52 protein-coding genes (1 of these 52 only partly in view) are annotated in these 57,671 nt (G+C 52.3%); 21 read left to right on the top strand and 31 right to left on the bottom strand.

The window, feature by feature from the left end; genetic code table 11:
* The 4 genes from ACFVYJ_RS04990 to ACFVYJ_RS04975 all read left to right on the top strand — a co-directional run.
* Positions 1 to 55 carry the end of an aspartate kinase gene (locus ACFVYJ_RS04990; RefSeq protein ID WP_419413941.1) on the top strand. The gene continues 1,373 nt to the left of window position 1, outside the view, so only the last 55 of its 1,428 coding nucleotides appear in the window; its start codon lies beyond the left edge, outside the window; it ends in the stop codon at positions 53 to 55.
* Positions 56 to 181: 126 nt separating this feature from the next.
* Entirely contained in the window at positions 182 to 475 is a 294-nt protein-coding gene (locus ACFVYJ_RS04985) for a hypothetical protein (RefSeq protein ID WP_419413940.1), read from the top strand.
* Between the two features lie 66 nt (positions 476 to 541).
* Positions 542 to 745, top strand: a complete 204-nt coding sequence (locus ACFVYJ_RS04980) for a hypothetical protein (RefSeq protein ID WP_419413939.1) — start codon at positions 542 to 544, stop codon at positions 743 to 745.
* A gap of 191 nt (positions 746 to 936) precedes the next feature.
* Positions 937 to 1,242 carry a c-type cytochrome gene (locus tag ACFVYJ_RS04975; RefSeq protein ID WP_419413938.1) on the top strand — a complete coding sequence of 102 codons (306 nt, stop codon included), beginning with the start codon at positions 937 to 939 and terminating at the stop codon, positions 1,240 to 1,242.
* Between the two features lie 56 nt (positions 1,243 to 1,298).
* Here ACFVYJ_RS04975 and ACFVYJ_RS04970 read toward each other — a convergent pair whose 3' ends face one another.
* Together ACFVYJ_RS04970 and pomA are read right to left on the bottom strand one after the other, a co-directional pair.
* On the bottom strand, positions 1,299 to 2,237 hold the full coding sequence (locus ACFVYJ_RS04970; protein WP_419413937.1) for a MotB family protein: 939 nt from the start codon (positions 2,235 to 2,237) through the stop codon (positions 1,299 to 1,301).
* Positions 2,238 to 2,255: 18 nt separating this feature from the next.
* Complete coding sequence (gene pomA, locus ACFVYJ_RS04965; protein ID WP_419413936.1) at positions 2,256 to 3,014, bottom strand: flagellar motor protein PomA; 759 nt, start codon at positions 3,012 to 3,014, stop codon at positions 2,256 to 2,258.
* Between the two features lie 233 nt (positions 3,015 to 3,247).
* Here pomA and ACFVYJ_RS04960 point away from each other — a divergent pair, with 233 nt between their 5' ends.
* The 3 genes from ACFVYJ_RS04960 to ACFVYJ_RS04950 are packed head-to-tail and all read left to right on the top strand — an operon-like array spanning position 3,248 to position 6,168.
* Entirely contained in the window at positions 3,248 to 3,490 is a 243-nt protein-coding gene (locus ACFVYJ_RS04960) for an exodeoxyribonuclease VII small subunit (protein ID WP_419413935.1), read from the top strand.
* A 2-nt stretch (positions 3,491 to 3,492) separates the two neighbouring features.
* On the top strand, positions 3,493 to 4,371 hold the full coding sequence (locus ACFVYJ_RS04955; protein ID WP_419413934.1) for a polyprenyl synthetase family protein: 879 nt from the start codon (positions 3,493 to 3,495) through the stop codon (positions 4,369 to 4,371).
* Between the two features lie 3 nt (positions 4,372 to 4,374).
* Positions 4,375 to 6,168, top strand: coding sequence for a 1-deoxy-D-xylulose-5-phosphate synthase (locus tag ACFVYJ_RS04950; protein WP_419413933.1), 1,794 nt, complete (start codon positions 4,375 to 4,377; stop codon positions 6,166 to 6,168).
* Here the strand turns inward: ACFVYJ_RS04950 and ACFVYJ_RS04945 are convergent.
* The 9 genes from ACFVYJ_RS04945 to glyA all read right to left on the bottom strand — a co-directional run bounded on the left by ACFVYJ_RS04945 (position 6,145) and on the right by glyA (position 13,364).
* Entirely contained in the window at positions 6,145 to 6,624 is a 480-nt protein-coding gene (locus ACFVYJ_RS04945) for a phosphatidylglycerophosphatase A family protein (RefSeq protein WP_419413932.1), read from the bottom strand. The two genes, ACFVYJ_RS04950 and ACFVYJ_RS04945, sit on opposite strands and share 24 nt — an antisense overlap.
* Before the next feature lies 1 nt (position 6,625).
* Entirely contained in the window at positions 6,626 to 7,588 is a 963-nt protein-coding gene (gene thiL / locus ACFVYJ_RS04940; RefSeq protein ID WP_419413931.1) for a thiamine-phosphate kinase, read from the bottom strand.
* Positions 7,575 to 8,048 (bottom strand): transcription antitermination factor NusB, encoded by a 474-nt coding sequence (gene nusB, locus ACFVYJ_RS04935; RefSeq protein WP_419413930.1) that lies wholly within the window; start codon positions 8,046 to 8,048, stop codon positions 7,575 to 7,577. The genes thiL and nusB overlap by 14 nt, the downstream gene beginning before the upstream one ends.
* A 6-nt stretch (positions 8,049 to 8,054) precedes the next feature.
* Complete coding sequence (gene ribH / locus ACFVYJ_RS04930) at positions 8,055 to 8,528, bottom strand: 6,7-dimethyl-8-ribityllumazine synthase (protein ID WP_419413929.1); 474 nt, start codon at positions 8,526 to 8,528, stop codon at positions 8,055 to 8,057.
* A gap of 15 nt (positions 8,529 to 8,543) precedes the next feature.
* Positions 8,544 to 9,662, bottom strand: a complete 1,119-nt coding sequence (gene ribBA / locus ACFVYJ_RS04925) for a bifunctional 3,4-dihydroxy-2-butanone-4-phosphate synthase/GTP cyclohydrolase II (protein WP_419413928.1) — start codon at positions 9,660 to 9,662, stop codon at positions 8,544 to 8,546.
* 19 nt (positions 9,663 to 9,681) lie between these two features.
* Positions 9,682 to 10,347: a riboflavin synthase gene (locus tag ACFVYJ_RS04920; protein WP_419413927.1), complete on the bottom strand. Its 666-nt coding sequence runs from the start codon at positions 10,345 to 10,347 to the stop codon at positions 9,682 to 9,684.
* On the bottom strand, positions 10,347 to 11,477 hold the full coding sequence (gene ribD, locus ACFVYJ_RS04915; RefSeq protein WP_419413926.1) for a bifunctional diaminohydroxyphosphoribosylaminopyrimidine deaminase/5-amino-6-(5-phosphoribosylamino)uracil reductase RibD: 1,131 nt from the start codon (positions 11,475 to 11,477) through the stop codon (positions 10,347 to 10,349). Before ribD ends, ACFVYJ_RS04920 begins: the two co-directional genes overlap by 1 nt.
* Positions 11,470 to 11,952 carry a transcriptional regulator NrdR gene (gene nrdR / locus ACFVYJ_RS04910; protein ID WP_419413925.1) on the bottom strand — a complete coding sequence of 161 codons (483 nt, stop codon included), beginning with the start codon at positions 11,950 to 11,952 and terminating at the stop codon, positions 11,470 to 11,472. Before nrdR ends, ribD begins: the two co-directional genes overlap by 8 nt.
* Before the next feature lie 155 nt (positions 11,953 to 12,107).
* The gene (gene glyA, locus ACFVYJ_RS04905) at positions 12,108 to 13,364 is read right to left on the bottom strand and encodes a serine hydroxymethyltransferase (RefSeq protein WP_419413924.1); all 1,257 of its coding nucleotides are present in this window, start codon (positions 13,362 to 13,364) and stop codon (positions 12,108 to 12,110) included.
* 835 nt (positions 13,365 to 14,199) lie between these two features.
* Here glyA and ettA point away from each other — a divergent pair.
* Together ettA and ACFVYJ_RS04895 are read left to right on the top strand one after the other, a co-directional pair.
* Complete coding sequence (gene ettA, locus ACFVYJ_RS04900) at positions 14,200 to 15,867, top strand: energy-dependent translational throttle protein EttA (RefSeq protein WP_419413923.1); 1,668 nt, start codon at positions 14,200 to 14,202, stop codon at positions 15,865 to 15,867.
* 165 nt (positions 15,868 to 16,032) lie between these two features.
* On the top strand, positions 16,033 to 16,404 hold the full coding sequence (locus ACFVYJ_RS04895; protein ID WP_419413922.1) for a PilZ domain-containing protein: 372 nt from the start codon (positions 16,033 to 16,035) through the stop codon (positions 16,402 to 16,404).
* Between the two features lie 5 nt (positions 16,405 to 16,409).
* Here ACFVYJ_RS04895 and radA read toward each other — a convergent pair whose 3' ends face one another.
* Positions 16,410 to 17,777 (bottom strand): DNA repair protein RadA, encoded by a 1,368-nt coding sequence (radA, locus tag ACFVYJ_RS04890; RefSeq protein WP_419413921.1) that lies wholly within the window; start codon positions 17,775 to 17,777, stop codon positions 16,410 to 16,412.
* A gap of 192 nt (positions 17,778 to 17,969) precedes the next feature.
* Here radA and ACFVYJ_RS04885 point away from each other — a divergent pair, with 192 nt between their 5' ends.
* Both ACFVYJ_RS04885 and ACFVYJ_RS04880 read left to right on the top strand, forming a co-directional pair.
* The gene (locus tag ACFVYJ_RS04885) at positions 17,970 to 19,070 is read left to right on the top strand and encodes a malate dehydrogenase (protein WP_463254987.1); all 1,101 of its coding nucleotides are present in this window, start codon (positions 17,970 to 17,972) and stop codon (positions 19,068 to 19,070) included.
* Positions 19,071 to 19,231: 161 nt separating this feature from the next.
* Entirely contained in the window at positions 19,232 to 20,509 is a 1,278-nt protein-coding gene (locus ACFVYJ_RS04880) for an O-acetylhomoserine aminocarboxypropyltransferase/cysteine synthase family protein (protein ID WP_419413920.1), read from the top strand.
* A 623-nt stretch (positions 20,510 to 21,132) separates the two neighbouring features.
* On the opposite strand, the gene hemE is transcribed toward ACFVYJ_RS04880, so the two are convergent.
* From hemE to pilM, 11 genes are all read right to left on the bottom strand, one after another.
* Positions 21,133 to 22,200, bottom strand: a complete 1,068-nt coding sequence (hemE, locus tag ACFVYJ_RS04875) for a uroporphyrinogen decarboxylase (protein WP_419413919.1) — start codon at positions 22,198 to 22,200, stop codon at positions 21,133 to 21,135.
* A gap of 123 nt (positions 22,201 to 22,323) precedes the next feature.
* Complete coding sequence (locus tag ACFVYJ_RS04870; protein ID WP_419413918.1) at positions 22,324 to 23,745, bottom strand: FAD-dependent oxidoreductase; 1,422 nt, start codon at positions 23,743 to 23,745, stop codon at positions 22,324 to 22,326.
* A gap of 74 nt (positions 23,746 to 23,819) precedes the next feature.
* On the bottom strand, positions 23,820 to 28,280 hold the full coding sequence (gltB, locus tag ACFVYJ_RS04865; protein WP_419413917.1) for a glutamate synthase large subunit: 4,461 nt from the start codon (positions 28,278 to 28,280) through the stop codon (positions 23,820 to 23,822).
* 189 nt (positions 28,281 to 28,469) lie between these two features.
* The gene (locus tag ACFVYJ_RS04860; protein WP_419413916.1) at positions 28,470 to 30,005 is read right to left on the bottom strand and encodes an AAA family ATPase; all 1,536 of its coding nucleotides are present in this window, start codon (positions 30,003 to 30,005) and stop codon (positions 28,470 to 28,472) included.
* A gap of 23 nt (positions 30,006 to 30,028) precedes the next feature.
* On the bottom strand, positions 30,029 to 31,123 hold the full coding sequence (gene aroB, locus ACFVYJ_RS04855) for a 3-dehydroquinate synthase (protein ID WP_419413915.1): 1,095 nt from the start codon (positions 31,121 to 31,123) through the stop codon (positions 30,029 to 30,031).
* Positions 31,124 to 31,151: 28 nt separating this feature from the next.
* Positions 31,152 to 31,667, bottom strand: a complete 516-nt coding sequence (gene aroK, locus ACFVYJ_RS04850; protein ID WP_463254984.1) for a shikimate kinase AroK — start codon at positions 31,665 to 31,667, stop codon at positions 31,152 to 31,154.
* A gap of 12 nt (positions 31,668 to 31,679) precedes the next feature.
* Positions 31,680 to 33,776 carry a type IV pilus secretin PilQ gene (pilQ, locus tag ACFVYJ_RS04845; RefSeq protein ID WP_419413914.1) on the bottom strand — a complete coding sequence of 699 codons (2,097 nt, stop codon included), beginning with the start codon at positions 33,774 to 33,776 and terminating at the stop codon, positions 31,680 to 31,682.
* A gap of 11 nt (positions 33,777 to 33,787) precedes the next feature.
* On the bottom strand, positions 33,788 to 34,339 hold the full coding sequence (locus ACFVYJ_RS04840) for a pilus assembly protein PilP (RefSeq protein WP_419413913.1): 552 nt from the start codon (positions 34,337 to 34,339) through the stop codon (positions 33,788 to 33,790).
* A gap of 11 nt (positions 34,340 to 34,350) precedes the next feature.
* Entirely contained in the window at positions 34,351 to 34,947 is a 597-nt protein-coding gene (locus ACFVYJ_RS04835; RefSeq protein ID WP_419413912.1) for a type IV pilus inner membrane component PilO, read from the bottom strand.
* 1 nt (position 34,948) lies between these two features.
* Positions 34,949 to 35,497: a PilN domain-containing protein gene (locus ACFVYJ_RS04830; protein WP_419413911.1), complete on the bottom strand. Its 549-nt coding sequence runs from the start codon at positions 35,495 to 35,497 to the stop codon at positions 34,949 to 34,951.
* A gap of 12 nt (positions 35,498 to 35,509) precedes the next feature.
* Positions 35,510 to 36,568 carry a type IV pilus assembly protein PilM gene (gene pilM / locus ACFVYJ_RS04825; protein WP_419413910.1) on the bottom strand — a complete coding sequence of 353 codons (1,059 nt, stop codon included), beginning with the start codon at positions 36,566 to 36,568 and terminating at the stop codon, positions 35,510 to 35,512.
* A gap of 156 nt (positions 36,569 to 36,724) precedes the next feature.
* On the opposite strand from pilM, the gene ACFVYJ_RS04820 reads away from it, so the two are divergent.
* Positions 36,725 to 39,118, top strand: coding sequence for a penicillin-binding protein 1A (locus ACFVYJ_RS04820; RefSeq protein WP_419413909.1), 2,394 nt, complete (start codon positions 36,725 to 36,727; stop codon positions 39,116 to 39,118).
* 68 nt (positions 39,119 to 39,186) lie between these two features.
* On the opposite strand, the gene ACFVYJ_RS04815 is transcribed toward ACFVYJ_RS04820, so the two are convergent.
* Complete coding sequence (locus tag ACFVYJ_RS04815) at positions 39,187 to 40,434, bottom strand: malic enzyme-like NAD(P)-binding protein (RefSeq protein WP_419413908.1); 1,248 nt, start codon at positions 40,432 to 40,434, stop codon at positions 39,187 to 39,189.
* 654 nt (positions 40,435 to 41,088) lie between these two features.
* Here ACFVYJ_RS04815 and ACFVYJ_RS04810 point away from each other — a divergent pair.
* Entirely contained in the window at positions 41,089 to 41,433 is a 345-nt protein-coding gene (locus tag ACFVYJ_RS04810) for a hypothetical protein (RefSeq protein ID WP_419413907.1), read from the top strand.
* A gap of 137 nt (positions 41,434 to 41,570) precedes the next feature.
* Here the strand turns inward: ACFVYJ_RS04810 and rpmE are convergent, their stop codons facing one another.
* Positions 41,571 to 41,786 (bottom strand): 50S ribosomal protein L31, encoded by a 216-nt coding sequence (gene rpmE / locus ACFVYJ_RS04805; protein WP_419413906.1) that lies wholly within the window; start codon positions 41,784 to 41,786, stop codon positions 41,571 to 41,573.
* Positions 41,787 to 41,965: 179 nt separating this feature from the next.
* On the opposite strand from rpmE, the gene ACFVYJ_RS04800 reads away from it, so the two are divergent.
* From ACFVYJ_RS04800 to ACFVYJ_RS04765, 8 genes are all read left to right on the top strand, one after another.
* Complete coding sequence (locus tag ACFVYJ_RS04800; RefSeq protein ID WP_419413905.1) at positions 41,966 to 44,176, top strand: primosomal protein N'; 2,211 nt, start codon at positions 41,966 to 41,968, stop codon at positions 44,174 to 44,176.
* Between the two features lie 87 nt (positions 44,177 to 44,263).
* Complete coding sequence (argS, locus tag ACFVYJ_RS04795; RefSeq protein WP_419413904.1) at positions 44,264 to 46,024, top strand: arginine--tRNA ligase; 1,761 nt, start codon at positions 44,264 to 44,266, stop codon at positions 46,022 to 46,024.
* A gap of 4 nt (positions 46,025 to 46,028) precedes the next feature.
* Positions 46,029 to 46,646: an SPOR domain-containing protein gene (locus ACFVYJ_RS04790; protein ID WP_419413903.1), complete on the top strand. Its 618-nt coding sequence runs from the start codon at positions 46,029 to 46,031 to the stop codon at positions 46,644 to 46,646.
* 120 nt (positions 46,647 to 46,766) lie between these two features.
* The gene (gene hslV / locus ACFVYJ_RS04785; protein ID WP_419413902.1) at positions 46,767 to 47,306 is read left to right on the top strand and encodes an ATP-dependent protease subunit HslV; all 540 of its coding nucleotides are present in this window, start codon (positions 46,767 to 46,769) and stop codon (positions 47,304 to 47,306) included.
* A 12-nt stretch (positions 47,307 to 47,318) separates the two neighbouring features.
* On the top strand, positions 47,319 to 48,656 hold the full coding sequence (gene hslU, locus ACFVYJ_RS04780) for an ATP-dependent protease ATPase subunit HslU (RefSeq protein WP_463254982.1): 1,338 nt from the start codon (positions 47,319 to 47,321) through the stop codon (positions 48,654 to 48,656).
* Positions 48,657 to 48,674: 18 nt separating this feature from the next.
* On the top strand, positions 48,675 to 49,052 hold the full coding sequence (locus ACFVYJ_RS04775) for a gamma-butyrobetaine hydroxylase family protein (protein ID WP_419413901.1): 378 nt from the start codon (positions 48,675 to 48,677) through the stop codon (positions 49,050 to 49,052).
* 86 nt (positions 49,053 to 49,138) lie between these two features.
* Complete coding sequence (ubiE, locus tag ACFVYJ_RS04770; protein ID WP_419413900.1) at positions 49,139 to 49,903, top strand: bifunctional demethylmenaquinone methyltransferase/2-methoxy-6-polyprenyl-1,4-benzoquinol methylase UbiE; 765 nt, start codon at positions 49,139 to 49,141, stop codon at positions 49,901 to 49,903.
* Between the two features lie 7 nt (positions 49,904 to 49,910).
* Positions 49,911 to 50,522, top strand: a complete 612-nt coding sequence (locus ACFVYJ_RS04765; RefSeq protein ID WP_419413899.1) for a ubiquinone biosynthesis accessory factor UbiJ — start codon at positions 49,911 to 49,913, stop codon at positions 50,520 to 50,522.
* 106 nt (positions 50,523 to 50,628) lie between these two features.
* Here ACFVYJ_RS04765 and ACFVYJ_RS04760 read toward each other — a convergent pair whose 3' ends face one another.
* From ACFVYJ_RS04760 to ACFVYJ_RS04735, 6 genes are all read right to left on the bottom strand, one after another.
* On the bottom strand, positions 50,629 to 53,433 hold the full coding sequence (locus ACFVYJ_RS04760; protein WP_419414113.1) for an EAL domain-containing protein: 2,805 nt from the start codon (positions 53,431 to 53,433) through the stop codon (positions 50,629 to 50,631).
* Positions 53,433 to 54,263 (bottom strand): phosphate/phosphite/phosphonate ABC transporter substrate-binding protein, encoded by an 831-nt coding sequence (locus ACFVYJ_RS04755; RefSeq protein WP_419413898.1) that lies wholly within the window; start codon positions 54,261 to 54,263, stop codon positions 53,433 to 53,435. The genes ACFVYJ_RS04760 and ACFVYJ_RS04755 overlap by 1 nt, the downstream gene beginning before the upstream one ends.
* A 258-nt stretch (positions 54,264 to 54,521) precedes the next feature.
* Positions 54,522 to 54,935, bottom strand: coding sequence for a CopD family protein (locus ACFVYJ_RS04750; protein WP_419413897.1), 414 nt, complete (start codon positions 54,933 to 54,935; stop codon positions 54,522 to 54,524).
* Between the two features lie 29 nt (positions 54,936 to 54,964).
* On the bottom strand, positions 54,965 to 55,735 hold the full coding sequence (locus tag ACFVYJ_RS04745; protein ID WP_419413896.1) for a DUF2927 domain-containing protein: 771 nt from the start codon (positions 55,733 to 55,735) through the stop codon (positions 54,965 to 54,967).
* Entirely contained in the window at positions 55,735 to 56,397 is a 663-nt protein-coding gene (locus tag ACFVYJ_RS04740) for a fumarylacetoacetate hydrolase family protein (protein WP_419413895.1), read from the bottom strand. The genes ACFVYJ_RS04745 and ACFVYJ_RS04740 overlap by 1 nt, the downstream gene beginning before the upstream one ends.
* A gap of 30 nt (positions 56,398 to 56,427) precedes the next feature.
* Positions 56,428 to 57,651 (bottom strand): MFS transporter, encoded by a 1,224-nt coding sequence (locus ACFVYJ_RS04735; protein WP_419413894.1) that lies wholly within the window; start codon positions 57,649 to 57,651, stop codon positions 56,428 to 56,430.
* Positions 57,652 to 57,671 lie beyond the last annotated feature (20 nt).

The following is a 57,671-nucleotide window of genomic DNA, read 5'->3' as shown; positions in this document are numbered from 1 at the left end:
TGCGGCGCTGGTTGAAGCCGAAGATCATGGTAACGTGATACGCGGCGCAGCCTGATCATCTAAGGGTGCTCACTGAGCACCCTTTTTCCCTTGCCATCTGTGCAAGTTTGCTATGCTGTAACCAGCAATCACCTGCGGCCTCACGTGGCCAGCATCACTCAAAGTCCAGGGAGGTTTCTCCATGGATCAACGAACAAATCAACTGACTGGCAGTGCTGCCGTTTTGATTATCCATTTTGAGGAAAAGCTTCTGCCCAAAGCATTTGCCTTAAAAGAACGGCTCGAACAGGACGCTGATCTAGAAGACCAGGACATTGCGTTTCTGGAGCAGCTCTTTGGCCAGGTGCAAAACCTGCAAAGTCTGGCGCATAATCAGCCCGAAATTCAACCCTTTGCCGCCGGCGTGGTCAGTCTTTACCAATCACTGACCCAGCTCGCAGTAAATGCCAGCCCCACCCCACCAGCCGACAATTAGCACAACGGACATATTACTGTCACACGGCCATGAGATGATCCGAGAAAATTATCATTGGAGCAGACCATGTCACACACTACTTTGCACCGTCACCTGATTCAGTTACTCAATAATGGCTATTCAGAAAATGAGATCCGCACACTGGTCATCGCACCCCATGCGGTTATCGATCAGGCCATTGCCACCTACCACCAACAGCAACAAAAAGTGACCCGTCAACTGCAGAGCCAACAAGCACAAGCCAGCTACGCTATGCGACTGAAGCACTAAAATCACCCGCGTTTCACCAGCCTACCCCTCTCCTAAAGCATAATTCTGCTTTTTCTCTGTTGACAATAAATCCATTTCCGATTCAGATACTGTTCAAGCAGCTTGGTGTATTAATCCTCTATAGATAGGTGTGGCGGCACCCTGCTGCATCGCACTGATCTGAAACCCATCAGCAACAAAGGAAAATTACAATGAAAAAAGCACTGATCGGCGCAGCCTTTGCTGCCATGTTGTTGCCAGCTGCAGCTATGGCAGAACGTGATGGCGCAACTGTATACAACACCAAATGTGCAGCATGCCACGCAAGCGGTGTCGCGGGAGCGCCTATGGTCGGCAAGGCTGACGAGTGGGCACCTCGTGTAGCTCAGGGCGAAGAAATGCTTTACAAACATGCCGATGAAGGCCTGAATGCAATGCCTCCACGTGGCATGTGCATGGACTGTACTGACAGTGAATTAAAATCCGCTATCAGCTTTATGGTCGAAAACTCCAAGTAAATTCTGAACAGCGTAAAAAAACCGCCAACTGGCGGTTTTTTTTGTTACTGCCAAACTCAGAATATCTCCTGCGGCAGCAAATCAATCAGCTCAGCATTCGGATCATCAGGCTGAGTCGCTTGAATCTTTTCCAGTGACTCCTCGTCACTACCTTTCTGCACAATAATCTCGACCCGGCGGTTACGTGAGCGGTTTTCCCGACTATTGTTGGGCACCAGTGGTTTAGTATCGGCATAACCCAGCACCCGGAAGCGAGACTGGTCCATACGTGGGTCAGCAAACAATTCATGGCCTACAGCCAAGGCCCGGGCAACCGACAGATCCCAATTAGACTCAAACGCCTGTCCTGAATAGGGGATATTATCGCTGTGACCCTCAATCGCTACCTTACCTTTAACATTGAGTAACACATCACGAATTTTCGCCAACACTGGAATAGACTCATAGCGCAGGTCGGCAGATCCGGAGTCAAAAGACCCCTTCTCCTTAATCCGAATAATGATTTTCTTGCCATCGGTTTCAACTTCGACACTGCCGTCGCCAATCTCCCGGGCCAGCACCTTGGCAAATTCAACCGCTTCTTCCTTGGCTTCCTGCTCCAGCATCTCTCGTAACTGCTCAAGCTGCTCTTCCAACTTATCCTTAATATCACTGTCATCCTGCTTGGAGCGGATATCCAGGGTGTTCATATCATTATTGATCGTCATCTGGCGGATTTCATTCAATGGCGTCGGTTCCGGCCGCCCCGGACTGAATTCCTGCGCAATGATAGAAGTACCCTTAGGAATATCCTCAACCTTGATTTGATTTTGCACACCAAAAGCTTCGCGCATGGAGCCGGCAAGCTGCTTAAACTTAAGCACGTCCATCTCAGAAAACGACAGCAATAAAACAAAGAAACACATCAATAGCGACATCAAGTCGCCAAAGGTCGCCAACCAGGCGGGAAGCCCAGGCTGACAGGGAGGACATTCGTGTTCGGTATCGTCACTCATTTCGACTTCGCTCCGAACTTATTCTTCAACCGTCTCACGCTTTTTACCCGGCAGGTAATTACGCAGCATCTGTTCGATTACCCGCGGATTCTGGCCCGCCTGAATCGCCAGTAAACCGTCGATGATCAGCGCGTTATTCAGAGCTTCCTCATTACGACGCACCTTAAGCTTGTCAGCCATCGGAATACAAATCATGTTGGCCATCATGGCACCGTACAGGGTCGTTAACAGCGCCACCGCCATTGCTGGGCCAATGGATTTAGGATCACTCATATTGGAGAGCATCTGTACCAGACCCACCAGCGTACCAATCATCCCCATGGCGGGGCCGACATCACCCATAGCACTAAAGATAGAGGCACCAAACTCATGCCGATCACTGGTCAGTTTGGCTTCCTTGTGGAGCAGCGTTTTCACCACCTCCGGGTCATGGCCATCCACCAGCAACTGGATACCTCGCTGCATAAAATCACTGCTGACCTCTTTGTCTTCCAGCGACAGCAGGCCACCTTTCCGAGCAGCATCAGCCATTTCCACTGTTTCAGCGATAATATCTTCCGAGTTTACCGATTTGAACATGAAGGCTTTGGCGGCAACTTTACCGGCGGCCAAAAACTGACCCAGGGTATATTTCATTAGCACGACAAAGATGCTGCCGCCGATCACGATCAGCAGCGAGGGGGGGTTGACAAAAATACCAACATCTCCGCCCATGACCATGGCGGCAACAACGATACCAAAACCACCCAACAAGCCGACGAGTGTTGCGATATCCACTCAATGCTCCTTCATCATAACCGGAGAGGAAAATAGGGTTTGCCCCAAAAACAAGATGGTCATCATAGCAAAAATGCATGACCATTCATCTGCTAAGAATGTATAACGGCAGAATTTCCGTATAATTGACGTTAGTTAGTGTAAAACCGTCCGATTACAACACCTTCGGGCGGCATCCGGCCAGGCCGGACGCCTTGCAAACCGCGTCTATCAACCAAGAATAAGCAGACAATATGCCACGCAAAAAGAACGCGCCTGATTTTGAGCACTCCCTTACCGCTCTGGAGACACTGGTTACCCAAATGGAACAGGGCGATCTGTCACTGGAAGAGGCGCTGAAGGCCTTTGAAGATGGTGTTCAGCTGACCCGCCAATGCCAAGAGGTCCTCAATGAGGCCGAACAAAAAGTGCAGTTTTTGGTCGAAAAAAACGGTGAACTCACCACGCAACCGTTCACTGAGCACAAGGACACCTGATCTTGGCCATTGCGGAACTGCTGCAACACTACCAGCAGCGTATTGATCACTATTTGGATGCACTGATCATTTCCGAGGGCATCGAACCGCGCCTGCAAGAGGCGATGCGCTACAGCCTATTCAATGGAGGCAAGCGCATACGCCCGGCGTTGATTTATCTGGTTAACCAGATGCTGGGGGGCGGCGACCAACAGGCTGACCAGGCCGCCGCTGCGATTGAATGCATCCACAGCTATTCTCTGGTTCATGACGACCTGCCGGCGATGGACGATGACGACCTGCGCCGGGGCAAACCCAGCTGCCATGTCGCCTTTGACGAAGCCACCGCAATTCTTGCAGGGGATGCCTTACAGTGCCTCGCATTTGAATTACTCTGCAATGCCAGCCAACTGCCAGCCAACTGCCGATTAGCATTGATCGACACGCTGAGCCAAGCTGCTGGCCACCACGGCATGGTTGCCGGCCAAGCTTTTGACCTACGCCATGTCGGTCAACCACTTACCCTGCCTCAGATAGAAGCGATGCATCAGCACAAAACCGGCGCACTTCTGAAGGCTGCAGTGCGCATGGGCGCGCAATGCAGCGGACAGGCAAGCCAGCCGCAGCTGGATGCATTGAGTCGCTATGCCGATGCCATCGGGCTGGCATTTCAAGTCCAGGATGACATTCTGGATGTTGAGGGTAGCGTGGAACAGATTGGTAAACCCGCCGGATCAGACCAGGCACAGCACAAACCTACCTACCCTGCACTGCTTGGCATGGCTGCGGCCAAAGCCAAACTGACCGAGCTCCATGCCCAGGCTCTCGCAGCATTAACTGATCTACCTAACAGCCAACACCTGGCCGCCTTGGCTGACTTTATCGTAGCGAGGGATCATTAAGCGATGTTTCATGCCATTCCCAGCCAACGCCCAGACACGCCACTGCTCGATCAGATCGAACAGCCTTCTCAACTGCGTCAATTAAGCAGCGGCCAGCTGCCACAACTAGCAGAAGAGCTGCGTGCCTATCTGTTGTACAGCGTTGGCCAGAGTGGCGGTCATTTTGGAGCCGGCTTGGGAGTGATTGAGCTTACAGTTGCCCTGCATTACCTATTACAAACACCGGAAGATCACCTGGTATGGGATGTCGGGCACCAGTGCTACCCCCACAAAATTCTGACTGGGCGCAGAGAGCAACTCACCCGCATTCGTAAAGCCGGCGGCCCCTCACCCTTCCCGAAACGGGATGAGAGTGAATATGACAGCTTTGGTGTCGGGCATTCCAGCACATCCATCAGTGCCGCCCTTGGCATGGCACTGGCTGACCGAATCCTTGGCCAGTGCCGCAAAACCGTTGCCGTGATTGGCGATGGTGCAATGACTGCGGGAATGGCGTTTGAAGCCCTCAACCATGCGGCACACACCCATGCCAATATACTGGTTATTCTCAACGACAATGATATGTCGATCTCCCGCAATGAAGGCGGACTGGCAACTTATCTGGCGAAAAACCTGAAAAACCAAACTGCGGGCGATACCACTTCAGCACTGTTCGAGGCCCTGGATTTTCATTACAGCGGCCCCATCGATGGTCATGACTTTAACCAATTGCTACCGGCACTGCAGGCAGCACTTGAGCGTGATGGCCCACAGTTTCTGCATATTCTCACCCGCAAAGGCAAAGGCTTCGCTCCTGCAGAAGCCGACCCGGTGGGCTACCACTCCCTAACTAAAATTGAGCCAATTAAAGGCCGCAAACAGCCAAAAAGACCCAGCTTCTCAAACCTGTTTAGTGAATGGATCTGTGCCACCGCAGCCAATGACCCGCGCTTAAGCGCCATCACTCCCGCCATGCGCGAAGGTTCGGACCTGATCGCCTTTTCGGAGCAGTTCTCTGAACGCTATTTTGATGTTGCCATTGCAGAACAGCATGCGCTGACGTTAGCCGCCGGGATGGCTTGCACAGGCGCCAAACCGGTAGTAGCCATCTACTCTACCTTTTTGCAACGCGCCTATGACCAGCTGATTCACGATGCCTCATTGCAAAAACTTGATCTGTTATTGGCACTCGACCGCGCCGGGTTGGTAGGTGAAGACGGTGCCACCCATGCCGGTTGCTTTGATATTGCCATGCTGCGCTGCCTACCAGAGACAGTGATAATGACACCGTCCGATGGCACTGAGCTTCAGGCTATGCTGAGTTTGGGCTATAAGCTGCCCGGATTAGCGGCAGTGCGTTACCCTCGAGGCGCAGCACCGGATCCAGTATCGGCTCAAGACACCCCGCTCACACTGGGGCAAGCACAGGTCCTGCATCAGGGTCATGGTGTCGCATTGCTGAACTTCGGGCCGTTATTACACCAGGCCATGCACGTAGCCAAGCAACATAACTATACCCTGGTAGATATGCGCTTCGTAAAACCCCTCGATCAGTCATGCATCAAACAGTTAACCGAAGCACATCCGTTGCTGGTAACCATTGAAGACCATGCTATAGCCGGGGGTGCGGGTTCAGCGGTAAGTGAGTATTTGCATCAAGCTCAGTTAGACAGCGAACTGCTATGCCTGGGTATTCCCGACCGCTGGATCGCTCATGCATCCAGGCCAGAACAGTTGGCTATGTGCGGCCTGGACAGCTCTGGTATTGCTGCAGCCATTGAGTTGCGACTAGCTTCAGTTAAAACTGAACACCAGTAACTGCAGTACCAGCGCGGCATACACCCCTGCCAGCAGATCATCCAGCATAATACCCAAGCCCCCGGATACCTTGCGATCAACCCAGCCAATCGGCCAGGGTTTGAGAATATCGAAGATTCGAAACAGGACAAAACCCAGCACTATCCAGGTCCAGCCCGCCGGTGCCAAGGTCATCGTCAACCAGAAGCCAACAAACTCATCCCAGACAATCCCGCCGTGATCATGTACGCCCAGGTCCTTTGCCGTCCGGTCACACAACCAGATCCCCACCAGCGTGGTCAGCAACAGCATCAGCAAGTACCAGGGCAGACTCAAATGCTGCAACCACAGATAGGGCAAGATGGCGGCCAGGGTACCAAAGGTGCCCGGGGCTTTGGGGATAGCACCACTGCCACAACCAAACGCCAGAAAGTGAATCGGGTTACGCCAAACTGACGCGGGACAATGTTTACTCATGTCATGCCTTTTTGGGGGCAAAGTGATCAAACCCCGCCACAGTTAACGGTTGTGGTTTACCCTGGTGCAACAGGATCAACTCGGAGCCTGAGGTGATCCGGCCAATCACCGTCACCGGTTGTTGTTCTAATAAGGGCAAGTGCGCTTCGGGTAGGGTAAAGCAAAGCTCAAAATCCTCCCCCCCTGACAAAGCCCATTCGAGGCAGGTCGGTGCCGGAAAGTTGCGCTGTATTTGTGGCGAAAGCGGCAGCTTGCTGAGTTCTATTTCTGCGCCACACTGAGCCATATTCAACAGATGACCAAGGTCTGCAACCAAACCATCAGACAGATCAATGCAACTTGAAGCCAGTCCACGCAGCGACTGTCCCAAGCCCAAACGCGGTTCAGGCGCATAAAAACGTTGCTGTAGATAACTCAGATCCGCATTAACCGCCTGCGGTTGCAGTAAGGTTTCCAGGCCAGCACGGCTATCGCCAAGCGTGCCACTGACCAACACCAGATCGCCAGGTCGAGCACCGCCGCGAGTCAACGCTTCATTGTTTGGTACCCAGCCATGCACCTGAGCGGTCACCGTGAGTGGCCCCCGGGTAGTATCCCCCCCAATCAGACTTAATCCCCATTGCTGGCAACAATCAAACAGGGCATCTGCAAACGGTGCCAACCAGGCAGGGTCAGCTTTGGGCAGGGTAAGCGCCAGGGTCAGCCAGGCTGGCTGGGCACCCATTGCCGCCAAGTCACTTACCGCGGCCCCCATCAGGCGACGCGCAATCAGTTCAGGCGGCGTATCGGGCAGGAAGTGAGTGCCTTCCACCAGGGTATCGATAGAAAGCACCAGTTGTTGATCGGGTACAGGCTGAAGAACAGCACAATCATCACCTACCCCCAATACCACAGATGTATCGGCTGATTGTCGGACAAAAAACTGCCTTATCAGCTCAAACTCACCCATGTCAGCGCTTCGCACGAACCTCAGCCATACGCACGCGTTGCGCCAATTTATCCAACACCCCGTTGACGTAACGATGGCTGTCAGTGGCGCCATAGATCTTCGCCAATTCGACGCTTTCGTTGATCGCCACGCGATAGGGCACTTCAATGCGTTTAGACAGCTCAAACGCCCCTATGCGCAACACCGTCAACTCAATCGGATCCAGCTCATCAATACGCCGATCCAGATAATCGACAAACAGCGTATCCAGATCAGATTTACTGGCAGCAATACCGTGCAGCAGTTCAGAGAACAGTTTGATATCGGTATCGCTCATATCATTTTCCACCCGAAACTGGGCTTCAATTTCATTCACTGGCTGACCAGCAATCTGCCATTGATACAGCGCTTGCAAAGCATAGCTGCGAGCCTGGCGGCGCTGGTTTGTCAGAGAGGCTTTTTTCGCTTTCTTTGGCTTGGAGGTAGGTTCGCTCATCCCCGATCAGACCTCAAGCTGCTTCAGCAGGCTGACCATTTCCAAAGCAGACAAGGCAGCTTCTGCGCCTTTATTGCCCATCTTGGTACCGGAACGTTCTACTGCCTGCTCGATGCTGTTGACCGTCAGGATGCCGTTGGCTACCGGAATGTTATATTCCAGAGACACCTGGGCCACACCTTTAGAGCTTTCGCCTGAAACATATTCAAAATGCGGCGTACCACCACGGATGACCGCACCCAGGGCGATGATGGCATCATCCTGCTTTTGCGCAGCCAGACGTTGTACCGCCAGCGGAATTTCAAATGCACCGGGCACCCGTACGATACGGATATTGTCTTCACTGACACCGTGACGTTTCAGGGTATCCAGCGCGCCTTCCAGCAGGCTTTCCACGACAAACGCATTGAACCGGCCAACCACGATGGCATATTTGCCATCGACATTGACGAAATCACCTTCATAGGTTGTTACAGCCATTCTGTATCCGCCTTGTTAGTCTTCACAGGGAATATATTCTTCAATCTCCAGATCAAAGCCGGAGATTGCATTAAATTTCATCGGTGAACTGAGCAAGCGCATCCGCCTGATACCCAGATCACGCAATATCTGAGAGCCAGTCCCTACCGTCAGGTAGGCACCCGAAGCGCTGATATCATTAGTCTTGGTCCGGTTAGGCCGGTTCAGTACTACATCCAGTGCAGTACCCAGATCATAGCGTTGACCACTGTCCAGCAGCACGACCACGCCTTTGCCTTCTTGCGCCACACGCTCCATGGCACGGCGGACTGTCCACTTGGTTTCCTCGCCGGTTTTAACACCGATCACATCGCGCAGCACTTCCGTGCGGATATGTACCCGCACCATGGTTGGATCTTCCGGGGTGATATCCCCCAGTAGCATTGCCAGATGGGTACAACCCTGAATCTCATCACGGTAGGTGACACAGCGGAAATCACCATACTCAGTCGGCAACAACGTTTCCGCTTCGCGAGTGACTGTATGTTCATTGGTAGTGCGATAATGAATCAGGTCTGCGATGGTGCCGATCTTCAGGTTATGTTTCTGCGCAAACAGTTCCAGATCCGGACGACGCGCCATGGTGCCATCTTCATTCATGATTTCAACGATCGCTGCAGCCGGAGTATGGCCCGCCAGGCGCGCCAGATCACAGCCGGCCTCGGTATGTCCCGCCCGACTCAGTACACCACCGGGTTGCGCCATCAGCGGGAAGATATGTCCTGGCTGAACGATATCTGCTGGTTTGGCAGCATGTTTTACCGCGACACGGACGGTGTGAGCACGGTCTGCGGCCGAAATGCCTGTAGTCACACCCTCTGCGGCTTCAATCGACAACGTAAAGTTGGTTGAAAACTGGGCACCGTTACTCTGCACCATCAATGGCAGTTGCAGCTGTTTGCAACGCTCACGGGTCAGCGTCAGGCAGATCAGGCCCCGAGCGTGGGTGGCCATAAAGTTAATATCTTCGGCGCGCACCATTTCAGCAGCCATCACCAAATCGCCTTCGTTTTCCCGATCTTCATCATCCATCAGAATGACCATCCGGCCCTGGCGAATATCCTCTATCAGTTCTTCAGGTGTATTCAGTTCCATATCTATCCGTCATTCGCACTCAGCGGTGCATAAAGCCTGCAGCCGACAGCTTATCCAGCGTCAACCCTTGGCTATTGTTATCGTTATTATCTTTTACCTGCCCCAGCAAGCCTTCCAGATAGCGGGCAATAATATCCACTTCCAGATGCACCTGCTGACCTGTTTGATAACCATCAATGATGGTTTCTTGCGCAGTATGGGGCACAATGTTAAGCACAAAGTCACACCCTTCGACGCTATTCACCGTCAAGCTGACACCATCTACCGTCACCGAGCCTTTTGCCACCAGGTAACGCTGCAATGCTACCGGTGCCTGCAGGGTGAAACGAATTGAGCGTGCATCTTCCTGCCGTGACAGAATCACGCCAACGCCATCCACATGACCACTGACAATATGGCCACCAAAGCGGGTCGTCGGCAACATCGCTTTTTCCAAATTTACTTTCTCACCCACCTGCAGGCGGGTGAAACGGGTATGGCTAAGCGTCTCGCGGGACACATCAGCCACAAAACCATCGCCAGGCAACGCCACGGCGGTCAAGCACACACCATTGGTGGCAATACTGTCACCCAGTTTTACATCCGCCAGATCCAGCGCGCCGGTGCGCACATACAGGCGCAGGTCGCCGCCAGTTTCCGCCACCGCGGCAATTTCACCAATCGCTTCGATGATTCCGGTAAACATCAGTGTGCCGCTCCGTATTCAGGTCGTAAAGTCAGCTTCAAGTCATCTCCCAGCCAACGGCTATCCAGACGCTGCAACCGTACCTGCTGCTGCATTTTAGTCAAGGGCAGAGATACCAACGGGCGAGCGTCACTGCCCAGCAGGGTCATCGCCTGATAAACCACCAGCTCGTCTACCACTTGTGCCTGCAACAAGGCCCCAGCCAGATTAGCGCCGGTTTCCACCAATAACTCATTACACTGCTGTTCTGCTGCCAGCCAGCGCAGCAGAGGCAATAAAGGCACCCGACCATCGCTGTCAGCAGCAAATTGTTTCACTTCGGCGCCCGCTTGTGTCAGTGCGGCTGTATCCTCAGAGCAGGTCACCACCATCGTCCGGCCCGGCTGCTGCAAAATACGCGCGGTCATAGGCAGCCTTGCCCTGGAATCGAGGACTACCCGCAACGGCTGACGTTGGGCGATTGCCTCGGCATCCGCCAGTTTCAGCTCATTACTACGCACTGTCAGTGCCGAGTCATCATGCAGAATAGACTCAACTCCGGTCAGCACCGCTGAGCTGCGCGCTCTAAGCTGTTGGACATCAGCGCGGGCCGCAGGACCAGTGATCCACTGAGACTCTCCTGAATCCATCGCGGTGCGCCCGTCCAGACTACTTGCCAGCTTAACCCGCACAAAAGGCAGACCGGTTCTCATCCGCTTGATAAATCCGGGATTCAGTGATGCGGCCTCCGCCTCAAGCAAACCACTCTGGGTTTCGATGCCCGCAGCTTGCAAGCGTTCGATACCACGGCCAGCCACCTGCGGATTCGGATCAACCATGGCGGACACCACCCGGCTCACACCGGCATTAATCAACGCTTCTGCGCAGGGCGGTGTACGGCCAAAATGACTGCAGGGTTCAAGCGTGACATAAGCAGTTGCCCCGTTGGCTGAACTACCGGCCTGGGATAGAGCATTAACCTCTGCATGGCCTTCACCCGCTCTGCGGTGATAACCCTCACCGACAATGCGTCCACCATGCACCAACACGCACCCAACTCTGGGGTTCGGGTCTGTCGTCCAGGTTCCCTTAGCCGCCAGCTGCAGGGCACGCGCCATATAGGTGCGATCTGCTACCGTCCAATCAGCCATCATTGTCTCCATTCTGGCTGGCATGACCGGCAGATAGACGCTCTATCTCTTCTTTAAATTCGTTGATGTCCTGGAAGCTGCGATAGACAGACGCAAAGCGCACATAAGCGACTTCATCCAGCTTACGCAGCTCAGCCATCACTGCTTCGCCCAATTCACGTGAGGGTAACTCGCGCTCACCGGTAGCACGCAGGCGGTGTTTGATACGACTGACAGAGGCTTCGAATTCTTCAATAGAAACAGGGCGCTTTTCCAGCGCCCGGTGGATACCGGCCCGAAGCTTATCTTCATCAAAAGGTTCACGGGTGCCGTCTGCCTTGATAACCCGGGGCATCAATAACTCGGCAGATTCAAATGTGGTAAAACGCTCGTTACAGGTGACACACTCACGTCGCCTGCGGACCTGCTGACCCTCAGCCACCAGCCGGGAATCCACCACCTTGGTTTCATTGGCACCGCAAAACGGACATTGCATGGTCAGTTTCCAAAAAGAGCGTGGGCCTTACCGGCCGCAAATAAAGAACGTTATTTCCGGGTATTACCAGAGATAAAAAAGCGGCGCTCTGCTATCAGGCGCCGCCGGGAATTGTACATTTTTCCGGCACTGACGAACAGCACCGTTGCAACTGCTTATTTGTAAACCGGGTAACGTGAACAAACCTCTTTCACCTGAGTTTTCACTCGGGCGATAGTCTCTTCGTTGGTGATGTCATCCAGGATATCGCAGATCCAGTTAGCCAGATCGCTCACTTCCGTCTCTTTAAACCCACGACGGGTTACCGCTGGGGTACCAATACGCAGACCGGAAGTGACAAACGGAGAACGCGGATCATTTGGTACCGCATTCTTGTTCACCGTAATGTTAGCGCGGCCCAGGGCTGCATCAGCATCTTTACCCGTAATATCCTTGTCGATCAGATCCACCAGGAACAGGTGATCGTCGGTACCACCGGACACGATGTTGATGCCGCGGCTCTGGAACGTATCAGCCATGGCCTGAGCATTCTTAACCACCTGCGCCTGATACGCCTGCCACTCAGGCTCCATCGCTTCTTTGAAACACACGGCTTTGGCTGCGATCACGTGCATCAGTGGGCCGCCCTGAGATTCAGGGAAGACTGCGAAATTCAGTTTTTTCTGCAAGTCTTCATCAGCACGGGCAGACAGAATCAGACCACCGCGTGGGCCACCCAGAGTTTTATGGGTAGTAGTAGTAACGACATCGGCAATCTGTACCGGTGAAGGATAAACACCTGCTGCAACCAGACCGGCAATGTGCGCCATATCAACAAACAGGTAAGCACCTACCTGGTCAGCAATATCACGGAACCGCTGCCAGTCCACCACACGGGAGTACGCCGAGAAACCAGCGATGATCATTTTCGGCTGGTGTTCCTGTGCCAGGCGCTCAACTTCAGCGTAATCAATTTCACCGGTTTCAGTATTCAACCCATACTGCACTGAGTTATAAATACGGCCGGAGAACGATACCGCAGCACCATGCGTCAGGTGACCACCGTGCGCCAGGCTCATACCCAAGATGGTATCGCCCGGCTGGCATAACGCCATGTAAACGGCGGCATTAGCCTGAGAACCGGAATGCGGCTGTACATTGGCATAGGTCGCACCAAACAGCTCACAAGCACGGTCGATAGCCAGTTGTTCAACCACATCAACATGCTCACAGCCGCCGTAATAACGCTTGTTAGGGTAGCCTTCAGCATATTTGTTGGTTAGCACAGAACCCTGCGCCTGCATTACACGCGGACTGGTGTAGTTTTCGGAAGCAATCAGTTCAATATGCTCTTCCTGACGCACGGCTTCCGCCTGCATCGCAGCCCACAGATCTGCATCAAAATCGGCGATGGTCATATCTTTGCTAAACATCGGCTCTCTGTCCCCTAACTAAGGCAAGATGATCCCCGTACAGCGCCAGGTCCGATAGAAGCGGTAGGTTGGCTTGGCTGAACATTTCGGGAAATTAGAAAACGCGGATTATACCCAAAAACGGCGCAACTGGCACATGAAACCGCCTCAGACGTACTTCAATTATTCTCAAGCACACTCCTGAGCTAAAAACGCGAAAGCCCGGGCGATGCGGCCCGGACCGGATAACGAGGTATACACCTACTCAATGGCGATTGCTCTGCTCTGTTCTGGTTGTGGTACCTGTGTTGGCAGTTCAAGGGGCAATACACCCACGGCAACATGCGCTTTGATGGCCCGTGGTCAATACGATCACCGACCAACAGGCGTCTTACATACTGCCCGTAGTGACGCTACCGGCGGATCAATCTGCCATCTTTTTCCTCTTTTACCTCATTACGGGTTTCTGCCTGAATCGTCGCACCCCGTTATCTACACTGAATTGGATATCCGCTTGCTAACGCCCGACAGGTCCAGTTCAATGCCAGAGCCTTACTCTGACTCGCGCACATCCATGGCTGGGGTGCGCTCACCCTCTTCTACTGGCAGGATGAAAGAAATGGTTGAAAAGGGTATCGTCAAACAAACTGTTAAATCGTCTTAGGTCTCCCATCTGCATCACCTCCGCATACGCTTGCGACTGATCGCCGCATGCTTGGCACTCCCTGCTCAATTTCAGTCGGGAACCCGCCCAAAAAGCGCTAAACCAAAATATTGACCCGAATCAAAATAGCCATTGATTGCAGCTTTCGGCTAAAATTCGCCCATTCGTTTCATAATCGACGCAGGTTAGTGCATGGCACAGTACGTATATACAATGAATCGCGTGGGCAAAGTGGTACCGCCTAAACGTGAAATTCTCAAAGATATTTCCCTCTCATTTTTCCCAGGCGCAAAAATCGGTGTCTTAGGTCTCAATGGTGCAGGTAAGTCCACTCTACTTCGTATCATGGCAGGCCTCGACACTGAAATTCTTGGTGAAGCGCGCCCTATGCCCGGCATTAAGGTGGGTTACCTGCCGCAGGAACCGCAGCTGGATGACAGCAAAACCGTGCGCGAAGTGGTGGAAGAAGCGGTTTCTGATGTGAAAGGCGCACTGGACCAGCTGGACCAGGTGTACGCCGCTTATGCCGAGCCTGAGGCCGACTTTGATGCCCTGGCAAAAAAACAGGCGGAGCTGGAAAACCTGATTCAAGCAAAAGATGGCCACAACCTTGATGCTGCTCTGGAGCGTGCTGCCGACGCCATGCGCCTGCCAGCATGGGATGCAGAGGTTAAACACCTGTCTGGCGGTGAACGCCGCAGGGTAGCGCTGTGCCGCCTGCTACTGGAAAAGCCGGACATGCTCTTGCTGGACGAACCAACCAACCACTTGGACGCCGAGTCCGTGGCCTGGATTGAACGCTTCCTGCACGAATATCCGGGCACCGTTGTGGCAATCACCCACGACCGTTACTTCCTCGACAATGCGGCCGGCTGGATTCTGGAACTGGACCGTGGCCACGGTATTCCGTACGAGGGCAATTATTCCTCCTGGCTGGAACAGAAAGAGCAGCGACTGGAACAGGAAGCCAAACAGGAAGCCTCTCATCGCAAAGCGGTTGCTTCCGAGCTGGAGTGGGTTCGTCAGGGTCAGAAAGGTCGCCAAGCCAAATCCAAAGCGCGCCTGAAACAGTTTGAAGAGATGAACTCCAAAGAGTTTCAGAGCCGTAACGAAACCCAGGAGATCTATATCCCACCTGGCCCTCGCCTGGGCGAGAAAGTCATTGATGCCAACAACATCGCCAAAGCCTATGGTGACAAGGTGCTGTTTGAAGACCTCAGCTTCTCCATCCCACAGGGTGCGATTGTTGGCATTATCGGCGGTAACGGTGCCGGTAAATCCACCCTGTTCCGGATGATCGCCGGTGCAGAACAACCCGATTCCGGTGAGATCGAAATTGGCTCCACGGTGCAGCTGGCATACGTCAACCAGGACCGTGACCTGGATGGCAGTAAAACCGTATTTGAGGAGATCTCTGACGGTCAGGACATCATCACAGTTGGCAATTATCAGACACCAGCCCGCGCTTACTGCGGCCGTTTCAACTTCAAAGGTGGCGATCAGCAGAAATTTGTCAAAGACCTGTCCGGCGGCGAGCGTAACCGTTTGCATATGGCCAAACTGCTCAAGGAAGGCGGTAACGTGCTACTGCTGGACGAACCAACCAACGATCTGGATATCGAAACCCTGCGTGCTCTGGAAGAAGCCTTACTGGCATTCCCGGGTTGTGCAGTAGTGATCTCGCATGACCGCTGGTTCCTCGACCGTATCTGTACCCATATGCTGGCGTATGAAGGTGACTCTAAAGTGGAGTTTTTCGAAGGCAACTACACCGAGTACCAGGCTGACTACAAACGCCGTTATGGCAAAGAACATCAGCCAGAGCGGATCAAGTACAAACGTATGACTGATCTTGGCTAAGATGTGAATAACAATGCCCCGACTGTTCGGGGCATTTTTTAACTGGGTTAAGCTCCAGTCATGAACCCAGGCGCCGATACGCTGACAATAAGCACGCGTCACTGTAACCTGCCAAACTATACTGCGTATTCAGCCAACGACTGACGAATCAGAGGAAGCACCGCTGTGTCGACACTAGAAGCTAATCGCCGACGTTTCACCCGCATCCACTTTGATGCCAAAACAGAAATCATGCAGGGCGGAATTGATTATCCGGTAACCCTGATCGATATCTCATTTAAAGGGGTACTAGTCAGTGCGGAAAACCAGTTACCCGTTGCACCCGGCGATCAGGTCAGTGTCACCATCCATGTCCTCGGTGATGACCTGACGATTCAGGCACCACTGACTCTCAAGCATCAACATGACAGCCGTTACGGGTTTGTACTGGGACAGCTTGATCTGGATTCACTGACCCTGCTACGCAGGATCGTGGAACTTAACCTGGGAGAGGAAGCACTGCTGGAGCGAGAACTGGAGCAGCTGATTCAGGACTGATACGGTTACATCGCTTCCAGTGCTTCAGCCAGTTTGGTCACCCCCACCACCTGCATGCCAGCAACCGGCTCTTTAGGCACATTGCCTTTGGGCACTATGGCTCGCTTAAAGCCATGTTTGGCTGCTTCACGAATCCGCTCCTGCCCATTCGGCACCGGACGAATTTCACCGGAGAGTCCCACCTCACCAAACACCATCAGGTCCTGTGGTAAGGATTGATCCCGAAAACTGGAAACCACTGCCAACAGCAGCGCTAGGTCCGCACCGGTCTCCAGCACTTTGACACCACCCACCACATTGACAAACACATCCTGATCACCGGTCATCAAGCCTCCATGTCGATGCAACACCGCCAGCAGCATGGACATCCGGTTTTGCTCAAGCCCTACAGCCACCCGGCGCGGATTGTTCATCGGCGAAGTATCCACCAGCGCCTGAATTTCCACTAATAACGGCCGCGTGCCCTCCCAGACCACCATGACAACACTGCCAGGCATCGGCCCTTCACCCCGACTGAGAAAGATAGAGCTTGGGTTCTTCACCTCTTTCAGTCCCTGCTCAAGCATGGCAAACACGCCCAGTTCATTGACTGCGCCAAAGCGGTTTTTATGCGAACGCAATGTACGAAAGCGGGAATCAGAAGAACCTTCTAACTGCAGAGAGCAATCAATCATATGCTCCAGCACTTTAGGGCCCGCCAGGGAGCCATCTTTGGTGACATGCCCTACCAACAACAGCACAGTGCCCGTCTGTTTGGCGAAACGCGTTAAAAATGCCGCCGACTCCCGCACCTGTGACACCGAACCCGGCGCCGACTGCACATCCGTCATGTGCATCACTTGAATTGAATCAATCACCATCACTTTTGGCGACAGTTGATGCGCAGTATCACAGATGGTTTCCACGTTAGTTTCGGATAGCATCTGCAACTGCCCGGTTGGCAGACCCAGCCGACGGGCACGCATCGCCACCTGCTGTAACGACTCTTCTCCGGTAACGTAGAGTGCAGGCATATGCTCCGCCAGAGCACACATGGTCTGTAACAGCAGGGTACTTTTACCTGCCCCGGGGTGACCACCAATCAATACCGCAGACCCCGGCACTAAACCACCGCCAAGCACCCGATCGAGTTCACCGGCCCCGGTGGTAAAGCGTGGCATCTCGTCCAATGCCACATCAGCAAGGTTAACCACCGCCGACTTGCCAGCCCCCCCCGCATAACCATCGAAGCGAGCGGTGCGTGCCTGAGTAGCCGTGCCCAATCGCACTTCTGTCAGAGTATTCCAGGCATGACAGGCTGTGCACTGGCCCTGCCATTTGGTGTAATCAGCGCCGCAATCATTACAGACATAGGCGGTTTTTTGTTTGGCCATGCAGCTCTCCGGCGTAGGTTAGTCTGGTGGATTCTAACGGATTATAAGAACAAGCGGCATGGCGCCTGATGATTTACTTTTCTGCAACAAATAAGGTTCTGGGGTTCGCAATGCTATCGCGACAACACTAAACTCAAAGCACCGCCAAAGTGGTAAATATAAAAACAAAACAGATCTACAGGTTATTAACTTATGAGACGTCCTGTAAGAATTGCCGTAACAGGTGCTGCCGGCGCTATTAGCTACAGCTTATTGTTCAAAATAGCCGCAGGGGAAATGATGGGTAGGGATCAACCCGTCATCCTGCAATTGATAGAACTGCCACAGGCTATGGATGCCTTACGCGGTGTAGCGATGGAGCTGATGGATTGTGCATATCCGTTACTCCACACCATCACCTTGCATGACAATGTTGAAGATGGATTCCGTGGTGCCCACTTTGCCCTGCTGGTAGGCGCAAAACCGCGCGGCCCCGGCATGGAGCGTGGCGATCTATTGGAAGAAAACGCCGCCATCTTTGCTCGCCAGGGCAAAGCACTGAATGATGTTGCCAACCGCGATGTGAAGGTATTGGTCACCGGCAATCCGGCCAACACCAATGCTCTGATCGCCAGCCGAAATGCACCCAATTTAAGTCCATCACAATTTACCTGCTTGACCCGACTCGACCACAACCGAGCGAAAGGCATTCTCGCCAACCATTGTGGTGTAACCACCCGAGATATTGAAGGCATTATGATATGGGGCAACCACTCGGCCACCCAGTATCCAGACCTGCATCATGCAACCATTCTCGGCAAACCCGCCCTCAGTCAGATAGACACCAGTTGGTACCGGGACGAGCTGATCCCGAAAGTACAAAAACGCGGGGCAGAAATCATCGAAGCGCGCGGCTTGTCGAGTGCCGCCTCTGCCGCCCAGGCCATTGTTGACCAGATGAATGATTGGGTGCTGGGTACCGAGCCCGGTGAAATCATCAGCATGGGCATTCTCAGTGACGGTAGTTACGGTATTACCAAGGGGGTTTTCTTCTCTTTCCCGGTACGCTGTAACTATGGCCGTTATCAGATCGTGCAGGACTTCCCGATGAATGATTTCAGCCAGAAGCGCCTGACCGAGACGGAACAGGAACTACTGGAAGAAAAAGCGATTGTGGAACACCTGCTACCCAAAGAAACCGAGGCCTCCCACCAGAACCTGTCCATCTGCCTACGCTCAGGTGTCACTCTCTATGCCGACGATACCGGACCGGATTCTGACAGCAAATTCATGACCACCAACCGGGTGATGTAACTCGGACGGAGAGCGGGGCATCTTAAACCGCAACAGGACCGTTAGAGTATCGAGCCTGTTGCGGTTTACTCATCCAAACTAAGACCACTGCCTGCTTTCACAGCGTCTAAGCCTTACCCTAGGTGAAGAGTCAAAACTAATAACAACACACAGGAAGCACTATGAAACTTGAAACCATCGCGGTCCATGGCGGCTACCAACCCGACCCAACTACCAAAGCCGTCGCAGTACCGATTTACCAGACCACCTCCTATGCCTTCGATGATGCGCAGCATGGCGCAGACCTATTCGACCTCAAGGTTGAAGGCAACATCTATACCCGGATCATGAACCCAACCACCGACGTGCTGGAAAAACGCATGGCGGCGCTGGAAGGCGGTATCGCAGCCCTGGGCGTAGCATCTGGTATGGCCGCAATTACCTACAGTATTCAGACCATCGCAGCAGCCGGAGACAACATCATCTCTACCAGTGAGCTATATGGCGGCACCTATAACCTGTTTGCCCATACCCTGCCACACCAGGGCATTACAGTACGTTTTGTAAACAAGGATGATTTTGCCGCTATTGAAGCGCAGATTGATAACAATACGAAAGCGATCTTCTGTGAAAGCATTGGCAATCCCTCTGGCGGTGTCGCAGATATTGCAGCCCTGGCCGATCTGGCGCACCGTCATGGCATCCCATTGATGGTTGACAATACCGTCGCAACACCCGCCTTGTGGCGTCCCATTGAGCAAGGTGCCGATATCGTCATTCACTCCCTGACAAAATATGCCGGCGGTCACGGCAACTCCATCGGTGGTGTCGTAGTGGACTCCGGCAAATTCCCCTGGGCCCAGCACGCCGACCGTTTCCCTCTGCTGACCACCCCGGACGCCTCCTACCATGGTGTGGTGTATACCGAAGCCCTGGGCGAAGCCGCCTTCATCGGCCGCTGCCGGGTGGTTCCCCTGCGCAATACCGGTTCTGCCCTGTCGCCGTTTAATGCCTTTTTGATTCTACAGGGCATCGAGACTCTGACCCTGCGCATGGAGCGAATCAACCAGAACACCTTAAAAATTGCTGAATTTCTGGAGCAGCATGATGCCGTCAGCTGGGTGAAATATGCCGGGCTGCCAAGTCATAAAGATTATGCGCTGGCAGAGAAATACCTCCACGGCGAAGCCTCAGGTATTCTCAGCTTCGGTCTTAAGGGAGGACGTGAAGCCACACCACGCTTTTACGACGCACTGCAGGTATTCACCCGGCTGGTAAATATCGGTGACTGCAAGTCACTGGCCGCGATTCCGGCGGAAACCACGCATCGGCAGTTAAGCGATGAAGAACTGAAAAGCGCCGGGGTATCTCCAGAGATGGTACGGTTATCCGTAGGGATTGAACATGTGGATGATTTGATTGCTGATCTGCAGCAGGCGCTGGATGCAGTTGGTGCCTGACACCTCTGCCGAGAGGAATGACCCTTTTTTCACTCGGTTTATGCTGAATCGCTAACGACAATTAATATTGCCACCTTTGGGTGGGTCAAGGGGGTTGGCGGCAACCCCCTTAATAATCCCAAGCCGCCCCTGATGCTGGGTCGCTTCGCGACTTCCCTGCGGGCTTCAGTAACAAGCGCGGGCGAAAACTCGGCCTACGGCCTCAAACAGTTCCACCCTTGTTTCGCTTGTTACTTCCAGGCCTCGGCTGCACAAAAGGGGTTATGGGTGCCAACTTCTAGTTACATGGTTTTGACTAAGCATGTCTTGGCGTGGCGCAGACATTAACCCCTTGCCGCAGCCGAGTACCTGTGCCCTATGGGTATCGGAGCTGGAAACGGATCAGGTGGACGCCCTGTCTGAGCGCCAGCGAGTTGCGGCCACCCCGTTTCCGGCGAGAAACGCAGGGAGTCCGCAAAGCAGGCAAGGCACGGGGCCGCAGAGAGATTGTTAAGAGAGATCGGTATCTCTCTTAACTCCACGGATGTGGAAAATAATTAACTTTATTGTTGGGCTTCACAACGTTCAGCCGCAACCTACAGAAATAAAAGATAAAAAAACGGGCGCTAGGCCCGTTTTCTTAATCACCCCTGGTGATACTTCGCACTCAACTCATGCACCGCATCCACCAGCACCTTCGGCTGCGCCGGGTCAACAAACTGGTGAATACCATGACCCAAGTTGAACACATGACCAGAACCGTTACCGAAACGCTCCAGAATATAGCCCACTTCCTGCTCAATCCGGTTAGCCGGAGCGTAAAGCACGCTTGGGTCCATATTGCCCTGTAACGCCACATTATCACCTACTCGGGAGCGGGCGTTGCCGATGTCGGTTGTCCAGTCCAGGCCCAGCGCATCAGCGCCGGCTTCAGCCATCACTTCCAGCCACTGACCACCATTTTTAGTGAACAGAATAACCGGCACTTGGCGACCATCATGTTCGCGGATCAGGCCATCAACGATCTGTTTCATATACTTCAGGGAGAACTCTTGATAGCAAGGGCCGCTCAATGCACCGCCCCAGGTATCGAAAATCTGTACTGCCTGAGCACCGCAACGAATCTGTTCGTTCAGGTAATCGGTAACCGACTGCGCCAGCTTATCCAGCAGTGCATGCATCACCTCAGGAGTGGCATACATCATCTTTTTGATGTGACGGAAGTCTTTACTGGAGCCACCTTCTACCATGTAAGTCGCGAGCGTCCAGGGACTGCCGGAGAACCCGATCAACGGCACCCTGCCATTCAGGGTACGACGAATCTCTTTCACGGCATTCATCACGTAATCCAAATCGCTGGCAGCCTTGGGGACCGGTAGCTCGGCAACATCCTGTTCAGTACGGATAATTTTCTTGAATCGTGGACCTTCACCGGTTTCAAAATACAGTCCCAGGCCCATAGCATCTGGGATGGTAAGAATATCTGAGAACAGGATAGCCGCATCCAGGTCGTAACGCTCAAGAGGCTGAATCGTCACTTCGCAGGCCAGTTCTTTATTTTTACACAAACTGAGAAAATCCCCGGCCTGGGCACGGGTTTCGCGGTATTCCGGCAGGTAGCGACCTGCCTGACGCATCATCCAGACCGGGGTAGCATCTACCGGTTGACGTAGCAGGGCACGAAGGAAACGGTCATTTTTCAGTTCAGCCATGGAATTCAGCCATTCTCAGTTAAAAATCAAAGCGAGTATTCTACCGCTTTACGATGGGAAAAGCCTGTTGGATGTCAACAAAAAAGGCCGCATAGGCGGCCTCCTTTGTAGCAAGTTAGCAACTTAGACTTCCATGAAGTCCAGCATGCCCTCTGCCGCTTTACGACCTTCCGCAATGGCAGTCACCACTAGATCGGAACCACGCACCATATCACCGCCAGCAAACACTTTTTCGTTGCTGGTTTGATATGGGAATGCGGATTTTTCTGGTGCTTTGACACGGCCATCACTGTGCAGATCAATACCAAAATCGGCAAACCAAGGTGCGGGGCTTGGTCGGAAACCAAATGCCACCAGCACTGCATCAGCTGACAAAACTTCTTCAGAGCCTTCCACGACTTCAGCGCGGCGACGACCGTTATCATCTGGCTCACCCATTCGGGTGGTAACCACTTTGACGCCGGTTACTTTGCCGTTATCACCCACGACTTCAACCGGCTGGCGGTTGAACATGAATTTAACACCCTCTTCACGCGCATTTTCCACTTCACGCTTGGAACCCGGCATGTTGGCTGCATCACGGCGATAAGCACAGATCACTGATTTCGCACCCTGACGCACAGAGGTACGGTTACAGTCCATTGCGGTATCACCACCACCCAGAACAACCACTCGCTTGCCCTGCAAGTTGATGTAGTCCGCTGGGTCTTTTTCAAAACCCAGACAGTGGTTCACGTTCGAGATCAGGAATGGCAGCGCATCATACACGCCATTCAGCTCTTCTCCCGGGAAACCACCCTTCATGTAGGTGTAGGTGCCCATGCCGAGGAATACAGAATCATACTCATCGATCAAAGACTGCATGGTCACGTCCTTACCCACCTCAGTATTCAGGCGGAATTCAATACCCATCTCAGTGAAGATTTCACGGCGACGGGACATGACGTTCTTTTCCAGCTTAAATTCAGGAATACCAAAGGTCAGCAGGCCACCGATTTCCGGGTTGCGATCAAACACAACCGGTTTGACGCCGTTACGTACCAAAACATCCGCTGCTGCCAGACCCGCAGGACCAGCCCCAATAATGGCGACTTTCTTATCGGTCTCAGGTGCTTTGGACATGTCCGGCTTCCAGCCCATGGCGAAAGCGGTATCGGTAATGTATTTCTCTACAGAACCAATGGTCACGGCACCAAAACCGTCATTCAGGGTACAAGCACCTTCACACAGACGGTCCTGAGGACAAACCCGGCCACACACTTCAGGCAAAGAGTTGGTCTGATGGCTCAGCTCCACTGCCTCAATAATGTTGCCTTCAGAGATCAGCTTCAGCCAGTCAGGAATGTGGTTATGTACCGGACATTTCCACGAGCAATACGGGTTACCGCAGTCGAGGCAGCGATGAGACTGCTCTTCCACCTTGCCTTCTGCAAACGGCTCGTAAATTTCAGCAAAGCCCTTTTTACGGGTAGATGCTGCTATTTTTTTAGGTCCTTTTCGGCCTACATCGAGGAACTGAAAATCGTTGTTTAAACGGTCAGTCATTATCCTCACCTCTCAGAGGCAGCTGCCTTACGGCAACTGCAGTTTATCTTTTACCTGTGGCTTATCAGCCTGGGTTATTCCGGACGATCGCGTACGCTATTCAGCAGGTCATTCAAGCTGGCGGCTTTAGGTTTCACCAGCCAGAAACGGCCGATAAAGTCATCCAGATTGTCAATGACCTCCTGTCCCCAGGCACTGCCTGTTTCACGGGTAAATTCGATGATCACGGTACGCAGGTGGTTCTTATACGCTTCCATGTTTTCGGTATGGATACGCTGAATCTCAACCAACTCGTGGTTATATTTGTCCACAAAGCTGTTATCCAGATCCAGTACATAAGCAAAGCCACCGGTCATACCTGCGCCGAAGTTATAACCTGTTTCACCCAGTACAGTGACCAGGCCACCAGTCATGTATTCACAACAGTGATCGCCCGCTCCCTCAATCACGGCATGCACCCCGGAGTTACGCACTCCGAAACGCTCACCCGCCAAACCTGCCGCAAACAGCTTACCGCCGGTTGCACCATACAGACAGGTATTACCCATGATAGAGGTCTCATTCGACTTATAGCTGACTTCTTTAAATGGGTAGATAACAATCTTACCGCCAGCCATGCCTTTACCGACATAATCATTGGCATCACCCTCAAGAATCAACTCCTGACCACCGGCATTCCAGACACCGAATGACTGGCCAGCATGTCCCTTAAAGTGGAACGTAACCGGCTTATCAGCCATGCCAAGATTACCGTGGTGTTTGGCAATCCAGCCGGACGTACGAGCACCCACAGAGCGATCACAGTTAGTAACCTTGAGTTCCCATTCACCACCCTGCTTCGCACTAATTACAGCACTCGACAAGTCCAGCATCTCGGTGTTCAGCGCACCAGTATCGTAAGGTTCATTACGCGGCTGCTGACAGGTGTTTGGTGCTTCAGGATCAATACCCTCAGCACTGATAATCGGTGTCAGATCCAGATTTTTCTGGCGTGGCGTTTCACCTTCAAGAACCTCCAGCAAGTCAATACGACCTACCAGTTCTTGCAGGGAGCGCACACCCAGCTGCGCCATCCATTGCCGTGTTTCTTCAGCCACAAAGCGGAAGAAGTTTTTAACCATTTCAACCGTACCGCGGAAGTGGTCATGACGCAGTTGGTCGTTCTGAGTCGCGACACCGGTAGCGCAGTTATTCAGGTGACAGATGCGCAGGTATTTACAGCCCAGCGCCACCATCGGCATGGTACCAAAACCAAAGCTTTCAGCACCCAGAATCGCGCCTTTGATAACATCCAGGCCGGTTTTCAAACCACCGTCTGTCTGCAGACGAATCTTGCCGCGCAACTGGTTACCACGCAACGACTGATGCGCATCCGACAGGCCCAGTTCCCAAGGCGAACCGGCATAATGGATTGAGGTCAGCGGCGATGCCGCTGTGCCGCCGTCATAACCGGAAATAGTAATCAGATCAGCATAAGCTTTAGCAACACCACAGGCGATGGTGCCGACACCTGGCCGAGAAACCAGTTTCACCGATACCAGACCCTCAGGGTTAACCTGTTTCAGGTCAAAAATCAGCTGCGCCAAATCCTCAATAGAATAGATATCATGGTGCGGCGGTGGCGAGATCAGCGTTACCCCAGGTACCGAATAACGCAGGCGCGCTATAAGGTCATTAACCTTACCACCCGGCAGCTGACCACCCTCACCCGGCTTAGCTCCCTGAGCTACCTTGATCTGCATAACATCGGCATTAACCAGGTATTCCGGAGTTACACCAAAGCGACCTGAAGCCACCTGCTTGATTTTGGAGCGTTTATTGGTGCCATGACGGGCTGGGTCTTCACCACCTTCACCCGAGTTAGAACGACCACCCAGTTCGTTCATAGCGACGGCCAAGGCTTCATGCGCCTCCGGTGACAGTGCACCCAATGACATCGCAGCCGAATCAAAACGTGGGAAAATGGCTTCAACCGGCTCTACCTGATCCAGCGGAATCGACTGTACTGTTTTCAACCCCAGCAAATCACGCAAGGTGGCAACACCGCGCTTGTTTACCAGGTCAGCGTATTTCTGATAGGCCGCAGCATCGCCACTCTGCACCGCTTGATGGATGGTCTGAACCACATCAGGATTGTAGGCGTGGTATTCACCATCATGTTTGTATTTCAGCAAACCGCCTGCCTGAATCGGCTTGCGCGCGATCCAGGCTTCTTTCGCTAACAGTGACTGCTCATACTGGAAATCTTCAAAGCGAGCCCCTTCAATCCGGCTGGTCACGCCTTTGAAGCACAGATCCACCACATCGGAACTCAGACCAACCGCTTCAAACAGCTGAGCTGCGCGATAAGAAGCAATAGCGGAGATACCCATCTTAGACAGGATCTTCATCAGGCCTTTATTGATACCTTTACGGAAGTTTTCATGCGACTGCAATGGCTCTACGGTCATCTCGCCGCTGGCACAGAGGTCATTCAGTACCCGGTAAGCCAGGTAGGGATACACTGCTGTCGCACCAAAACCAAACAATACCGCAAAGTGATGCGGATCCCGCAACGTGCCAGATTCAACAATAATGTTGGCATCGCAACGCAGGCCGTTTTCCACCAGATAATGATGCACTGCGCCTGTTGCCATTGCTGCATGGATTGGCTGATAACCCGGGCGGATATTGGCATCCGTCAAGATCAGCAGTACCTTGCCACTGCGTACCGCATCCCCGGCCTTCTGGGTCAGAGACTCGATCGCCTGCTTCAACGTCTGTTGAGCCGGGTCATAGTTCAAATCGATTTGAGCAACTTCAAAGCCAGGCTCATTGTTATCACGCAGACGAATAAACTTGTTCGCGGACAATACCGGCGTGGTCAAAATCACACGACGGGCATGCTCAGGTGTTTCCTCAAAAACATTTCGCTCAGCACCAATACAGGTTTCCAGCGACATCACGATGGCTTCACGCAGCGGGTCGATTGGCGGATTGGTTACCTGGGCAAACTGCTGACGGAAATAATCATACACAGAGCGCACACGACTAGAGAGCACCGCCATAGGTTTATCGTCACCCATGGAGCCGATGGCTTCCATACCGGTTTCACCCAGAGGGCGCAGCACCTGGTCACGCTCTTCAAAAGTGACCTGGAACATTTTCATGTGCTGCTTAACATCTTCAGCCGACATCTCAGTACTGGTAAACGCCTGAACTTCAGCTTCAAAGTTCATGGTCTGTTCCAGACGCAACGCATGCTGTCTCAACCACTGCTTGTAGGGTTTAGCCTTTTTCAGTTGGTCGTCGACGTCACTGGTATGCAGCACATCACCGGTTTGGGTATCGATCGCCAGAATCTGACCAGGACCTACACGCCCCTGGGCCACAATATCAGTCGGCTCATAACTGAATACGCCAATCTCAGACGCCGTGCAGATATAACCCTGTTTTGTCATGACCCAACGGGAAGGCCGCAGACCGTTACGGTCAAGCATACATACCGCGTAACGACCGTCGGTCATTACCATGCCAGCCGGGCCATCCCATGGCTCCATATGCATGGAGTTATATTCGTAGAATGCCCGCAGCTCGGAGTCCATGGTATCCACATTCTGCCATGCTGGCGGAACGATCATGCGTACAGCACGATAGATATCGATACCACCTACCAACAAGAACTCCAGCATGTTATCCATACTGGAAGAGTCAGAACCGGTGGTATTGACGATCGGCTGCAACTGATCCAGATTCGGCAGCACATTGGTGGCGAATTTTTTCGCCCGCGCTTTAGCCCAGCTACGGTTACCATCTATGGTGTTGATCTCACCATTATGGGCCAGAAAACGGAATGGCTGCGCCAGAGGCCAGCGTGGTGCCGTATTCGTAGAGAAACGCTGATGATAGGTACAAACTGCGGTTTCCAGACGTGGATCAGCCAAATCACGATAAAACACTGGCAGATCTACCGGCATGGTCAGGCCTTTATAGGACAGCACCTTATCGGAGAAACTACAGATATAAAAATCAGCATCCTCAGCCATGGCCAGTTCGGCTTTACGACGCGCCACAAACAGACTTACCGTCAGTTCACGCTCAGATTTATCATGACTGATGATAAATACTTGCTCAATTTTCGGCAGCGTATCTTTGGCAATAGGACCCAGGCAGCTTTCATCAGTAGGAACCACACGCCAGCCAGCAACAGTCAGACCTTCTGCTTCTGCAGCAGCATTAATAGCCTGACGACTTGCTTCAGCCCGTTGCTCGTCCTGCGACAGGAAAATCATGCCAACGGCATAGAGTTCACCAAGCTCAATACCCAGCTCATCTTTAGCCACTGTACGCATAAAGCCATCGGGTTTCTGCATTAGCAGCCCGCAACCATCACCGGTACGTCCATCAGCGGCAATACCGCCGCGGTGGGTCATACATGCCAGGGCTTCAATCGCTTTCTCCAGCAGATCGTGGCTCGCCTCGCCTTGCATGTGTGCCATAAGGCCAAAGCCACAGTTATCTTTGAACTCACCGGGGCGATAAAGACCTTTGCTCATAAGCCATTCCTACTTAAAAATTCTTAAGAATCAATACCTTGAAGGTATCCTTTACCGAAACATAAACCGCTCTCGGCAAAAAGGGAGAGCTATTCTACACGCGAAGAGGATTTGGGACAAATTCCAGACTTGGAAGAGCCCCTGTGGACGGGTGGTTCTGTTACCAGCACCCTCTTACCAACCCTTTGATTACTGGGAGGTTTTCTTCTTTATATCCAGGTGAACACTCTGCAAACTTCGCGCCCAGGGGCGGATGTTTTTTAGCTCTGCAGGCAGTGTCCGGATCGCAGAAGTCGCTGCATCGCGGTTGCTATACTGTCCGTAAACCACAACATACCACGGTTTGGCCTTATATTGCGTTGCAAAATAATAAAAATCTTCAGGCATAGATTGCGCCTGAATAAATGTCCTTGCACTCGCCTCTTTTCGGGAACCCATAATTTGCAGGGTATAGGCTCTAGCTGGCCAACTTAGCAACGATTGCTCATTTTTAGACAATACGGATTCAGGCGCTTTACGTGCCACTATTTCAGGCTCAGCGGGCACTGGAGATACCACTGGCGAAGTTTCCGCAACCTTATCTGTTTTTTGCGGTGGCAGTAATGCTGGCTCCGTCTGAATCTTCGGCTGAGCAGCAACAGGTATCGACTGCTGCGTAGCCGGCTTTGATGTTGCCGCAGCAGATGCTTGGGTTAACTCGGTGGTGGCAGGTGCTTGACTTGAGTTGGCAGCAGCAACCTGGCCAGGCCGGACGACAGTATCACTTGCTGGCTGCACAAATGCTGGTTTCGGCTGAGGTGATACCAAAGGCACCTGGGGCTCTGTCATGGCCAGAGTCGGCGCAGGCCCTTTATCCACAGACGGTGCCACCTCAACTGTTAACGGCAAGGCCACCCGATCGATATCTGCGGTCTGTATCTCAGCCCCACCGGGAATAAACTGCCACATAGAAAGCATTAATACCAATAGCAGCATGACCGCTATACCTGCCATATGCAGGGGCGGCAATGGAAATAAACGCTGATTACGTGCAGACTCACCGGCAGCCAGAAGTTCCACTACTTTTCCCGGCATACCCCCGGATTGCTGAATGATTTCATCCCTGCGCTGCATAGAGAGCCTGGCAGCCTGAGGCAAACAAAGATCCATGAACTCACTGACCTCTTCACCCTTCATACCCACCAGCAATAAATTGTGAATACGGCCTTCCAGATGCCTAATCAGCTCATTTTTAGCCAGCCGAGCGGCGAAATTTGCCTCCGCAAACAACACCAGTTGAACCTGTTGATCTTCACCAGAAGCAGCATGCAAATTCAACAGCAGATCCAAAGCAGACTCATTTAATAATTCCGCATTATCAATCAGAATCAGACATTTTTGTCCGGCACTGGAGAGGGCTTGTAATTGAGCCTGAAACAGCTGCAGCTGTTCCGGATAACCGTCACCCACCGTTTCATGCTGGGGCAACTGAGACACCAGTTGCGGTAATAGTTCGCGGTCTTTAGTCGGCATTGACAGCTCTATAGCACACACAGCCAGAGCAGGGTCTTCGCCAGGCGGGATCAACTGCTGAATAAGCGTTGTTTTACCTGCCCCCTCTTCGCCAGTAACCAGCAACAAAAAGTCAGAGTAGTGCACTAAGTGCTGCAATTTTTCCAGCAGCTGTAGCCGGCTAGGCGGCTCGAAATAAGCAATATGGTTTCCCGGCGAAGTTCCTGCAGACATCAGTAACGCTTCCATCAACTGGTTTAACAGCACTCGCCAAGCTGATTACCAGCCAGCAATGTCTGCTCTAATTTTGCCGCATCAAACTGGTCAGTGACTACCGCCATACCTAACCGCTGCAGTAAGACCAGGCGTAACTGTCCATCCAGCACTTTTTTATCCACGGACATCAGCTCTTTGAACCGCTCCGCACTCATACCTTCAGGAGGCGCTATCGGCAAACCTGCAGCCAGAAGTAAATCACGAATGCGCTGTATATCAGCTTTTGAAATCCAGCCCTGCCGACAGGAGAGATCAGCAGCCATCATAGTTCCAGCACCCACCGCTTCACCATGCAACCAATTACCGTAACCCTGGTCAGCTTCAATCGCATGACCAAAGGTATGACCCAAATTCAACAAAGCACGAATTCCGGACTCTTTCTCATCCTGAGCCACAACTTCTGCTTTGATGGCACAGGAACGATAGATGGCCTCAGCCAATAGCATCGGATTCCTCTGCATCAAAGACTGTATATTACTTTCTAAAAAACGCAGAAATTCAGCATCGTAGATCAAGCCATACTTGATCACCTCAGCCATACCTGCCGACAGCTCTTGATCAGGTAATGAATTCAATACTTCTGTATCGATGACAACACACTGTGGTTGATGGAATGCACCAATCATATTTTTTCCACGCGCGTGATTGACGCCAGTCTTGCCGCCGACAGAAGAATCAACCTGAGACAATAAGGTAGTAGGCACCTGAATAAATTCAACACCACGCTGATAACAGGCCGCCGCAAACCCGGTCATATCACCTACCACACCACCTCCGAGGGCAATGAGGGTCGTCGTCCGGTTATGCCTGTTCTCAAGCAGCCCATCAAAAATCTGATTCAAGTATTCAAGCGTTTTGAATGCTTCGCCATCTGGCAAAACCACAGTATCAAGTTTGTAACTATCCCCCAGACTCGTCACCAACCGCTGCAGATACAGCGGTGCTACCGTTTCATTAGTCACGATAAGCACCTGCTTTCCTTTGATGTAGGTCTTCATCAGACCCGCATCGAGCAGGTTTTGGCCAATAAATATAGGATAACTGCGATCGCCTAATTCGACGCGTAACGTTTGCATCTGTAGTTCCATGGAATGTGTATAGATTTTACAGCGGGGAGGCAGCTTGAAGCTGACGTCGTATCTCGCCGGCCACCGACTTCGGATGGCGTTTATCCGTTTTTACCACAATATCCGCCACCTCGGTATAGAGAGGGTCGCGCTGTTGCATTAGGGATTCGAGAACCTGACGAGGATTTTCGGTTTGCAGCAAAGGCCGGTTACGGTCTCGGGATGTACGATCCAGCTGCTGATCTACTGATGTTTTCAGATACACCACAAAACCATTTGCCTGCAGACAGGTACGATTTTCTGGTCTCAATACAGCCCCACCCCCGGTGGATAAAACTATACCTTGCAACTGGGACAGCTCAGCGATAACCGCCTGCTCCCTATCACGGAAACCCGCTTCACCCTCAACATCAAAAATCCATGGAATATCTGCCCCGGCCCGGCTTTCAATCTCCCGGTCTGAGTCAACAAATTCCAGCTTTAGATCATGAGATAACAAACGGCCTATGGTGCTTTTACCAGCACCCATAGGCCCGACTAGAAAGATGTTCAAGCAAAAACTATCCTACTGGTTTGCAACCAAAGAGCCGCGTACCAGTTTTGGTGTAATAAAGATCAGTAACTCTGTTTTATTGATCTGGTCAGACTTGCGTTTAAACAACCAACCAACGCCAGGCAGATCGCCCAGTAGCGGTACTTTGTCTACTACATTGCTGTTTTCATTTTTGAAAACACCACCCAACACAATAGTCTCGCCATCCGGCACCACCACAGACGTTAACAGCTGATTAGTGTCTATGCTTATATCACCAGTAGGTAATATCTGGCCCAGCGTATCCTGAATTATTTTAAGATCCATGGCAATACGATCACCTGGGTTGATGCGTGGAGTGACTTCAAGGCTCAAAACCACTTCCTTGAATTCAATATTAACTTCGTTATCCTCTACTGTCTGGTAAGGAATTTCAGTACCGGACTGGATTTTAGCCGCCTTACCATTAGTGGTCATGACTTTTGGCTGCGACACTATCTCCACTTGGTTATCCGATTCCAGAGCCGACAACTCCAATGCCAACAGACTGCTTGAGCCTGGTTTGAAACCGATAGCAATAGAGCCCGGGTTAGTCACATTCGCACCCAGATCTACCTGCAGGCCGGCAGCAGTTGGCGGCGCGCCAAAGTTTACCGAGCCAACATCACTATTCAGGATCCAGCCTTTACCATCATCAACATCGTTGTAGCCAAAACCCCATTTCACGCCAAGGTTTTTCTGCACGTCAGTAGAAGCCGTCACCAAGCGCGCTTCAATTAGCACCTGCTGAACTTCCATATCAAAGCGTTTCAAAGTTTTACGAATTTCGGCGATACCTGCATCGGTTTCCCGCACCATCAGTACGTTCGTTTCATCATCCGCCATGGCAAAACCACGCTCAGATATCAACTTTGCTGCCTGCACGGTTTTCAGCATCTCGGATGCTTTACGGTAATCGATCTGGATAAACTCAGTGCGCAGCGGCGCGAGTTCTTCAATGGTTTGTTTGCTTTCCAGCTCTTGCTGTTCCTGTTTCGCCAGTTCAGCGATAGGGGCAACTAGCAGCACATTGCCTGCTGTACGCTGCCCAAGACCACGGGTTTTCAGAATAATATCAAGCGCTTGATCCCAAGGAACATTTTTCAAACGCAGGGTGATATTGCCGCCGACTGCGTCACTCACCACCAGATTCAACTCTGCCACTTCAGCGATAATCTGCAACACTGAGCGCAGTTCAACATTCTGGAAGTTCAAATCGATTGGCTCACCATTGTAGGGGAACAAATCACGCTCGCGCTCTTTCTTTTCCTGAGCTGTCAGCGGTTTAAAATCCAGGATCAAACGATTGTCCGTCTGAAAAGCCAGGTACTCGTATGGCTCGGCACTCGGTTTGATCAGAATACTGGAGTTAGCCCCTTTACCCATGGTATCGATAAACATCACCGGAGTAACAAAATCCTGCACGTCAACACGCTGCTGCAGTGCCGCCGGAAGTTTGGCTCCCATCAGATTCACAACAACGTTGTTACCCTCTTCAACGATGTCCACGCCCGCATTGGCATCTGACAACACAACAGTGACTCGACCAACGCCACCCTCTTCACGCTCAAAGTCCACACCCTGTACACGAGTACTTTCTATCACCGGTGCTGTGCCAGCATCAGCACCAACTACGTTAGCAGCCGCTGCAGGTGCAGCCTTCAATCCTGAAGCTCCCTTGATCACAACAAACAGACTGTTGCCATCAACGTAGCTGTCATAACCAGCGGCCTCATACAGATTAGTGACAATGCGCAAACGGCCTTCACTTTCTGCGAAGTTCACCACATCCACCAGGCCTTCTTTAACATCCAGGGAACGGGCACCTAAACGGTTTTCCGCGCCTGAAACATCCAGCACTAGTCGTGAGGGTTTTTTAATCATATATGCCTTTGGTGCAGCAGGCGGACCATCAAAGTTGAATTTTAATTCAACCCCTCCCCCGGGCAGTGCAACAAAGTCGGCAGTGGTCATAGAAGCGGCAGTGGCAACACCAGGCCCAAAGCAAAGCGCCATAAGCACCAATGCTGCAGAAGTTTTGCCATAAACCCGGGCCAACAACCCTGAAATTACAAGTACGAATCTTTTCACGATACTGTCCCTTATTCCTGCTCTTCCAAGGCTAGCGTGCGTGATCGGTACATCCAGCCGCCGCGACCATTTGAGATAATTTCTTTCAGTTGGATTTTGCGCTCATCCAGAGCCACTACTTCACCAAAGTCGAGGCCCAAGCGATCACCGACTGTCACCCTATGCACTTCAGCGTTCGGATCACGTATCAATGCCCATGACGATGGCTTGCCACGTTTAAAGATGATGCCCACCATCTCCAGATCATCGACGGAGAAGGTTTCCAGATAATCTTTGATACGCTCCTTGTTAGGTTTGATGCCATTATCCACCGCACCATTTCCATCAGCACCTGCAATCGCCTCAGGTGTAACCGGCAGCAGAGGCCTGAAAGGCTCACGCATACTAGCACCTTCATAGACAAAGCTTTCATAAGGCTTTGATTCCGGCAGAGGCTCAATCCTGCCCGGAGCCGATGCCTTCGCTTTCTCCACAAACACCTTCAAATCATCGGTACCTTCAACCCAATCTACACAGCCCGTCAATAAAATAGACACAGACATCAGACTAAGGAGTTTTTTCATCTTTTGGCTCCTCACTTAGTATCGTCATAACGGTAGGTTTTGGCACTGATGGTCATACTGAGCGACCCACCAGATGGCTTAATATTGTAGTCATGCAGCGTCACAATACGCGACAACGCAGCGATACCACTGACAAATTGGCCAAACTGATGATAAGCCCCCTGCACCACAATATTAATCGGCAATTCGATGTAAAACTTCTCTTTACGTTCCGATGCCAAAGCAATGGTACCAATATCCAATCCGACACTGGTACCCAGGTTCGTGATATCTTCCAGCAAACCCGGCACTTCCTTTTCTGTGGGCAACTGTTTCAGGATCGCAGCAAAGCGCTCCTCCACATCGGCCATCTGCTTTTTCAGCGCTGCCAAATTGGCCACTTCAAAAGCCTTGGCTTTGTAGGTTTGGCGCAGCTCAGTCTCTTTTTTGATCTCGCGTTCGAGCTTAATCTTTTTGTCTTCAACATAATAAAACCAGCCACCAACCGCTAGCAGGCAAATAATCAGAATATAAGAGACTATTTTAATACCAATCGGCCAATCGCCAGCCTCAGAGAAGTCCAGCTCATTTATATCAAAGCCTTCGAATGCTTTTTTCAACTTATCCATATCACTCGGCCTCAGGTTTCGGCTTACTGGCATCCACTGCCAGGACAAAGTTTTTCACGTTATTGCCCTGCCGGGTAACTTTGCTGAGGTTTGGCTCACCAAACCAGACTGAAGCATCCATGTTGCGCATTAGATTGGAGACTTCAAGGTTATTATCGGCATTACCCGTGATGGATATTTTTTCGCCTTTCTTAGTAACCGATGAATAATACAGATCATCAGGCATGACACGTACCAGCTCATCAAAGGTTCTTACAATAACTGGGCGGGTACCCTGGAGCTCCTCAATGGCATTAAGACGTTCAAGTAAACGCGCTTTCTGCTCTTTAAGCTTGTTAATCTCTCTGATTTGCTCATCAAGCTTGGCAATTTCAGTGCGTAAAAAGCCATTACGATCATCCTGACGGCCTTTCATATAATCAAAGTAATAGCCCATGGCAAATACAAGCACACCACCCAAAATAATGGAAACCACCACATTGGTCAGGAACTGTTTTCGCCTTTGCTCTGATCGCTCTTCACGCCATGGCCGAAGGTTAATTTTTGCCATTATCGACGTTCCTTATTCTTCAAATCCACGAATCGCCATACCCAATGCTTTCAGCAATGCAGAAGCATCTCGCTCCAGGCGCACACGATTAACCTTACTATTAACAGCCATATCATTGAATGGGTTTGCCAGCAACGACGGCACACCCACTTCTTCTTCGATAATACCTGCCAACCCCTCAATATTTGCCACGCCACCCGCTAAAAGCAGCCGGGTAACTTCACTGTGCGCACCTGAAGAATAGAAAAACTGCAGCGCACGGGAAACCTGCTGAACCACGGTCGACCGGAATGGCAACACCAGCATCTCATGAATTTCCTGAGAAAGCTCACCAGCCCTTAAGGCCTGCTCAACCTCTTCCAGCGACATGCCATACTGCGAGTGAATCGAATGGGTTAACTCATTCCCGCCAAACGCCTGCTCACGGGTGTAAACAATGGTGTCGCCACGCATTACATGCAGGGTTAGAGTCGATGCACCAATATCCACAACACCGACCAATGGCGCATCGTCCTCACTTGGAGGCAGCATGAAATTAACCGCACGTTCCAGCGTGTAAGTATCAACATCAACCACCAGGCACTGAAGCCCACCCTCGGTAATCACATCTTCACGCTGTTCGACATCATCCTTACGGCAAGCCACCACCATAATTTCGTTCAAATTAGGCAATGGTGATGGGCCAGTCACTTCAAAATCAAGCGCCACCTCATCTAACGGATAGGGAATAAACTGATCAGCTTCAATTCGAACCTGATCTTCAAGATCACGCTCCGTATAAGCTGAGTTCATTTGAATACTTTTAGTAATGACCGCAGAAGACGGCACAGCAGTAATAGCCTGAACAGCCTTACTACCAGAGATACGCAGCGCTTTGGTGATTGCCTCAGACACTGCTTCGGAGTCTTGGATATTACCATCATTAATCGCGGCTGCGGGCAGAGTTACCACCGCATACGCCTGAAGAGAATACCCTTTCCCCTGCCTGGATAAAGCGACCAATTTGATCGAAGAGGCACCGATATCGACACCGACAAACTCTCCGGACTTTTGCTCCATAAAGCCAAACACAGACAATATCCTTACATGTAATGGTTTTTAACGCACCCGCCGCCAAACCCAGCAAGTACCACTTTAAGAATTAAATCCTGCCTCCGGTGGAGTAGCAAGCCAAGCTGTAGGTATAATGCCGGTCACTGCCTTTTTTGAAGACTAGCACAACACTATATGTTTTCGCTGTTAAAACTACTGTTTAAATTGAGTATCGCTGGCACTCTTGCCTCAATTATCGCGATTGCTGGCGTATATTTCTACTTTACTCCACAACTGCCCGACGTCCAGACGCTTCGGGATGTTCGCTTGCAGACGCCGTTGCGGATTTACTCATCCGACAACAAACTGATTTCGGAGTATGGCGAAAAGCGACGCACACCTATCAGCTATAGCGAAATCCCCACAACATTTATTCATGCCATCCTCTCTGCCGAAGATAGTCGTTTTTTCGAGCATCCCGGCATCGACATCAAGGGCCTGGCACGCGCAGCCTTCCAACTTGCCTCCAGCGGCCAGATCCAGAGTGGCGGCTCCACCATCACCATGCAGGTGGCCAAAAATTACCTATTAACCCGGGAGCGCACCTTTACCCGCAAATTTATGGAGATCCTGCTATCGCTGCGCATTGAACAGGAACTCAGCAAAGAAGAGATCCTAGAACTATACATCAACAAGATCTACCTGGGTCAACGAGCATATGGCATTCAAGCCGCCGCTAATGTCTATTACGGCCAAGACATTCAGGACTTGAGCCTTGAACGTTTGGCAATGATTGCCGGACTACCAAAAGCACCCTCAGCGTTTAACCCTATTTCCAACCCCAGCCGGGCTTTAGAACGACGTAATTGGATTCTACAACGCATGCACAGCCAGGGTTATATTGATGATCAAGCCCTGGAAGAAGCCATCAACCAACCCGTCACAGCCAAATACCATAGCAGCGACATAGAGCTCAGTGCACCCTACCTAGCGGAAATGGTGCGCAGTGAGCTTTACGCCCAGCTCGGCGAAGCACTGTATACTGACGGCTACAAAGTTTTTACAACCGTCAACAGCGAGCTACAGGGCGCGGCCAATAGCGCTTTAGTTAAAGGGCTCGTGGCATACACCGAACGACATGGTTACAAAGGCGCTGAACAACAGACTGACTTAACGGATATAACATCCGAGCAACAAATAAAACACCTGCAAGGAATTCCAGCTTTTGGCGGACTTGAGCCTGCATTGGTTATCAGTCTGAATGATGAAGCAAAGACCGCCGACCTACGGCTTAAAGATGGCAGCCAGCTAATACTGGAATGGGACGGTATGCAGTGGGCGCGCCCCTTTAAAACCGTCAACTACACTGGCGCCAAGCCCAAACAGCCGAGCGATATTCTCAAGGCCGGAGATATCATTCGCCTGCGCTGGCAGGAAGACAAAGCCATCCTCACCCAGGTGCCCAATGCTCAGGGAGCACTGGTATCAATGAACCCCGATAACGGCGCCATTATCTCTCTGGTAGGTGGGTTCAGCTTCACCCAGAATAAATTCAATCGTGTTACTCAGGCTGCACGTCAGCCGGGTTCAAATTTCAAACCATTCATCTATGCCGCCGCGCTCAATCAGGGCTACACCCCCGCCACACTGATCAATGATGCTCCGATCGTATTTCATGATAACCAGCTGGAAGGCAACTGGCGGCCAGAGAATTACAGCAAACAGTTTTATGGTCCGACCCGACTCAGAGTCGCCCTGTACAAATCCCGTAACCTGGTTTCGATCCGGCTGCTCCGCGCCATCGGCATAAATACAGCCCTGGATTTCCTCGAACAAATAGGTTTTGACAGAGAAACCCTGCCGAAAAACCTCTCTTTGTCTCTCGGCAGTGCCGATATCACACCACTGCAACTTGTCACAGGTTATGCCAGCCTGGCCAATGGCGGCTATCAGGTTAAACCGTACTTTATTGAGCGGGTAGAAAACGCAGAAGGGGAAGTGCTGTTTAATGCGACCCCTGAGATTGTCTGCCAGAATTGCCAGCCAGCCCTGGCCGAAGGCTCGGCCTCAGCGGCAGAAGGGCAGGTATTTACCGATCGGCCTCTGGCATCCAGAGTCATTGACGAACGGGTTGCGTACATGACCTACAATATGATGCAGGATGTCATTCGCCGCGGCACAGGCACGAGAGCACTGGCTCTCAACCGCCAGGACTTGGCAGGGAAAACCGGCACTACCAACGATCAAAAAGATGCTTGGTTCTCTGGGTTTAACCGCGATGTTGTCACCACTGTCTGGGTAGGTTTCGACCAACCCACAACCCTGGGTCGCCGCGAGTTTGGTGGCACCGCCGCGCTACCAATCTGGATTGACTACATGCGAGAAGCACTGCGAGATCGCCCGGAAAATGGCCCAGTACCCCCCGAAGGCATTGTCAGCGTCAAGATAGATCCAATCACGGGCAAGCTGGCATATCCTGGCCAGGAAGATGCCGAGTTTGAAGTCTTCCGTGAAGAAGACACCCCAACAGAGGTTGCCAACCAACCCGGCAGCATCAATCAGAACCAAACCACTGAAGGCCTCTTCTGATTTTTATTTCATAAACACCAGACCCAAAAAAACCCGGCCGTAGCCGGGTTTTTTTTATACAGACCCGATCAGGACAGTGGATAATTAGCTGGCATTGGCAAACGCGCCACACCAGTATCAATCGCAGCCTGCGCAACCGCTGTCGAAACAGCACCCAGCAAACGGGAATCAGTTGCTTTAGGAATGATGTACTCACGCCCGAATTCCAAAGAATCCAAACCATATGCAGCCAGCACTTCCGGCGGCACAGGCTCTTTCGCTAGCTCAGCCAGGGCGCATACGGCTGCCGCTTTCATCTCTTCATTGATTGCAGTGGCACGAACATCCATAGCACCACGGAAAATGAACGGGAAGCCAAGCACGTTATTCACCTGATTCGGGAAATCAGAACGACCAGTCGCCATAATCACGTCATCACGCACAGAATGCGCCAGCTCTGGACGAATTTCAGGATCAGGGTTAGCGCAGGCAAATACCACCGGAGTTGGTGCCATTTTTGCCAGCTGCTCAGCAGACAGCAGATCCGGACCGGACAGCCCAACAAACACATCAGCACCGTCGATCGCATCATCCAGGGTACGCTTGTCAGTTTCGGTAGCAAACGCAGCTTTTTCAGGCGTCAGATCATTACGACCAGAGTGAATCACACCCTTACGGTCGATCATGTAGATGTTTTCTACCTTAGCGCCCATATTGATCAGCAGTTTCATGCAAGCATTTGCTGCAGCGCCTGCACCCAGGCAAACAATTGACGCTTCGGACAACTCTTTACCGGCAATTTCCAGGGCATTGATCATACCCGCAGCAGTCACTATGGCAGTACCGTGCTGATCATCGTGGAATACAGGAATTTTGCAGCGCTCAATAAGCGCACGCTCGATTTCAAAGCATTCAGGTGCTTTGATATCTTCCAGGTTGATACCACCAAAAGTGTCGGCGATACGCGCAACCGTATCGATGAACGCCTGAGGGCTTTCAGCATCAACTTCAATATCAATTGAATCCAGGCCTGCAAAGCGTTTAAACAACAACGCCTTACCTTCCATTACTGGTTTAGAAGCCAGTGGACCCAGATCTCCCAGTCCCAGAATCGCAGAACCATTTGATATTACAGCGACCAGGTTACCCTTAGCGGTGTAACGGTACGCATTCTCAGGATCTTTGGCGATTTCACGGACCGGCTCAGCTACACCCGGGCTATATGCCAGCGAAAGATCACGCTGAGACTCTGCGGGGGTGGTTAGCTCTACACTGATTTTACCTGGGCGAGGAAACTCGTGGTAATCGAGGGCCGCTTGTTTAAAATCTTCAGACATAGCAGGCGTTCCATAATTTTGTTTATGTTGTCGAGACGCGAATCATATAGAAAAGGCCATTTCCGGACAAGTTAAATACCAGCAGGTGGTTATTTTTCCACCGCACAATTGTCCTGTATCAATCTAATCAACATCCCGAATTTACCTATGGTTCAGGCGCAGAGAGCAACCATGAAAAAACCAGCCAGGTTGTTAACGATACGTGATCTGAAATTCATTTTTCCTTTTGCCTTCCGATCCCCGACCCTGCACTAAAACCTAATCAACACAGCACCAATCAACACACTTAACTGTGGTACGCGCATCAAAACAGTGTGGTTTTATTGCAACAACCCATCTGGCAGCTGTTGCAGGCATGACACATAAGCAACCCTAGTCCAATGACGATATTCACTCACCACGAAATAGACAAACGCTACACCAAAACGCCCACCTGCCCATTAATCGCTTATGTATCAACCAACTAACCCTCTTCTACAAACTCTTTCCACTGTCACATCCAAGATTCCAAAGCAATTGGCACCACCCCTGCAATTGGCACACATAAGCGTTTTCCAGAGCTACACAGACAGACGCTGAGAAAACCAATCAACGCGGGGTCTGAATATTTTTCGGAGCACCTGCATGCAATCCAGACAACAAACAGGTGATAGGATGGGTAACAAACTCACAGCTCTTTTTATTGCAGCCTTAAGCACACCAGCCATTGCTGCTGCCGACATCAACGAAGCCAACCATGCACAACCACATTTCCAGGGCGGTCCATTCGATATATCGAGCTATATCAGTCAAACCTCTCCAATAAAAACAAGCAGTCTGAACCACGCAGTTAGAGAAATCCCCGGCGGAGCATTTGATCTAACAGGATACTTAAACCAAACCGCTCCGCCTCAACAGACTACAGCGCATAATGAAGCGAAAGCCGCACCGAGCACTCTGGCTAAGCACTACAATCTCAACCGATTATTCATGTCCGGTAGCAATCAAGCCGACATCTGATAACAGCAGCCGGCACAAACACAGACTGCAATAATGCCTTGCTCTACCCAGGTAAGGTAAAACCGGTTCAAGTAAGCCAAAAAAAAGGCACTTCCCGTAGGAAGTGCCTTTTCTCGAAATAATGTCGGCAGAGAAATTTATTTTTTCAGGCCGCGAGCACCAAAACGCTTGTTGAAACGGTCGATACGACCACCAGTGGTCGCCTCTTTCTGCTTACCAGTATAGAACGGGTGACAAGCAGAGCATACGTCCAGGTGGATGTCTTTGCCCATAGTGGAACGCGTTTTCATGACATTACCGCAAGAACAGGATGCAGTAATTTCAGAGTATTCCGGATGAATATCAGCTCTCATTGTTAACCTCAATTGGCTTCATGCCGCCACCTGATCTTTGTCTCAGGCACCGCATTGATTTAAACAGTACCGAATAGCGGCACGTTGAAGTAGGTCGCGAATTATACGCACCCATATAGTCCATAGCAACAATAAAGAATACTGGTTCAAACACCAGCGACTGCGATAGTCTTGGCCAGATGAAAATACTTCGCTTGGCCATTCCCAGCCCCCTGCGCCGTCTGTTTGACTACCTGCCACCCGAAGGTATCGATCCGGACAGCTTACAACCGGGCTCAAGACTCAAAATCAGCTTCGGCAGACGCGAAACTATAGGCCTTCTGGTGGAAGTAAGCACTCACAGCGAAGTGCCCACGGCCAAACTCAAGCCCGCCAAATCCCTGCTCGACCTACAACCTGTCCTGCCGGATACCATTGCACGCCTGGCCCGCTGGGCCGCGAATTACTACCACCATGCCGAAGGAGATGCCCTACACCAGGCCTTGCCAGTAGCACTGCGCCATGGCGAACCTTGCGAATATCGACATAGCTGGTTCTGGCAAGCAAGCCCGAACGCGACACTGGATACTCTGGCCAAAAACGCTCACCGGCAACGAGAACTATTGGCTGTTTTATTAGCGCACCCTCAAGGCATCAGCCAGGAAGCCCTGCGAGCCGAGGGTTATGAACTGTCGCCACTAAAAGCTCTTAGGGAAAAACAACTTGCACTACGTAGCCAGCATAATCCGCAGCTACACCATGCGCATGCCACAGTAGATATTCTACGCCAGCCCTCCCTGGCGCTAAACGACGAACAACAAACCGCACTTGACAGCATCAGGCAGGAAGCTGGTTTCAGCGTCAGCCTATTAGACGGCGTCACCGGCTCAGGCAAAACCGAAGTCTACCTGCAAGCGATTGAACATATTCTGCACAAAGGTTTACAAGCCTTGATTCTGGTGCCAGAGATCGGCCTGACGCCGCAGACCATCGCCCGTTTCAAAGCCCGCTTTAACGTTCCGGTGGTTGCCCTGCATAGCGGCCTGACCGATCGCCAGCGCCTGGATGGCTGGCTGAAGGCAAGAGATGGCCAGGCCCGCATTATTATCGGCACCCGCTCTGCCATTTTCACACCCATGGCAAAACCCGGCATCATCATCATTGATGAAGAACACGACACCTCCTTCAAACAACAGGATGGTTTTCGCTATTCCGCCCGGGATTTGGCTGTATACCGTGGTCGAATGGAGCACATACCGGTGGTTCTCGGCAGTGCCACACCCGCCTTAGAATCGTTACACAATGCTCTGGAAGGCCGCTACCACTGGCTCAAATTAACTCAACGCGCGGGAAATTCAGCGCCTCCGTCGTTTGAGCTGCTGGATATCCGCCAGCAAACACTCAGTGACGGACTATCCGCAATCCTGATCGACAAAATCCGCCAGCATTTACAGCAACAAACCCAAGTACTGGTATTTCTGAATCGCCGCGGTTTTGCCCCCAGTCTGATGTGTCATGCCTGTGGCTGGATTGCCGACTGTCGCCGCTGCGATGCAAACCTGACCCTACATCGCCAGCCCCCCAGGCTGCACTGCCATCACTGCGACCAACAACACCCCATTCCACAACACTGCCCGCAGTGCAACAGCACTGAGCTACAACCGGTAGGCGCAGGCACAGAGCGCACGGAGCAAACACTGCAGGCACTGTTCCCCAAAACCCCCATACTGCGGGTCGATCGGGACAGCACCCAACGTAAAGACGCCATGCAGAATATCATGCACCAAGTACAACAGGGCGACCCCTGCATTCTCCTGGGCACCCAGATGCTGGCTAAAGGCCATCACTTCCCGCGCGTGACGTTAGTCGCCATTATCAATGCTGACGGCGGCTTGTTTAGTGCCGATTTCCGGGGCATGGAACGCACAGCACAACTGATTCTTCAGGTCGCCGGGCGAGCTGGCCGGGCGGATCATCCAGGCCAAGTGATAATGCAAACTCATCACGCCGACCATCCCATGTTACAAAGCCTGGTTGCTCAAGGTTACGATGCCTTCGCCACGCTGGAACTACAGCAACGCCATCAAGCGCAGCTGCCGCCATACTGCCACTATGCGCTCTTGCGGGCAGAGGCCACGCAACGCGGCAGAGCCGAAGCGTTTCTGGCTGCCGTGCGTCAGCAATTCGCCAGTTTTCCCAATACGGAAACAGCCCCCTGTCAGTGGTTAGGGCCTTTGCCCTCACCCATGGAAAAGCGCGGCGGGATGTTCCGGGCACAGTTGCTACTGCAGGCAAATCAGCGCAAACCTCTGCACCAAATACTGAGCCAATTGAGTGAATACCTGGAGCACCACCTGGAAGCACGCAAGGTTCGTTGGAGTATCGACGTCGATCCGATCGATACTTTTTAACCGCCCACTGCTGCAGGTGCTTAACAAAGCCATCATTTGCAGGGATAATACGCGGTTCTTCCAACCCCCCACGGTACTTCGAGGCACATGAAACAACATATCGCGGAACTGATTAACGCTGCACTCACCCATCTGCAACAAGATGGCACCCTACCTTCTGATCTGGCCCCCACCATTATGGTGGAGAACACCCGGGACAAGAGCCACGGTGATTTTGCATCGAACATTGCACTGACGCTGGCTAAACCCGCGCGCTGCAATCCGCGTCAAGTCGCTGAGAAACTGGTCGCAGCCCTACCTGCGTCTGATCAGGTTACCAAAACCGAAATTGCCGGCCCTGGGTTTATTAACTTTTTCATGAACGCCGCCTCTACCCAAGCGGTAGTAGCTGACGTACTGAACCAGGGCGAACAGTTTGGCCTAGCCCAAACACCTCGCAAAGAGCGGATTCAAGTTGAGTTTGTTTCCGCCAACCCAACCGGACCACTGCATGTCGGTCATGGCCGCGGTGCCGCCTACGGAGCTGCCGTAGCCGACCTGTTACAGGCCGCCGGGATTGAGGTGGAACGAGAGTACTACGTCAACGATGCCGGTCGGCAAATGAATATCCTGGCTGCCAGTGTCTGGTTACGCTACCTGGAACGTTGCGGTCAGACACTCACTTTCCCCAGCAATGGTTACAAAGGCGCCTATATTCATGATATTGCTGCAGGCCTGTTTGCGGACTACGGTGACAGCTTGAACCGGCCTGTGAGTGAGGTATTTGCCGATATCCCAGCCGATGAGCCTGCCGGGGGCGACAAAGAACTGCATGTTGATGCGCTGATTGAACGCACCCAACAACTGCTTGCAGAAGAAGATTACCGCACAGTCTTTAATGCAGGCCTAAATTCAATTCTGGCTGATATTCGCGAAGACCTGGGAGAGTTCGGCATCCAGTTTCAACATTGGTTCTCCGAACGTGGCCTGACCAGCGCAGGTGATGTCGATAAAGCACTGGCAAGCCTGCAGGAAAAAGGCCACCTGTATGAACAGGAAGGTAACCTCTGGTTCCGTTCCACCAACTTTGGTGACGACAAGGACCGCGTGGTCAAGCGTGCCAATGGCCAGACCACATATTTTGCCTCCGACATCGCCTACCACATGAACAAATTTGAACGTGGTTTCGATAAGGTCATCAATATCTGGGGCGCAGACCACCACGGTTATATCACCCGGGTAAAAGCCGCCATCCAAGCCATGGGCTATGACCCGGAAAAACTGGAAGTAAAATTGGTTCAGTTTGCCATTCTATATCGTGGCGAAGAACGACTGGCGATGTCCACCCGCTCCGGCTCTTTTGTCACCCTGCGGGAGTTGCGCGATGAAGTCGGCAGCGATGCCTGCCGGTTCTTTTACGTTACCCGTAAAGCCGATCAGCATATGGACTTCGACCTCGAGCTGGCGAAATCAGAATCCAAGGACAATCCGGTCTACTATATACAGTATGCTCACGCCCGTATTTGCTCGGTTCAGGACAAACTGGAAGCGGTCGGCTGGCAGTGGAATCAGGAGAATGGCCTGGCCAATCTGCCATTGTTAGCAACCGAACATGAAAAAGACCTGATCACCAAGCTGACCAAATACCCTGAGTTGGTAGAAAACGCGGCACTTAACTTTGAGCCGCATATGCTGGCCAATTACCTGCGTGAACTAGCCAGTGACTACCATACCTATTACAACGCCTACAAACTGCTGATTGATGAAACCGACCTGCGTGATGCCCGTATTACGCTGAGCCAGGCAGTCAGACAGGTACTCAACAATGGGCTGCGCCTGCTGGGCGTGAGCGCCCCGGAGCATATGTAACGCCATGGCGGCTCGGAAAGACTATGCGAAGCCCCGGAAACAGGGCGCTGGTGCCAGTCGCCCACAACGGGCTAGCGCACCGAAAAAACCGGTCAAAAAACCGTTCCCGTTGGGATTGTTGCTGATCACTCTCATTTTGCTGGGCGTACTGGGTACTGGCCTGTACTTCCTCATGGGAGTCACACCTGAATCCGTTCAGGCACCCACTCCTGCCCCGGTGACAGAAACAAAACCCGCCGCCAAACCAGCACCTGCCAGTAAACCGGCACCCGCTGCTGAAACCAGCAACGACCAGAGCCGGTTTAAATTTTATGACATGCTGCGGGATAATGAAGTCACCCCGCCGGCTGATGCTTATACCTCAACCCCCAAAGATGCCAAGTCTGATGTCAGCTATATGCTGCAAGCAGGCTCTTTCCGGGCCAAATCCGATGCGGAAAAAATGCGTGCTCAGCTAATCCTCATGGGGCTGCCCAACGTTCATACTGACGCTTCCACCAGCCGTGATGGCAGCACCTGGTATCGTGTTCGCACCGGGCCGTACGACAACCGCTCCCAAATGGCTAAAGCCTGGGATAAGCTGGTCAGACAGAACATTCAGCCACTACAAATCCGGCAGTAAGCCTGCGCAGCGTGTCGGCACCCTTGAAATCAGTAAGGTCCGGCACCATCTTTGATCCTATTCGGTCCGCTGCCACGCTTTATTCTTTCTTCTGCACGGACACTAACCACAGGAATTATCATGACCACAATCGTCTCTGTACGCCGTGCCGATCAGGTAGTTGTTGGTGGTGATGGCCAGGTCTCACTGGGCAACACCGTGATGAAAGGCACCGCTCGCAAGGTCAACCTGATGCCCAAATATAATGTGATCACCGGTTTTGCCGGTTCCACGGCTGACGCGATCACCCTGCGAGATCTGTTCGAACAACAACTGGAAAAGCATCAGGGCAACATCGTCAACGCAGTCATTCATCTGGCCCGCGAATGGCGCAGCGACCGGGTTTTACGCCGTCTGGAAGCACTCATGCTGGTTGCCAACAAAGAAAAGACCTACCTGATCTCTGGTAGTGGCGATGTGATTGAGCCTGAAGATGGTGTGATTGCCATCGGCTCCGGTGGTAATTTTGCTCTGGCGGCCGCCCGTGCCCTAGTGATCAACACCGAACTCGATGCACGAGAGATTGTCGAACAAAGCCTGCGTATCGCTGCGGGCATCTGTGTCTTCACCAATGACAACCTGACCATCGAAACCCTTGATGCCGTCAGTACGGCCAGCTAAGGAGTCCCTTACATGTCCAATATGACCCCCAGAGAGATTGTCTCCGAGCTGGATCGCCACATTATCGGCCAAGCAGCAGCCAAACGCGCCGTCGCCATTGCCTTACGCAACCGCTGGCGTCGCATGCAGCTTGATGATGAGCTGCGCACCGAAGTCACCCCCAAAAATATATTAATGATCGGTCCCACCGGGGTAGGTAAAACCGAAATTGCCCGCCGCCTGGCTCGTCTGGCTAACGCCCCCTTTATTAAGGTAGAAGCCACCAAGTTTACCGAAGTGGGTTACGTCGGCCGAGATGTGGAAACCATCGTTCGCGACCTGATTGATATGGCAATAAAAATGCTGCGTGAGCAGGCGATGGATAAGGTTCGCTTTCGCGCGGAAGAAGCCGCTGAAGAGCGTATTCTCGATGCCCTGCTACCACCGGCACGGGGTAACGACTTCGCTAACGATTCCGACAATAAACGAGACAGCGCCACCCGGCAGATATTCCGCAAAAAACTGCGTGAAAAACAGCTGGATGACAAAGAGATCGATATTGATATCGCGGCCCCGCAGATGGGTGTAGAGATCATGGCACCACCGGGCATGGAAGAGATGACCAACCAGCTCCAGAGCATGTTTTCCGGCCTGAGTGGCGGCAAAAAACAACACCGCCGCATGAAGATCAAAGATGCCCTGAAACAGCTAACCGATGAAGAAGCCGCCCACCTGGTCAAAGAGGATGAGCTGAAGCAAAACGCCGTGGAGCTGGTAGAGCAGCACGGTATTGTCTTCCTAGATGAGATCGACAAAGTCTGCAAACGTGGCGACAGCAACGCAGGTGGAGACGTCTCCCGCGAGGGCGTTCAGCGCGACCTGCTACCCTTGATTGAGGGCTGTACCGTCAACACCAAATACGGCATGGTAAAAACTGACCATATTCTGTTTATCGCCTCAGGCGCATTCCATCTGTCCAAACCCTCTGACCTTATTCCTGAGCTGCAGGGCCGCTTACCGATCCGGGTAGAGCTGGATGCCCTGACACCGGATGATTTCCGCCGCATTCTGAAAGAACCGAATGCCTCTCTGACGCAACAGTATCAGGCGCTACTGAAAACCGAAGGGGTAGATATCTCGTTTACCGATGACGGTATCAGCCGTATCGCTGAGCTCGCCTATCAGGTCAATGAAACGGCAGAAAATATTGGTGCACGCCGCCTGCACACCATGATGGAGCGACTGCTGGAAGAACTATCATATGCAGCGGCAGACTGCGCCGGCCAAACCATTAGCGTAGACCGGGCGTTTGTTGATCAGCAGCTGGATGAACTGAGCCATAATGAAGATCTAAGCCACTATATCCTGTGATCACCGGAAACCCTTGCCATGCTAAAAGTGCCTTTGCCCAGCCAGATTAAGCTACATAAAAAATCCCGCACCTTGGAACTGACTTATGCCGACGGCAGTTACGAGTTAACCGCTGAATTTCTGCGGGTTCACTCACCCTCGGCCGAAGTGCGGGGGCATGGCATTGGCAACGGCATACTGCAAACCGGCAAGCAATGGGTCGCCATCAAAGAAGTGCTACCCAGCGGCAATTACGCCCTGAAAATTGTGTTTGATGACGGCCATGACAGTGGCCTCTACACCTGGGAGTATCTGCATGACCTCTGCCACAACCAAGCAGATTACTGGCAGCGTTATCTCAAGCAGCTGGAAGCCGCCGGAGCCAGCAGGGACAATGGTCTGATTGCCCGCAGCTGACAAGCACCAGCGCCCTTACGCAAGATCAGGACAAATCCCTGACAGGCCGTTACAATGACAATCCCAACCCATGCAGGACCGGATCGATGACCGACCATAACCAGAATCAGAACGACACCACCCACTTCGGTTACCAGCAGGTAAATCGTGATGAGAAGGTCAAGCGGGTGGCCGACGTGTTTCATAGTGTGGCGGGGAAATATGATCTGATGAACGACCTGATGTCCGGGGGTGTTCACCGTCTGTGGAAACGGATCACCATTGAGCAAAGCGGTGTGCGCCGTGGCCACAAGGTTCTGGATATTGCTGGCGGCACCGGCGACCTGACGTTGCGGTTTTCGCGCATTGTCGGCCCTGAAGGCAAAGTCGTGCTGGCGGATATCAACGATTCGATGCTGAAAGTTGGCCGCGATAAACTACTGGATAACGGCGTCACCGGAAATGTAGAATTTGTACAGGCCAATGCCGAACGCCTGCCCTTCCCGGACAACACCTTTGATGTCATTACCATCGCCTTTGGCCTGCGCAACGTCACCGACAAAGATGCCGCGCTGCAATCCATGGCCCGGGTACTCAAACCCGGCGGTAAACTGTTGGTGCTGGAGTTTTCCAAAACCGAAAACCCGTTGCTGACCAAGGCCTATGATTTCTACTCCTTCAATATCCTGCCAAAAATCGGTTCCGTGGTGGCGGGAGATGAAGAGAGCTATCGCTATCTGGCAGAATCGATCCGTATGCACCCCGATCAGGAAACCCTGAAAAGCATGATGGAGACCGCCGGTTTAAGCCAATGCCGGTACCAGAACCTCACCGGGGGCATTGTCGCCCTGCATACTGGTATCAAGCCCTGAGGCAGAGATGAGTTCGATGCTTTACACCACCCTGCTGATCGCGGCTGAAGGTTTAACCAACCCCTTGCTGCGAAGAGACCAAGTCACACTAGAGCGACTGGCAGAGATCCAGGGACAGGTAATTGCCTTTGAACTGACCCAACCGGCATTCAGTTTCTATTTGATTCCCACCCAGGATGGTCTTCAGCTGCAAGCCGAATATGCTGATACCGCTGACACCACCTTCAGCGGCAGTGCTGCTGACTTTTTCACCCTGCTGACCAGTCACAACCGCCGTGACGCCTTGTTTGGCAATAGTATTCATATCAGCGGCAACAGTGAGCTGGCACAGCAGTTTCAGACCATCCTTGATGATGCCCGGATCGACTGGGAGGCGCTATTGGGGGATCTGATCGGAGATCTGCCGGCCCACAATCTGAGCCAATTATTGCGCTGGAAAGCAAACCACCTGCGGCACAGTAGCCAGAGCCTGCTACTGAACCTGCAGGAGTACCTGCAAGAAGAGGCAAAACTGTTACCCACTCAGGTCGAAGCGAAAATATTGGCTGACGATATTGACGCCCTGCAGGAGCGGGTAGAGCGCCTGAGCGCCAGAGTTGCCAACGTATTAGCCCGCTGATCAAGCACTTTTCCCTGCATCTGCATGGGAAAGGCCCCCATATAAACCTACCGCAGCACGCACTAATCAATGCCGTTTATCAGGACAAAAAAAGCGGCCAAACATATCAATGCATATGGCGACGGCTAAGCAGCTCATTGAGCTGGTAAAGCAAGCCTGACCGCAACCGATGCAGTTCCGGCAGCCGAAGCTTGGCTTCATTGATCATGCCCTGATCTCGCAAGTCCAATAGTTCCTGCACCAGCGAGTGCACCTTATGATGCTGCTGGCACAACTCAGGATAGATCGGCAGATCGGAGTAGTACTCGCGACCATAATTATCCAGCCAGCCACCAAAGCGACAAGCCGCTTGATCCAGCGGCGGAGGCTCAACCTGATCATTCACCAAACACGCTTCAACTTGGTCCACCCAAGCTCGATGGTCCACCATGGCAAAAAGTGTTGGCAGCTCTTCTCGGGTGATCTGTCGTTGGTTCGCCCAGGATGGTTCTGGCTGCCAGTTATGCAGCCACTTCAACATATTTTCAGGGGGCATGGGACGGGCAATACCGTAACCCTGAGCCAGTTCACAACCAAGCTGCAACAGCATATTGCCGTGTTCGACCGTTTCCAGCCCTTCAGCAATCGCTTCGCGCTGAAACGCAGTAGTCAGGCCGAGCACCCCTTCAACTATCGCCAGATCATGGCTGTCATTCAGCATGTCCCGGACAAAATCGCGGTCTATCTTAAGGTGCTTAACGGGTAGATTTTTCAACATCACCAATGAAGAGTATCCGGTGCCAAAGTCATCCAATGCAAAAGTCATCCCCAGCTCAGCACAGGCCCGGATAACCCGAGCAACCTGATGCAGATCTCTCAGCTCACTGGTCTCCAGCAACTCCAGTTCGAGCATATCCGCCGGGACATCAGGGAACTCAGCCAGGATCAGCTTAAGCCGCTCAAGAAACTCTGGCTGCTGCAGGTGATAAGCATCCAGATTGACACTCAGAGGCAGCTCCATTTCGGTACCCTGCCAGATTCGCAGCTGGCTCAGTGCCTGACGGATAACCCACTCACCTAACTCAACCTGCAATGGCTGGTCTTCCAAAGCGGGTAGAAAACTAGCCGGCATCCGCAATCCGTCTTCAGGGTGCAACCAACGAATCAAACCTTCAGCACCCACGACTTTGCCGGTGCGCAGATTAACCTTGGGTTGATAAAACAGTCGCATTTCGCCGTTTTGCAAAGCCAAATGAATCTGCTTGAGCATCTGATGCTGCCCCCGCAGACTCTGCTCCAGGCTGGGGTCAAACAAATGGAAACGATTTTTACCGGCGATTTTTGCCTGGTACATGGCCTGATCCGCCTGACGCAGCAGCTGGTCAGCATCGACCCTGTCGGCCTGCGGGTAGAAGGTAACGCCGATGCTGGCGGACACTTGTAACTCAATACCATCCACATATACCGGATCACTGACCACCTGCAACAAGCGCTGCAGGAAAATGTCACAGGTTTCCGGATGCAACACGGCAAGAATCGCGACAAATTCATCACCACCCAGGCGGCCAATCGTATCCGACTGACGCAACACTTCCTGCATGCGGCCAGAGACAATGGATAACAAGCTGTCACCAATGGCATGACCATGCTGGTCATTGACCTGTTTGAAACCATCCAGATCAAGATACAGCACCGCCAAAGGGCTTTCGTAACGGGTCGCCTGCAGCATTGCCTGATGCAGACGATCCGCCAGCAACACCCGGTTCGGCAATCCGGTTAGCGGATCATAATGGGCGATATGTTCCAGCTCTTTCTGATGCCGCTTCTGTACACTGATATCGGTAAACAGCGCCATATAATGCGTCAGTTTGCCATCAACCCCTTCTACTGAGCTGATCGTCATTAACTGCGGTACCACCGAACCGTCTTTAATACGGTTCCAGATCTCACCGGTCCAATAGCCCTGCTTTTCGATACGCTGCCACATCAGCTGGAAAAAACTCGGCTCGTGCACCCCGGATTGCAGAAAACGTGGATTCTTGCCCACTACTTCATCCCGGCTATAGCCAGTCAATTCAGTAAAGGCATTATTGACCTCGAAAATAACCCCTTCCGGCGAAGTAAAGAAGATCCCCTCTCTGGCATGTTCGAACACACTCGCCGCCATCTGCAGGCCCTGTTCGGCCTGCTGACGTTGCAGCATCTCTTGCTGCAAACTATGGTGACTCAATTCCAGCGCTTCCCGTTCAAAACGGATATCTGATGCCATCTGATTAAAACAGCGCGTCAATTCAGTGAGCTCATCATCTGCTTGTAACGGCAGTGCCAGGCGATAATCACCCCGGGCAATTTTTTTCACCCCCGTACTGAGCTGATTCACCTGACGCAGCACAAAGTGATAAAACACAACATAAATCACTAATGCCAGAAACAAAATAATGCCCGCATAAATCATCAGATGCTGTTGCAGAGCCTTACGCGCTAAACGCGAAGTGAGGGAGTAATCTACCGCCACATAAAGGGTACCCAGAAAATCCTCATCCACCTTGATAGGAAAATCCAGCAACTGTAAATTGGGTAACTGCCGTTCACCCGCTATAAGTGCTAAAGCCTGATCACGACTGACGCTGCCCGGCAGCGCGGTTGTCATCTGTTTGCCGTTAGGGGCCAAAATCAGGGCAAATCGTACTTCAGGATCCCTGCTGATCTGCGTGACGAAATGATCCAACCCGGTGATATCAAAGCTATACACCGCTTCGGGGCTGATCATCGCCACCAGGTGACCCATGGACTTGGCTCTGGCCTCAAGGCTGAGCTTCATGAATTTTTGTTCTTCAGATGTCAGGTAATAGGCGGTCATGCCCAACGTCATGGTGAGCAGTAATGAGATGGCTGTAACAAATTTCAGCCGTAAGCCGCCAATGCCAAACATCACTCTGAAATATCTACTCCATCAGCCTTATGAACGCTTTCGATAATGTTGCGGTGCACGTCATAATCGGCATCCACTGCCGGATTGAACGCGGTCAGGCGGGCAGCTTTCAGAACCTGCTGGCCTTCAGGCTCCAGCTTCATCTCCAACAATACCTGTCGCAAAATCTGTTTCTCTGCAGCAGCCATTTCGCCTTTCACTGCCCAAACCAGGTGGGGCAGTGGCTTACTGACCGCTAACACTCTCAATTCTGAAGTATCAATCTTATTGGTTACCACTGGCATACGTACAATTAATTCACCAGCACCCCCCGCGTCCCCCTGACCCAGATAGGTCGCCAGAACTGCGTCTGGGGGCGAGGCGGCAAAAACCTCTTCATAATCACCTTGCTGCAACCCGGCCTGTCGCAACATAAAGGTTGGCACAACATAACTGATCATGGCCCGCGTGCCGCCGCCAAAGATGATTTTCTTGCCTTTCAGTTGCTGCAGGTCAACATACGGGGAATCGTTTCGCACAAGAATTGCGCCACGCAAAGTCGCCTCACCGCGCTCCTCATTTTGTGCCACGACCTCATAGGCCAACTGTTTATGCGCCTCAACATAATGGTATTGATTCATATGCACGAGGTCGTAGCGATGCGCTAACAGGTGCTGTTGAAATGTATCGAAGTCGGATGAGGTTTCCAGCACCACCTCTCTACCCAGCTTCTGGCTAAGATAGTGTTGCATGGGCCGAAAGAGTTGTACCGTGATGGCAGAATCCCGTCGGGGGAAGACCCCCATAACCAAGGGTTGCAAACCCTCTTCAGCTGTTACCGGGGGCGGCATTAACAATATAAGGAGACATAGACAGGTCAACAAGCGGTCAATCTGGAGCGACAATACAAATTCTCCTCTACAGGCAACAACCTGCAACTGATCACTAACATGCCAAGCAGTATAAGTCAGCGGCCTGACTTTCGATACCAACTGCCCATGCTACACCGCATATGTGCCACCCCGGTCAAAATAGTACCATCACCCGCCGCTCAGGTAACGGCAGGTAACAATATCGGGAATGACATAATGGTTTGCCATTTCTGACAATTAGAAAGGCTTTACCACGACCAGAATCAGAATCGGCACAAAAATCAGCAGCGGCAGCTCATTGAATAAGCGAAAATAACGACCACTTTTATCCAACCTACCGGCGCGCATCTGCTTCAGGTAACGCAGGCACCAGTGGTGATATCCCATCAGCAACACCACCATCAGCAGTTTGGCATGCAACCAGCCACCACCAAAACCCCAACCAAACCACAGCCAGAAGCCAAGACCCAGGGTAAACACCGCCATCAGACTCATAAAGCTGTAGAGCTTACCGGCCATAATGATCAAGCGGGTCACATCCTGACCGGCAGCACGTCCTTCAGCGTAATGCACAAAGATACGTGGCAGATAGAAAATTCCGGCCATCCAGCTGGTCATGGCCAGAATATGAAAGGTTTTAACCCATAACATGCAAATGCTCCCTCAAACGCAACAGACCCTTAGGGTGCCAGTCGCTGATAGAGTTCCCCACTGCGGGCCAACCCCACAGCCGCCGCTATTGTACCGTTCTCATGCCAGCGGTTAAGGAGTTTTTCCACCACTAGCGCCACCTCGGGCTCAGACATACCCGGCTGCAACTCCGGTTGATATAACAATTGCAGCAGCAACACATCCAGCGGAGACAGCAATTGCTCCGGGCTGTGGTCATTAAAAATAGACGGATAGGCCAGCTCGCTGTCATTGGGTAACCCCATAATCTGCGTGAGCTCCTCCACAATACAGGCCACCAAGCGGCCATGCATCCGCGCCTGATCTACCGGAATAATGATCCGGGCACGCAGAATCTCTCCAGCATTGGTATCCACGCCTGCCAGACAGACTGCACCATGCAATACTTTGTTAATGCGAGGACCAAACAACGCACGCGCTTCGGCGGCCCAGTTTTCCTGCCGGGTAAACACCAGCTGCACATTCGCATCTACCGCGCGCGCAACCCTGCGCACAGGATGCCCGGTAATTTGCGCCAGGTGCTGCAAATGCTCATCTACCAGCGATTGGTGCAGTGCCTGATCCGGCACCCGGTGATCCAGCCATACCCGCATATCCTGACGCCAACGTCGCAGCGGCGCTGCCCCCGGCCGGTATTCACTGCGCAGAGCAACCGCGATAAACGCGTGCTGAATAAACACCGGCTGTTGCCAGTGGGGTGCGTCATCCGCCACCAGCAGAGATGACCACAACCCGAACATCAAGCCAAGCAGCGAGCGCATCAGCAAGCCGAGGTTTCAATGCGCAGAAAACGGTCCAGCTCAACCCTCAGGGTATCGCCCGTCTGCACCGGCCCAACCCCTGCTGGGGTTCCGGTCAGCACCACATCCCCCGGCTCCAGGGTAAAAAATTGACTAATATAACTGAGTAATGGCAGCACTTTATTCAGCATCATGCTGGTATTTCCATCCTGCCTCAGTTCACCATTCACAGTCAGACGCAACTGCAGCTGCTGCAGATCACCCACCTGCTCCGGTGGCAGGAAGACTGACAGCGGACAGGCACCATCAAACGCCTTGGCCTTTTCCCAGGGCTGCCCCTGGGATTTAAGTTTCGACTGCATATCCCGCAACGTCAGATCCAGCGCCAGCCCCACTCCCGCAATCGCTTTGGCGGCATCAGCTTCGCTTGCCTGGCGTAACTGCTGACCAATGAGTAACGCCATTTCAGTCTCAAAATGAACCTCACCCAGGCCCCGGGGTAAAACAAAGGGTTCCGCCATCGCCACCACACTAGTCGCCGGCTTAATAAATAACAGCGGTTCCGCCGGAATGGGGTTATTCAGCTCTTTCGCGTGATCGGCATAGTTGCGGCCGATACACACAACTTTGCCCAGCGGTAACTCCGCCGGGCGATCATCGGCAACACAGTGCTGATAGGTCATAATGTCTCCTGATCGAGTACACGGCCACACTCAGACAGCGGGCCGTTGAATAAATACTCCCTGCATTCTAGCCGGAACGACACACCCCTTGAAATACAACGTGACTGCTGCGATCAGGGTTGCGGCCAATACCAGCAGTGAGCCGACGACCACTCCCTGCCACTGCTGCCAGTGCCAGAATGGATCGAGGTAAAAACCACCGCTACTGGCACCCAGATAGTAGAACACCAGGTAAAGTGACGAGGCACTGGCCCGGGAATGAGTCGCGGTATGACTGACCCAGCTACTGGCACTGGAATGCGCCACAAAGAAACCAAAAGCATTCACAAAGAAACCCGCCACCACCCACCAAGCAGAAGGCAGCAGAGTAATCAGGGTGCCTGACATCAGGAACAAGATACCTATGGCGATCACCAGCGGCTGTGACAGCCAACGTGCAAATTTCCCGGACATGGCAGATCCAAGAGTGCCACTCAGATAGGTCAGAAACATCAGTCCCAGCAGGCTGGCAGGCAAATTGTAGGGCTCGGCCGCCAGCATAAAGGTGGCATAGCTGTATTGGTTAAGGAAAATAAAGAAATTAAAACCGCCGACCAGATACGCCAATAGCAACAGCGGGTTAGCCAGATGGTCTCCCAGATCCACCAACATCCGTCGCGGCTGCAAAGGCTTAGCCTGGAAGTGCCGGGGCGCTGGCAACAGCCAGACAAACAGCGTCACACATACCAGACTGATCAGGCTCATCACTAAAAACACCTCCTGCCAGCCCAGCCAGTCCCCGACGAAACCAGAAATCAGCCGCCCGCCAATACCACCCAGCGTATTACCGCTGATATACAATCCCACCGCCATAGCCAACGCCGGACGCTTAAATTCATCCCCCATATACGCAATGGCAATCGCCGGCAGTCCGCCCATGCACAGACCCTGAATACCACGCAACAACAGTAACTGCTGATAGCTGGTCACCATCGACAGGCCATAGGTGGTCAATACTACCCCACACAGGCTGAACAGCATCAATCGCGGCCGGCCCAACACATCGGACAGCGGCCCATAAAACAGCAGTGACAGGCCCAGTGTCAGAGTGGTGATGGTAAAACTCCAGCTAGTCTGCAAGGGCGTCAATTGAAACGCATCCGACAGCAACGGCAACAGCGGCTGCGTGACATATACATTGGCAAAAACCATAAACGAACCAATACACAGCGCCAATGTAGCGCGCCAAAATGCGGTGGAACCTGCTTCAATCATTGCCGTATCTCCAAATAACT

The organism is Pontibacter sp. JAM-7, from assembly GCF_048548695.2.
Lineage (GTDB): Bacteria > Pseudomonadota > Gammaproteobacteria > Pseudomonadales > Balneatricaceae > Neptuniibacter.
The sequence above is the reverse complement of the archived record's forward strand: the minus strand, read 5'-3'. Positions and strand labels throughout refer to the sequence as shown.

Coding starts and splice junctions, on each gene's coding strand:
- ACFVYJ_RS04985 (WP_419413940.1), top strand. CDS start 182: ATGGATCAACGAACAAATCAACTGACTGGCAGTGCTGCCGTTTTGATT.
- ACFVYJ_RS04980 (WP_419413939.1), top strand. CDS start 542: ATGTCACACACTACTTTGCACCGTCACCTGATTCAGTTACTCAATAAT.
- ACFVYJ_RS04975 (WP_419413938.1), top strand. CDS start 937: ATGAAAAAAGCACTGATCGGCGCAGCCTTTGCTGCCATGTTGTTGCCA.
- ACFVYJ_RS04970 (WP_419413937.1), bottom strand. CDS start 2,237: ATGAGTGACGATACCGAACACGAATGTCCTCCCTGTCAGCCTGGGCTT.
- ACFVYJ_RS04960 (WP_419413935.1), top strand. CDS start 3,248: ATGCCACGCAAAAAGAACGCGCCTGATTTTGAGCACTCCCTTACCGCT.
- ACFVYJ_RS04950 (WP_419413933.1), top strand. CDS start 4,375: ATGTTTCATGCCATTCCCAGCCAACGCCCAGACACGCCACTGCTCGAT.
- ACFVYJ_RS04945 (WP_419413932.1), bottom strand. CDS start 6,624: ATGAGTAAACATTGTCCCGCGTCAGTTTGGCGTAACCCGATTCACTTT.
- nusB (WP_419413930.1), bottom strand. CDS start 8,048: ATGAGCGAACCTACCTCCAAGCCAAAGAAAGCGAAAAAAGCCTCTCTG.
- ribH (WP_419413929.1), bottom strand. CDS start 8,528: ATGGCTGTAACAACCTATGAAGGTGATTTCGTCAATGTCGATGGCAAA.
- ribBA (WP_419413928.1), bottom strand. CDS start 9,662: ATGGAACTGAATACACCTGAAGAACTGATAGAGGATATTCGCCAGGGC.
- ACFVYJ_RS04920 (WP_419413927.1), bottom strand. CDS start 10,347: ATGTTTACCGGAATCATCGAAGCGATTGGTGAAATTGCCGCGGTGGCG.
- ribD (WP_419413926.1), bottom strand. CDS start 11,477: ATGGCTGATTGGACGGTAGCAGATCGCACCTATATGGCGCGTGCCCTG.
- nrdR (WP_419413925.1), bottom strand. CDS start 11,952: ATGCAATGTCCGTTTTGCGGTGCCAATGAAACCAAGGTGGTGGATTCC.
- glyA (WP_419413924.1), bottom strand. CDS start 13,364: ATGTTTAGCAAAGATATGACCATCGCCGATTTTGATGCAGATCTGTGG.
- ettA (WP_419413923.1), top strand. CDS start 14,200: ATGGCACAGTACGTATATACAATGAATCGCGTGGGCAAAGTGGTACCG.
- radA (WP_419413921.1), bottom strand. CDS start 17,777: ATGGCCAAACAAAAAACCGCCTATGTCTGTAATGATTGCGGCGCTGAT.
- ACFVYJ_RS04885 (WP_463254987.1), top strand. CDS start 17,970: ATGAGACGTCCTGTAAGAATTGCCGTAACAGGTGCTGCCGGCGCTATT.
- ACFVYJ_RS04880 (WP_419413920.1), top strand. CDS start 19,232: ATGAAACTTGAAACCATCGCGGTCCATGGCGGCTACCAACCCGACCCA.
- hemE (WP_419413919.1), bottom strand. CDS start 22,200: ATGGCTGAACTGAAAAATGACCGTTTCCTTCGTGCCCTGCTACGTCAA.
- ACFVYJ_RS04870 (WP_419413918.1), bottom strand. CDS start 23,745: ATGACTGACCGTTTAAACAACGATTTTCAGTTCCTCGATGTAGGCCGA.
- gltB (WP_419413917.1), bottom strand. CDS start 28,280: ATGAGCAAAGGTCTTTATCGCCCCGGTGAGTTCAAAGATAACTGTGGC.
- ACFVYJ_RS04860 (WP_419413916.1), bottom strand. CDS start 30,005: ATGTCTGCAGGAACTTCGCCGGGAAACCATATTGCTTATTTCGAGCCG.
- aroB (WP_419413915.1), bottom strand. CDS start 31,123: ATGCAAACGTTACGCGTCGAATTAGGCGATCGCAGTTATCCTATATTT.
- ACFVYJ_RS04840 (WP_419413913.1), bottom strand. CDS start 34,339: ATGAAAAAACTCCTTAGTCTGATGTCTGTGTCTATTTTATTGACGGGC.
- ACFVYJ_RS04835 (WP_419413912.1), bottom strand. CDS start 34,947: ATGGATAAGTTGAAAAAAGCATTCGAAGGCTTTGATATAAATGAGCTG.
- ACFVYJ_RS04830 (WP_419413911.1), bottom strand. CDS start 35,497: ATGGCAAAAATTAACCTTCGGCCATGGCGTGAAGAGCGATCAGAGCAA.
- ACFVYJ_RS04820 (WP_419413909.1), top strand. CDS start 36,725: ATGTTTTCGCTGTTAAAACTACTGTTTAAATTGAGTATCGCTGGCACT.
- ACFVYJ_RS04815 (WP_419413908.1), bottom strand. CDS start 40,434: ATGTCTGAAGATTTTAAACAAGCGGCCCTCGATTACCACGAGTTTCCT.
- ACFVYJ_RS04810 (WP_419413907.1), top strand. CDS start 41,089: ATGGGTAACAAACTCACAGCTCTTTTTATTGCAGCCTTAAGCACACCA.
- rpmE (WP_419413906.1), bottom strand. CDS start 41,786: ATGAGAGCTGATATTCATCCGGAATACTCTGAAATTACTGCATCCTGT.
- ACFVYJ_RS04800 (WP_419413905.1), top strand. CDS start 41,966: ATGAAAATACTTCGCTTGGCCATTCCCAGCCCCCTGCGCCGTCTGTTT.
- argS (WP_419413904.1), top strand. CDS start 44,264: ATGAAACAACATATCGCGGAACTGATTAACGCTGCACTCACCCATCTG.
- ACFVYJ_RS04790 (WP_419413903.1), top strand. CDS start 46,029: ATGGCGGCTCGGAAAGACTATGCGAAGCCCCGGAAACAGGGCGCTGGT.
- hslV (WP_419413902.1), top strand. CDS start 46,767: ATGACCACAATCGTCTCTGTACGCCGTGCCGATCAGGTAGTTGTTGGT.
- hslU (WP_463254982.1), top strand. CDS start 47,319: ATGTCCAATATGACCCCCAGAGAGATTGTCTCCGAGCTGGATCGCCAC.
- ACFVYJ_RS04775 (WP_419413901.1), top strand. CDS start 48,675: ATGCTAAAAGTGCCTTTGCCCAGCCAGATTAAGCTACATAAAAAATCC.
- ubiE (WP_419413900.1), top strand. CDS start 49,139: ATGACCGACCATAACCAGAATCAGAACGACACCACCCACTTCGGTTAC.
- ACFVYJ_RS04765 (WP_419413899.1), top strand. CDS start 49,911: ATGAGTTCGATGCTTTACACCACCCTGCTGATCGCGGCTGAAGGTTTA.
- ACFVYJ_RS04760 (WP_419414113.1), bottom strand. CDS start 53,433: ATGTTTGGCATTGGCGGCTTACGGCTGAAATTTGTTACAGCCATCTCA.
- ACFVYJ_RS04755 (WP_419413898.1), bottom strand. CDS start 54,263: ATGCCGCCCCCGGTAACAGCTGAAGAGGGTTTGCAACCCTTGGTTATG.
- ACFVYJ_RS04750 (WP_419413897.1), bottom strand. CDS start 54,935: ATGTTATGGGTTAAAACCTTTCATATTCTGGCCATGACCAGCTGGATG.
- ACFVYJ_RS04745 (WP_419413896.1), bottom strand. CDS start 55,735: ATGCGCTCGCTGCTTGGCTTGATGTTCGGGTTGTGGTCATCTCTGCTG.
- ACFVYJ_RS04740 (WP_419413895.1), bottom strand. CDS start 56,397: ATGACCTATCAGCACTGTGTTGCCGATGATCGCCCGGCGGAGTTACCG.
- ACFVYJ_RS04735 (WP_419413894.1), bottom strand. CDS start 57,651: ATGATTGAAGCAGGTTCCACCGCATTTTGGCGCGCTACATTGGCGCTG.